General features: G+C 56.0%; 50 protein-coding genes and 1 pseudogene (2 of these 51 cut by a window edge). 45 read left to right on the top strand and 6 right to left on the bottom strand.

The features are described 5' to 3' along the window. From NFS31_RS05365 to NFS31_RS05325, 9 genes are all read left to right on the top strand, one after another. Positions 1 to 1173, top strand: partial view of a lipopolysaccharide biosynthesis protein gene (locus NFS31_RS05365; protein WP_251492384.1) — the 3' portion only. It extends 285 nt beyond the left edge of the window; the window shows 1173 of its 1458 coding nt (coding positions 286–1458); its start codon lies off the left edge, out of view; it ends in the stop codon at positions 1171 to 1173. 44 nt (positions 1174 to 1217) lie between these two features. Further along, positions 1218 to 1919 carry a WbqC family protein gene (locus NFS31_RS05360; RefSeq protein WP_251492382.1) on the top strand — a complete coding sequence of 234 codons (702 nt, stop codon included), beginning with the start codon at positions 1218 to 1220 and terminating at the stop codon, positions 1917 to 1919. Between the two features lie 148 nt (positions 1920 to 2067). Then, positions 2068 to 3042 carry a hypothetical protein gene (locus NFS31_RS05355; protein ID WP_251492380.1) on the top strand — a complete coding sequence of 325 codons (975 nt, stop codon included), beginning with the start codon at positions 2068 to 2070 and terminating at the stop codon, positions 3040 to 3042. Then, positions 3030 to 3560 (top strand): GNAT family N-acetyltransferase, encoded by a 531-nt coding sequence (locus tag NFS31_RS05350; RefSeq protein WP_251492378.1) that lies wholly within the window; start codon positions 3030 to 3032, stop codon positions 3558 to 3560. The genes NFS31_RS05355 and NFS31_RS05350 overlap by 13 nt, the downstream gene beginning before the upstream one ends. Before the next feature lie 38 nt (positions 3561 to 3598). Next, the gene (locus NFS31_RS05345; protein WP_251492376.1) at positions 3599 to 4027 is read left to right on the top strand and encodes a GNAT family N-acetyltransferase; all 429 of its coding nucleotides are present in this window, start codon (positions 3599 to 3601) and stop codon (positions 4025 to 4027) included. A gap of 75 nt (positions 4028 to 4102) precedes the next feature. Further along, entirely contained in the window at positions 4103 to 5212 is a 1110-nt protein-coding gene (locus NFS31_RS05340; protein ID WP_251492373.1) for a DegT/DnrJ/EryC1/StrS family aminotransferase, read from the top strand. A 306-nt stretch (positions 5213 to 5518) separates the two neighbouring features. Beyond that, positions 5519 to 5743, top strand: a complete 225-nt coding sequence (locus NFS31_RS05335) for a glycosyltransferase family protein (RefSeq protein ID WP_251492371.1) — start codon at positions 5519 to 5521, stop codon at positions 5741 to 5743. 64 nt (positions 5744 to 5807) lie between these two features. Then, entirely contained in the window at positions 5808 to 6908 is a 1101-nt protein-coding gene (locus tag NFS31_RS05330; protein ID WP_251492369.1) for an NAD-dependent epimerase/dehydratase family protein, read from the top strand. Continuing rightward, positions 6905 to 9208 (top strand): acyltransferase family protein, encoded by a 2304-nt coding sequence (locus NFS31_RS05325; RefSeq protein ID WP_251492366.1) that lies wholly within the window; start codon positions 6905 to 6907, stop codon positions 9206 to 9208. The genes NFS31_RS05330 and NFS31_RS05325 overlap by 4 nt, the downstream gene beginning before the upstream one ends. A 303-nt stretch (positions 9209 to 9511) precedes the next feature. Here NFS31_RS05325 and NFS31_RS05320 read toward each other — a convergent pair whose 3' ends face one another. Further along, positions 9512 to 11551: an ankyrin repeat domain-containing protein gene (locus NFS31_RS05320; protein ID WP_251492364.1), complete on the bottom strand. Its 2040-nt coding sequence runs from the start codon at positions 11549 to 11551 to the stop codon at positions 9512 to 9514. A 632-nt stretch (positions 11552 to 12183) separates the two neighbouring features. Between NFS31_RS05320 and NFS31_RS05315 the strand changes: the two genes are divergently transcribed. The 13 genes and pseudogenes from NFS31_RS05315 to NFS31_RS05255 all read left to right on the top strand — a co-directional run bounded on the left by NFS31_RS05315 (position 12184) and on the right by NFS31_RS05255 (position 26085). After that, positions 12184 to 13167, top strand: coding sequence for an ankyrin repeat domain-containing protein (locus NFS31_RS05315; RefSeq protein ID WP_251492362.1), 984 nt, complete (start codon positions 12184 to 12186; stop codon positions 13165 to 13167). A gap of 218 nt (positions 13168 to 13385) precedes the next feature. After that, on the top strand, positions 13386 to 14789 hold the full coding sequence (locus NFS31_RS05310) for a biotin/lipoyl attachment domain-containing protein (protein ID WP_251492360.1): 1404 nt from the start codon (positions 13386 to 13388) through the stop codon (positions 14787 to 14789). 24 nt (positions 14790 to 14813) lie between these two features. Next, positions 14814 to 15518 (top strand): YggS family pyridoxal phosphate-dependent enzyme, encoded by a 705-nt coding sequence (locus NFS31_RS05305; RefSeq protein ID WP_251492466.1) that lies wholly within the window; start codon positions 14814 to 14816, stop codon positions 15516 to 15518. Beyond that, positions 15515 to 16003 (top strand): annotated as a pseudogene (locus tag NFS31_RS05300) (cell division protein SepF); the annotation flags it as partial. The gene NFS31_RS05305 and the pseudogene NFS31_RS05300, both read left to right, overlap by 4 nt. A 210-nt stretch (positions 16004 to 16213) precedes the next feature. Next, on the top strand, positions 16214 to 16969 hold the full coding sequence (locus NFS31_RS05295) for a YlmH/Sll1252 family protein (RefSeq protein ID WP_251492355.1): 756 nt from the start codon (positions 16214 to 16216) through the stop codon (positions 16967 to 16969). Positions 16970 to 17061: 92 nt separating this feature from the next. Then, entirely contained in the window at positions 17062 to 18189 is a 1128-nt protein-coding gene (aroB, locus tag NFS31_RS05290) for a 3-dehydroquinate synthase (protein WP_251492353.1), read from the top strand. Further along, positions 18186 to 18698: a signal peptidase II gene (gene lspA, locus NFS31_RS05285; RefSeq protein WP_251492351.1), complete on the top strand. Its 513-nt coding sequence runs from the start codon at positions 18186 to 18188 to the stop codon at positions 18696 to 18698. The genes aroB and lspA overlap by 4 nt, the downstream gene beginning before the upstream one ends. A gap of 218 nt (positions 18699 to 18916) precedes the next feature. Beyond that, positions 18917 to 19828 (top strand): RluA family pseudouridine synthase, encoded by a 912-nt coding sequence (locus NFS31_RS05280; RefSeq protein WP_331482525.1) that lies wholly within the window; start codon positions 18917 to 18919, stop codon positions 19826 to 19828. Positions 19829 to 19859: 31 nt separating this feature from the next. Beyond that, positions 19860 to 20516, top strand: coding sequence for an L-serine ammonia-lyase, iron-sulfur-dependent subunit beta (gene sdaAB / locus NFS31_RS05275; RefSeq protein ID WP_251492349.1), 657 nt, complete (start codon positions 19860 to 19862; stop codon positions 20514 to 20516). A gap of 75 nt (positions 20517 to 20591) precedes the next feature. Next, entirely contained in the window at positions 20592 to 21455 is an 864-nt protein-coding gene (sdaAA, locus tag NFS31_RS05270) for an L-serine ammonia-lyase, iron-sulfur-dependent, subunit alpha (protein WP_251492347.1), read from the top strand. A gap of 455 nt (positions 21456 to 21910) precedes the next feature. After that, on the top strand, positions 21911 to 22549 hold the full coding sequence (locus NFS31_RS05265; protein ID WP_251492345.1) for a cytidylate kinase-like family protein: 639 nt from the start codon (positions 21911 to 21913) through the stop codon (positions 22547 to 22549). 253 nt (positions 22550 to 22802) lie between these two features. Next, on the top strand, positions 22803 to 24155 hold the full coding sequence (locus tag NFS31_RS05260) for an MATE family efflux transporter (protein WP_251492461.1): 1353 nt from the start codon (positions 22803 to 22805) through the stop codon (positions 24153 to 24155). A 4-nt stretch (positions 24156 to 24159) separates the two neighbouring features. Next, positions 24160 to 26085, top strand: a complete 1926-nt coding sequence (locus tag NFS31_RS05255; RefSeq protein ID WP_251492343.1) for a PrpR N-terminal domain-containing protein — start codon at positions 24160 to 24162, stop codon at positions 26083 to 26085. Between the two features lie 87 nt (positions 26086 to 26172). On the opposite strand, the gene NFS31_RS05250 is transcribed toward NFS31_RS05255, so the two are convergent. Beyond that, on the bottom strand, positions 26173 to 26400 hold the full coding sequence (locus tag NFS31_RS05250) for a pyridoxamine 5'-phosphate oxidase family protein (RefSeq protein ID WP_331482530.1): 228 nt from the start codon (positions 26398 to 26400) through the stop codon (positions 26173 to 26175). A gap of 43 nt (positions 26401 to 26443) precedes the next feature. Then, positions 26444 to 26887, bottom strand: coding sequence for a MarR family winged helix-turn-helix transcriptional regulator (locus NFS31_RS05245; protein ID WP_251492341.1), 444 nt, complete (start codon positions 26885 to 26887; stop codon positions 26444 to 26446). 216 nt (positions 26888 to 27103) lie between these two features. On the opposite strand from NFS31_RS05245, the gene NFS31_RS05240 reads away from it, so the two are divergent. The 18 genes from NFS31_RS05240 to NFS31_RS05155 all read left to right on the top strand — a co-directional run bounded on the left by NFS31_RS05240 (position 27104) and on the right by NFS31_RS05155 (position 51187). Further along, a complete protein-coding gene (locus tag NFS31_RS05240; protein WP_251492340.1) occupies positions 27104 to 30625 on the top strand; it encodes a DNA translocase FtsK in 3522 nt (1173 codons plus the stop codon). A gap of 782 nt (positions 30626 to 31407) precedes the next feature. Then, on the top strand, positions 31408 to 32871 hold the full coding sequence (locus tag NFS31_RS05235) for a UDP-N-acetylmuramoyl-L-alanyl-D-glutamate--2,6-diaminopimelate ligase (protein WP_251492338.1): 1464 nt from the start codon (positions 31408 to 31410) through the stop codon (positions 32869 to 32871). Positions 32872 to 32881: 10 nt separating this feature from the next. Continuing rightward, positions 32882 to 34342: a UDP-N-acetylmuramoyl-tripeptide--D-alanyl-D-alanine ligase gene (locus NFS31_RS05230; RefSeq protein WP_251492459.1), complete on the top strand. Its 1461-nt coding sequence runs from the start codon at positions 32882 to 32884 to the stop codon at positions 34340 to 34342. A gap of 1 nt (position 34343) precedes the next feature. Continuing rightward, positions 34344 to 36593, top strand: coding sequence for a replication restart helicase PriA (priA, locus tag NFS31_RS05225; protein WP_251492336.1), 2250 nt, complete (start codon positions 34344 to 34346; stop codon positions 36591 to 36593). A gap of 36 nt (positions 36594 to 36629) precedes the next feature. Continuing rightward, positions 36630 to 37103, top strand: coding sequence for a peptide deformylase (def, locus tag NFS31_RS05220; protein ID WP_251492334.1), 474 nt, complete (start codon positions 36630 to 36632; stop codon positions 37101 to 37103). Between the two features lie 5 nt (positions 37104 to 37108). Beyond that, positions 37109 to 38047, top strand: coding sequence for a methionyl-tRNA formyltransferase (gene fmt / locus NFS31_RS05215; protein WP_251492332.1), 939 nt, complete (start codon positions 37109 to 37111; stop codon positions 38045 to 38047). A gap of 23 nt (positions 38048 to 38070) precedes the next feature. Beyond that, positions 38071 to 38778, top strand: a complete 708-nt coding sequence (locus NFS31_RS05210) for a zinc metallopeptidase (protein ID WP_251492330.1) — start codon at positions 38071 to 38073, stop codon at positions 38776 to 38778. Then, positions 38771 to 40108, top strand: coding sequence for a 16S rRNA (cytosine(967)-C(5))-methyltransferase RsmB (gene rsmB, locus NFS31_RS05205; protein ID WP_251492328.1), 1338 nt, complete (start codon positions 38771 to 38773; stop codon positions 40106 to 40108). Before NFS31_RS05210 ends, rsmB begins: the two co-directional genes overlap by 8 nt. A gap of 37 nt (positions 40109 to 40145) precedes the next feature. Next, positions 40146 to 41225 carry a dual-specificity RNA methyltransferase RlmN gene (gene rlmN / locus NFS31_RS05200; protein WP_251492326.1) on the top strand — a complete coding sequence of 360 codons (1080 nt, stop codon included), beginning with the start codon at positions 40146 to 40148 and terminating at the stop codon, positions 41223 to 41225. Further along, the gene (locus tag NFS31_RS05195; protein ID WP_251492324.1) at positions 41222 to 41974 is read left to right on the top strand and encodes a Stp1/IreP family PP2C-type Ser/Thr phosphatase; all 753 of its coding nucleotides are present in this window, start codon (positions 41222 to 41224) and stop codon (positions 41972 to 41974) included. Before rlmN ends, NFS31_RS05195 begins: the two co-directional genes overlap by 4 nt. Further along, positions 41971 to 44112, top strand: a complete 2142-nt coding sequence (gene pknB, locus NFS31_RS05190; RefSeq protein ID WP_251492322.1) for a Stk1 family PASTA domain-containing Ser/Thr kinase — start codon at positions 41971 to 41973, stop codon at positions 44110 to 44112. Before NFS31_RS05195 ends, pknB begins: the two co-directional genes overlap by 4 nt. Before the next feature lie 6 nt (positions 44113 to 44118). Continuing rightward, positions 44119 to 44994 carry a ribosome small subunit-dependent GTPase A gene (gene rsgA, locus NFS31_RS05185; RefSeq protein ID WP_251492320.1) on the top strand — a complete coding sequence of 292 codons (876 nt, stop codon included), beginning with the start codon at positions 44119 to 44121 and terminating at the stop codon, positions 44992 to 44994. Positions 44995 to 44996: 2 nt separating this feature from the next. Beyond that, entirely contained in the window at positions 44997 to 45665 is a 669-nt protein-coding gene (gene rpe, locus NFS31_RS05180) for a ribulose-phosphate 3-epimerase (RefSeq protein WP_251492318.1), read from the top strand. Between the two features lie 164 nt (positions 45666 to 45829). Continuing rightward, positions 45830 to 46480 (top strand): thiamine diphosphokinase, encoded by a 651-nt coding sequence (locus NFS31_RS05175; protein WP_251492316.1) that lies wholly within the window; start codon positions 45830 to 45832, stop codon positions 46478 to 46480. A gap of 528 nt (positions 46481 to 47008) precedes the next feature. Then, positions 47009 to 47599 (top strand): ECF transporter S component, encoded by a 591-nt coding sequence (locus tag NFS31_RS05170; RefSeq protein ID WP_251492314.1) that lies wholly within the window; start codon positions 47009 to 47011, stop codon positions 47597 to 47599. 39 nt (positions 47600 to 47638) lie between these two features. Beyond that, the gene (locus NFS31_RS05165) at positions 47639 to 48463 is read left to right on the top strand and encodes a pyridoxamine kinase (protein ID WP_251492312.1); all 825 of its coding nucleotides are present in this window, start codon (positions 47639 to 47641) and stop codon (positions 48461 to 48463) included. A 156-nt stretch (positions 48464 to 48619) separates the two neighbouring features. Further along, a complete protein-coding gene (serS, locus tag NFS31_RS05160) occupies positions 48620 to 49909 on the top strand; it encodes a serine--tRNA ligase (protein ID WP_251492309.1) in 1290 nt (429 codons plus the stop codon). Between the two features lie 75 nt (positions 49910 to 49984). Continuing rightward, positions 49985 to 51187, top strand: coding sequence for a cofactor-independent phosphoglycerate mutase (locus NFS31_RS05155; RefSeq protein ID WP_251492307.1), 1203 nt, complete (start codon positions 49985 to 49987; stop codon positions 51185 to 51187). Positions 51188 to 51282: 95 nt separating this feature from the next. Here NFS31_RS05155 and NFS31_RS05150 read toward each other — a convergent pair whose 3' ends face one another. Then, the gene (locus NFS31_RS05150; RefSeq protein WP_251492305.1) at positions 51283 to 51756 is read right to left on the bottom strand and encodes a DUF3592 domain-containing protein; all 474 of its coding nucleotides are present in this window, start codon (positions 51754 to 51756) and stop codon (positions 51283 to 51285) included. Between the two features lie 198 nt (positions 51757 to 51954). After that, on the bottom strand, positions 51955 to 53313 hold the full coding sequence (locus NFS31_RS05145) for an MATE family efflux transporter (protein ID WP_251492303.1): 1359 nt from the start codon (positions 53311 to 53313) through the stop codon (positions 51955 to 51957). 347 nt (positions 53314 to 53660) lie between these two features. On the opposite strand from NFS31_RS05145, the gene NFS31_RS28210 reads away from it, so the two are divergent. Then, entirely contained in the window at positions 53661 to 53912 is a 252-nt protein-coding gene (locus tag NFS31_RS28210) for an NAD-dependent epimerase/dehydratase family protein (RefSeq protein WP_416389427.1), read from the top strand. 261 nt (positions 53913 to 54173) lie between these two features. On the opposite strand, the gene aroD is transcribed toward NFS31_RS28210, so the two are convergent. After that, complete coding sequence (aroD, locus tag NFS31_RS05140; protein ID WP_251492301.1) at positions 54174 to 54941, bottom strand: type I 3-dehydroquinate dehydratase; 768 nt, start codon at positions 54939 to 54941, stop codon at positions 54174 to 54176. A 332-nt stretch (positions 54942 to 55273) separates the two neighbouring features. On the opposite strand from aroD, the gene ahpC reads away from it, so the two are divergent. The 4 genes from ahpC to NFS31_RS05120 form a co-directional block, all read left to right on the top strand. Beyond that, on the top strand, positions 55274 to 55840 hold the full coding sequence (gene ahpC / locus NFS31_RS05135; RefSeq protein WP_251492297.1) for an alkyl hydroperoxide reductase subunit C: 567 nt from the start codon (positions 55274 to 55276) through the stop codon (positions 55838 to 55840). 9 nt (positions 55841 to 55849) lie between these two features. After that, positions 55850 to 56521 carry a thioredoxin family protein gene (locus tag NFS31_RS05130; RefSeq protein WP_251492295.1) on the top strand — a complete coding sequence of 224 codons (672 nt, stop codon included), beginning with the start codon at positions 55850 to 55852 and terminating at the stop codon, positions 56519 to 56521. Between the two features lie 271 nt (positions 56522 to 56792). After that, on the top strand, positions 56793 to 56999 hold the full coding sequence (locus NFS31_RS05125) for a hypothetical protein (protein ID WP_251492293.1): 207 nt from the start codon (positions 56793 to 56795) through the stop codon (positions 56997 to 56999). Then, positions 56989 to 57671, top strand: partial view of a LytR/AlgR family response regulator transcription factor gene (locus tag NFS31_RS05120; protein ID WP_251492458.1) — the 5' portion only. 262 nt of this gene lie beyond the right edge of the window; only the first 683 of its 945 coding nucleotides appear in the window; its start codon is at positions 56989 to 56991; the stop codon falls past the right edge of the window. Before NFS31_RS05125 ends, NFS31_RS05120 begins: the two co-directional genes overlap by 11 nt.

Below are 57671 nucleotides of genomic sequence, written 5' to 3'. Positions count from 1 at the left end.
GCCATGTTTTTCGCAGCGCCTTTTATTGCATCGTTTTACCGGGATCCGGGTCTCATTCCGCTGATCCGGGTGCTGGGCCTTACCCTGATTATCTCAGGAATTAAAAATGTGCAGCAGGCGTATGTGAGCAGGACTATGCAGTTTAAGCGTTTTTTTGCCGCTACGCTTGCGGGGACGGCGGGCGCGGCTGTACTGGGCGTTTCAATGGCTCTTATGGATTTTGGCGTGTGGGCTTTGGCAGCGCAGCAGATTTTGAATATCACAGTGGATACAATTGTTTTGTGGCTGACTGTGAAATGGCGTCCGAAACGGATGTTTTCCTTAAAACGGCTGAAAAGCATGCTGGGATATGGATGGAAGCTTCTGGTTTCCGGGCTGCTTGATCGGATTTATAACGAGCTCAGGCAGCTTATTATCGGAAAAATATATTCACCGTCGGATTTGGCGTACTATAACCAGGGTCAGCAGTTCCCCTGTTTTCTGGTAACAAATATTAATACATCTATTGATTCCGTGCTGTTTCCGGCTATGTCAGACCGGCAGGGGAGTCCGTCAGAGGTTCGCTCCATGATGCGACGTTCCGTAAAAACCAGCGCTTACATTATGGCCCCTTTAATGACAGGGGCAGTAGCTTCTGCTGTGCCGCTGATCCGCCTGCTTCTGACTGAACGCTGGCTTTCCTGCGCGCCCTTTTTGCGGGTGTTTTGCGTTACATATATGTTCTATCCAATCCACACAGCAAATTTGAACGCGATGAAGGCTATGGGGCGCAGCGATTTATTTCTTAAGCTGGAGCTTTGGAAAAAAGCGGTTGGAATGGCCGCGCTGTTTGTCTCAATGCGGCATGGGGTTCTGGCAATGGCATACAGCCTTCTGGCGGAAAGTGTGGCAAGCCAGTTCATCAATAGCTGGCCTAATCGGACTCTTTTAAATTATAGCTGCCTGGAGCAGATAAAAGACATTATGCCAGCGGTATTACTGGCTGTCAGTATGGGAATATGTATTAGTCCCATACCGCGGCTTGCACTTCCGGACGCGGCAACGCTTGTGATTATGGTGGCGTTGGGCAGCATCCTTTATATCGGAGGCTCATGGCTGTTTAAATTGGAAGCATTTGAATATATTCTGGATATTTTGAAATCTGCCATGGGAAAACGGGGAAAGGAGATGTGACAGAATGCACAATAATGCAGACAGAAAGAAGGTGTTCCTCAGAAATGAAAATCGGGATTATGCAGCCATATTTTTTCCCTTACATAGGCTACTGGCAATTGCTCAATGCTGTAGATACGTATGTGATTTATGATGATGTGAATTATATCAAAGGCGGATGGATTAACCGGAACCGGATTCTTGCGGGCGGCGCTCCCCATTATCTGAATCTGCCGCTGACAGGCGCGAGCCCAAACAAAAAGATTAATGAGATAGATGTAAATAAAAATGACCGGCTTCTGGGAAAAGGATTACAGACGCTCCGGTATAATTACAGGAAAGCGCCGCGTTTTAAAGAGGTTTATCCTGTGATTGAAGCAGCATTTTCATGCAGGGAGACGAATCTGGCCGGATTTATCACAGAGTCCATGAGACTTGTGTGCGGTTATCTTGGGATTGGGACAGAGATGGTCGTTTCCTCTGCGATTCATAAAAATAATGAATTAAAAGGACAGGAAAAGGTTCTGGAAATTTGCCGGATTCTTGGGGCGGATACATACCTGAATGCGATCGGCGGAAAAGAACTGTACAGTAGGGATGGATTCATAAAAAACGGGATTACATTGTATTTTTTAAAGACAGGCGATATCCGGTATGAGCAGTTTGGCCATCCGTTTCAGGGAAACCTTTCCATCATTGATGTGATGATGTTTAATTCGGTTGAGAGAATCCGGGAAATGCTGACGCAGTACATCCTCGTTGAGTGAATATTAAATGGAAGATGTAACAGTTCAGATAACTCTGAACTGTTATTTGGAAGATTGCTGCCTGCCGCGATAAATGTACTCTCGGAATCTCGCAACGCCTGATTTTGTGAGGTTCCGAGAGTACATGATAACAGAAAAGGAGGTGTCTATGCGGGAAATAGGAGGCTATATTGAATGGGAAAGGTTCCATGGCAGCGCATACCATACAGACTGCCTTTCACTGAACTGCGGGCGCAGTGCGCTGGCCTTACTGATACAGCTTAAGGATATCAGACAGATTGCGCTTCCATATTTTTTGTGCGGATCGGTTTATGAGGTATGCAGAAAATACGGAGTTTCGGTCCGATTTTATCATATAAATCAAAATTTCGGGCCAGATACGGTTGTTCCGGAAAAGGGAGAGTATGCTTACCTCGTCAATTATTACGGGCAGACAGACCGGAAATATATCGAACATTTGAGGGGTATTTATTCCGGAAAGGTGATTGTGGATAATGCCCAGGCTTTTTTTGAAAAGCCATTGGACGGCGTGGATACGCTGTATACATGCCGGAAGTTCTTTGGCGTGGCGGATGGCGCGTATCTATATACGGACGCCCCGGCGTCAGGGCTGGATATGCCGGCAGACGAGTCCTTTGACAGGATGCGGTTTCTGTTTGGGAGATATGAGAGGGCGGCAGAGGAATTTTATCCGGAGTATGTAAAAAATAACGAATTCTTTTCGGATGAGCCTGTGAAGCGGATGTCCAGGCTTACCGGGAATCTTTTAAGGGGCATTGATTATGAGTTTGTAAAGCGGCGCAGGACCGAAAACTTTTCTTTTCTGCATGAGCGCTTAAAGGGGCTGAACCGCCTGTCCCTGAAGATTCCGCAGGGGGCGTTTATGTATCCGCTTTGGATTGCAGACGGGGACAGGGTGCGAAAACGGCTGCTGGAGCAGAAAATCTATATCCCTACGCTGTGGCCGGATGTATTAGAACAGTGCAGGGAGTCCGATCCGGAGTATGGGATGGCGGAGAATATCCTCCCTCTGCCGGTGGATCAGAGATACAGCAGGGAAGATATGGAATATATGGCAGAGCGGCTGTTTCAGGTATTGGAGGGGATAAAATGTACCGGCTGAGGGAATTGGAACAAACAGATTTGGCTGAGATTAACCGGTGGAGAAATGATCCAGAATTGATCCGGTGTCTGGGAGCGCCGTTCCGCTATATCAGCCCGGATGTGGATGTGAAATGGTATGACGATTATATGGCCCACCGGGGGAATGCCATACGGTGCGCCGTTACGCGGGATGGAAATCAGGACATTTTATGCCTGGTCAGCCTGACGGATATTGATTTTATCAGTCAGTCGGCGCAGTTTCATATCATGGTCGGCAGCGAAACGAACCGCGGAAAGGGAATCGGGACATTTGCAGTACATACTATGCTTCGCCATGCGTTTGCCAATATGAACCTGCGGCGGGTTGAGCTTGCTGTCCTGGAGGATAACCAGCGCGCGCGGGCTTTATATGAGAAGGCAGGTTTTGTATATGAAGGGACGAAGCGGAAGGCTGTTTATAAAAACGGGGATTTTCAGAATCTGTGTATCTATTCCATGTTAAAGGATGAGTTTGAAAAAAAGAATGGGGGGGGGTAACGGGAGGACGGCCCGGCAGCCGGATTCCGGATTACTGCATGGGCCGGGTATCGGACATAAACAGCAAAGAGTGGATTTTAAGGGAGTGTGACGCTGTATTTCATCCCTCTGTGCTGCAGAGAAACGATTTTAATTCTCTGTTCCGCAAAATCGATGCGTTTGGAGAATTTATAGCCGCATATGATTCGCAGGTATTAGGATTTATTGTTTTTTACGCAAATGATCAGAGGGATGGGATCGCATATATCACGCTTTTGGCTGTAAAAACGGCTTATCAGGGCCGCCATATCGGACAGAGGTTGTTAAATGAGTGCAGAGCCTTTTCAAGGCGGAGGGGAATGAGGCTTCTTAAGCTGGAAGTGAACCAAAATAATGCACAGGCGATCCGTTTTTATGAGAAGAACGGGTTTCATTTTGCAAAACGATATACGGATAGCGGCGTCTATATGGAAATGGAGCTTTGGTAATCGTACAGAGATTATCTGAACAGTTACCACGTTGTGACATAATACGGAAATAGATTTTTTAAGAGGTGAGAGTCCATGAATAAATTAATTTTAGTCACCCGCTCTTCCATGCCTTCGCTGGAGGAATATATAGAGGAAATCCGCGACATATGGGAATCGCGCCAGCTTACCAATATGGGGGAAAAGCATCAAAAGCTGCAAAAGGAATTATGCTCCTATCTGGATGTGGATCAGATTGAGCTTTTCACAAACGGGCATATGGCGCTGGAGCTTTCCATGCAGGCGATGCATTTACAGGGCGAGGTAATTACCACGCCCTTTACATTTGCCTCCACTACACATGCCATTGTGCGGAACGGGCTGGAGCCGGTTTTCTGCGATATTAATCCAAAGGATTTTACGATTGATGTGTCAATGATCGAGGACTTAATTACGGATCGCACTTGCGCCATCATGCCGGTTCATGTATACGGGAATATCTGCGATGTAGAAGAGATAAAAAGGATTGCCGGGAAATACGGCTTAAAGGTCATATACGATGCCGCCCATACTTTCGGCGTGACGTATAAAGGGAGCGGGATCGGCTCCTTTGGGGATGCATCCTGCTTCAGCTTTCATGCAACCAAGGTATTCAATACCATTGAAGGCGGCGCCGTAAGCTATACAGATGAGGATTTCGGCCTGGAGCTGTACCGTCTGAAAAATTTCGGGATCCGCGGGCCGGAGGTAGTGGACGGGGTCGGGGCAAATGCGAAAATGAATGAATTCTGTGCGGCGATGGGGCTTTGCAACCTAAAACATGTGGATGAGGAGATCAAAAAGCGCGCGGCCGTCGCCGGAATTTACAGAAAGCTCCTGGAGGGAGTGGACGGGCTTACCCTGAACCCGGAGCAGGATGGCGTGAAGCCCAATTATGCCTATTTCCCGGTGGTATTTGATGAAAAACGGTTCGGGGCGAGCCGGAACGAAGTGTTTGAACGGCTGGCGGCGGAGGGAATTTTTGCCAGGAAATATTTTTATCCGCTGACGAATACATTTAGCTGCTTTCACGGGAAATATGATGTAAATGAGACGCCAAACGCGCTGTATGTGAGCAAGCGGGTGCTGACTCTGCCGCTCTATGCGGAACTAACGCCGGAAGAGGCGGAGCGGATCGGGAGGATCGTTTTGGCATGCGGGAAGTAAGGCCATGTCTGCAATGGGAGGATTAAATGAGAGCGAGGAAAACTTTAAGGGCGAAATATTCGTTTTATCTTTCTGCTTTCATAGACAGCGGAATACCGGGCAAAATGTGGCGTATCATTTATGAATCAGTGTTAGTTCATTAGACATATTCTAAGTCCAAGGAGAACTACACAACGTACCAGACGGTAATAACCATCCCTGCGTATAATCCGCCGGGCGCTGAAAAATGCGTTTAATTATGTTCTGGCAAACTGGAAAAACGAGGTTCAGGGCGTAATTACAGTTGATTCGGACGGTCAGCATACCGTGGAGGACGTAATAAGGCTTCGGGATATGCTGACGCGGCCGTCGCAGGGCCCGTCCCTCATTCTGGGAACCAGGGATTCTAACGGGAAAGAGGTTCCCTTTAAGAGCCGCTATGGAAATAAGCTGACGGGCCTTGTGTTTCATTTCCTGTACGGGGTGCGGATATGCGACACCCAGACCGGCCTCCGGATGATTCTCTGCGGGGCGCCGGAACGATGTGTTTGAACGGCTGGCGGCAGAGGGGGATCTTTGCATAGAATAAAAAATTTGGAAGGGAAGAAGAATATATATGATAAATTATAGGGATGATATCCAATACATCTGCAGCCTCCCCCTGCCATGGGGAAAGACAGAAAATAAGACCTTCTTAATCTCCGGGGCCAGCGGTATGATCGGGAGCTTCCTGATCCACGCCCTCTTTCAAAAAAGCCCGGATATCCGGGTGATTGCTCTGGGAAGGGACCGCGAACGGGCGCGGGAACGGTTTGGGGCGTACTGGGACAGCGGCCGCTTTTCATTTTACGCCCAGGATATCAATGAACGCCTTCACATAGACGAGCAGGCGGACTATGTGATCCACGCCGCGAGCAATACGCACCCGGCCGCTTATGCGGGCGATCCGATCGGGACCATCTTAACCAGCATAACCGGGACAAAGCACATGCTGGATTTGGCGGCAAAAATGAAGGCGGAGCGCTTTTTATTCCTGTCCAGCGTGGAGATCTATGGGGAAAACCGCGGGGATACGGAGTATTTTTCGGAGGATTACTGCGGGTATATTGACTGCAATACGCTGCGGGCCGGATATCCGGAGGGGAAGAGGGCCGGGGAGGCGCTCTGCCAGGCGTACCGCAGGCAGAAACATGTGGACGCCGTGATCGGAAGGCTGCCCCGCGTTTACGGGCCGTCGATGCTGTGGTCCGATACCAAGGCGATCTCCCAGTTTATAAAAAAAGGGGCGAAGCGCGAGGATATCGTGCTGAAAAGCAGGGGAGAGCAGTTATACTCCTACTGCTACGCGGCGGACGCGGCGGCGGCCCTGCTTACCATCCTTTTAAAGGGAGCGGACGGGGAAGCCTATAATATTTCAGACAGGGATTCGGATATAACGTTAAGGGAGCTGGCCCAGCTCATCGCGGGGCTCGCCGGGGTGTCGGTGCGGTTTGAGCTCCCGGACGAGGCGGAGCAGGCGGGGTATTCCAAAGCCACGAAAGCGCTGCTGAGTTCGGATAAAATAAGGGCGCTGGGATGGAGCGCGCATTGGGATATACGGCGCGGGGTGGCAGAAACCATAGATTATCTGGCCAGAGCATTGGAAAGCGATGGCGGCCTGGCGGGAGAGTCCGTGAAGGGTGGCAGTTTAGTCCGGGCGGCGGGGAAGGGGCAATGAAAAATATGAAATTACTCCGCTCCATACGTTTAGCCCCGGCGCTCACAGCCCCGGTCAGCTTAGGGGTTCTCAGCAGGGAACGAAGCGTGCTTATGGGAATTGCAATGGCATGGATCGTTTTTTTCCATATGACGATACGGATTCCTGAGGAATGGCAGGTTCTTGCCTTTGTAAAGGGAATGGGAAATATCGGCGTGGATATGTTTTTGTTCCTGTCAGGGGCAGGGCTGTACCGCTCATACAGGATCTTATCCGCAGAGGGGAAGGGATGCAGGGAATTTTACAAAAAACGGTTCTGGAGGATCGCCCCGGCTGTTGTGATCTGCCTTTTGCCATGGTTTACATACCGGCAGTTTTCTGAACCCTCGTCTTTTGCAAGGTATCTGATGGATATTGCTGCCTTAAGTTTCTGGTGGGACGGGCGCAATCCGGGATGGTACGCAGCTTTTTGCATCGTTCTCTATTTGCTGTATCCTCTTGTCTTTTCCACGATCCGCCCGGAACATGCGCGGAGAAATATTTGCGCTTTTTTGGCGTGGGGGGGGGTATTCGTCCTTTTTAGCTATGCCATAAAATGGTATGATGCAGCGTATTACTGGCAGGTTGAACTGGCTCTCAGCCGGTTCCCTGTCTTTTTCTTTGGCTGTTTTATGGCGCCTGAGATAGAGCGGGGCAGAGAGATATCCGCGCGCTGGCGGCTGGCGCTTTATGGGCTGACGGGTGTCCTGATCGCTCTGATAGTCCGGTTTCCCGGGGGAATCGGGGGCGTGTATGAGCTTGTGCGGTACGCGTATTGCCCGGTGTCGTTTGGGCTGCTCTTACTGTTGGCGGAGGCGGTTGGGATAAGGCCCGGGGAATCCGGCGCGCCGCATGGGGGATCTGAGAAGCGGTCCGAATGGAAGGGGAAACGGCCGGGGAGGCTTCGCGCATGGTTCAGAAGAGGGACAGCGCTGCTGCGGGAGGGTTACGGGCATGCGGTTCTCCCTGTCCGCGCAGGGCTTGGCTGGATCGGGCGGCATACGCTGGAAATTTATCTGCTTCACACCCAGATCCTTTCGGCCTGCAGCCGGTTCCTCCTGCCGTCTGCACAGCGGCGGGGGATGCGCTGCGGCGCGCTGTGGGTCAATCTGGCGGCAGTCGTTCTGGCGCTTGCGGCGGCCCGCGCTGTGAAAGCGCTGGAGGAGAAGATTTTAAGGCAAAAGGAGCGGATGGGGCCGGTTATGCCGAGAGAGAATCCAGACGAGAGGATTCTGTTTGCGCGGGCCGCGGCGGCCGGCATGATTGTTGCGTGCCACATGCTTCAGTTTTATGGGAGTGCGCTGGCGTACTGGCTGAATGTGGGCGTGGAGGTATTTTTGATTATCTCCGGCGTTCTGTATGGGCAGAGGGAGATTACGGCCCCGTTTGGCTGGATCCGGCGGCAGTGGAAGAAGGTATTGGTTCCGTACTGGGTGTTTTGCCTGGCGGCGGTATTTGCGTATGCGGTATTTGCAGAAGAGTATGTGACGCTTTACGGCTGTGTGGGGCTGATATTGACGTGCGCGCGTTTTCCGGGCCTGGGACATCTGTGGTTTATTCCGTATATTTTGCTCCTCTATCTGATGACGCCGCTGATGCAGTGGACGTATGACGAGTATCTGGCCGGGCGGACAGATCGGGAGATCGCGGTATGGCTGCTGCTTCTGACTGGGATTTTGTGGCTTCTGCGGTATTATGGACTGGAAGGCTTTGCGGAAAACCGCCTGGTATGCTATTATGGAGGCTATGTCCTGGGACGGCGTTATTTCCGCGGGCAGCAGGGCGGGGGCGTATGCCAGCGGATCGATTTGGCTTCAGGAGGAACAGAGGGGAGGCGCCGGAATCCGGATTTGGAGAGATGGATGAATGCAGCGGCGGGCCTGGCGCTTGTGGCAGCGGCGCTGCGCGTCTTTGTGCAGTATCATGCGCTGGAGGCGGCGATACCGTACTGGTCCTATATCCTGCCATTTATCCATTCCCTCATGGGCTTTGGGGTGTTTTGGGCGCTGTACCTGGCGGCGGGATGGGGCAGACTGGGGAAAAAACGGTGTGTACGGCTGGCGGATCGGTATTCCTTTGAGATTTATCTGACGCATCATATATTTATACTGGGAGCGGGGCGGTTAAATTGTATGGACATTTTTCCGCGGCGGGACGCCAATATGCTGTTTGTGCTGGCGCTTACGGCGGCTTCTGCCGGGGCGCTGCATTTCGCGGCGCGGGCTGTGAAGCTTGCGGCGGTTTCTTCTGTCCATACGGCCGGTTCGGTTAAGGGATCGTGACAATTATCTTGCAAAGAATGTCTGTAAGGAGAAGATTGGGCGGCTGAGAGAATACGGAATCCGTGTAGATGACGGCATTGAGAAGGGAGTGGGAGGCGGAGGCGTCCCGGGCTTGACGCCCTGTTATTTGCGCCAATTTACGCCGTGCAGTGCAAGCCGGACAAAAGCGCATAAGGAGCTGTTAAAAAAGTATAATAAATCGTATCATTCAGCCGGCGCGGCTTATGCCGCGCCGGCTGGGCCATATGGCCTGATAATACAGGTAAATTCTTATTTTCAGCAGAGCAGGCATGCGCTGCGGCGCTACCGGATATCTGTCATCAGCTCCAAAACCATTTCAAAGTCTTTTTCAATGGCCATCTGCACAGGCGTCACGCCGTCATTGTTGGGGCGATTATAATCAGCGCCCTTTTTGATGAGGAAGCGCGCCGAATCCTGGCTGTAGTTGTCCAGGGCGTGGTGCAGGGCGGTATTGCCCTCGTTATCGGCCAGATGGATGTCGGCCCCGGCCCGGATCAGTTCTTTGATCATATCTTTATCCGTGTTTCGCATCATGACCGTCATCCCGCTATGATCCGTATGGTTGAGATCCACGCCCCGCTCTAAAAAGACGGGCAGCAGTTCACTGGTGTCATGCCGCAGCATGAGGAGAGGCGTCTGCCCGTCGTTTCTCGGAATATCGAGGTGCATAAGCTCTCGTAAAACCCGGGCTTTCTGCTCATTATCGAGTTCCCGGCCGCGTCTGTTTTTCATGAGCGCGGCGTGGGCGGGCGTTTCGCCGTCCATGTTTTTCAGAGTGTCATCCGCGCCGGCGGCGATAAGCAGCTTTACCGCCTCCGCCTGGCCGTGCATACACGCTTCATGCAGAGGCGTTGTCCCCGCGGGCGCGGGCGCGTCCTCGGCCAGATTTACATCCACGCCCTTTTCAATCATGATCTTTAACATCCCTGCATGTCCCTGCCTGGCGGCCAGGTGGACGGCGGCCTCCCCGTATTTGTCGAGCTGTTCCATGGATTCCTTTGATAAAAACCTGGCCGCTTCCTCAAAGTAGGGCTCGTAGCTGCCGTCGCGCTCCTTGTTTTGTGACGCGATGAGATTGGCCGGCGTTTTCCCGGATATCACGGCTTCGTCCATATCCACGCCCAGGGCGGCCAGTTTTTTGAGGACGCCTGTGCCGTAGGCCGGTTTCAGGCATTCATCCCGCAGGCAGAGCGTGCTGCCGCAGTAGCAAAGCGGCATGGTAAACGGAAAACCGGCGTCTTTGCAGCTATCCAGCACACGCGCCTCTTTATCGCAGATCAGGGCATTGTGAAGGATATCCGTGATCTCGCCCAGCTCGTCATCGTCGTCCGGATCTATTTGGCGGATCAGCCGATCCGCCAGATAAAGGGCAATGGCCAGACCGTCCCTGTCGTCGTCACGGACGCCGGAAAAGGCGTTGCTTGTAATCTGGCTTAAGGGGAACATCTGCATGGCGTCAGGGCCGGCCGGCTGCGCGCCGTGATCCGTGAGGGCGAGATACATCGCCTGATTCTGAAACGAAACCGCATGCTGAACGGGCGTCACGCCCTTTTGGTTTGCCGTATGCACCATGCCAGGGCAGCGCTTCATCAGCGCCAGGGCAGCCGTTTTGTGGTTGTTTGTCAGGGCCGTCATCAGGAGCGTGTTGCCGTTTTCATCCACATAGCCGGTTTCCGCGCCTTTTTCCAGGAAAATTTCAGCCAGCGGCCAGGTGTAAGACGCGCTGTACTCAGAGGCCAAAAGGCGCGCGAGAGGGGTGAATCCGTCCGCATCCGTCTGGTTGATGTCACAGGTCAGAAGGCGCGCGATGTCGCCCCTCTGTTCCACGCTTTTCTCCAGGCAGGAAACATCGTGCGTCAGCCCTTCAAACCGGGGATATGCGAGGAAATGGTATGCGTTCATGCCCCTTTTGTCACAGGCAGAGCCGTCGGCCCCGTGCGCCAGCAAAAGCTGCGCCATGGCCAGATTGCCGCGCAGGCAGGCCAGAAGGAAGGGCGTGAGGCCATAGCCCCTGTGATCCGGGAGGCTTACATCCGCATCCCCGATGCGTTTGCTGCGAAGCAGCGCTTCGACGGAATCGTAGAAGTTATGCCATACCAAAAGGTGGAAGAGGGTGAGGCCATAGCGGCCCGCGGGCGCAAGCAGCTCTTCCCTTTCACACCCCGCGATACAGGCCCGGGCGTCCTGTACGGTCTCCTCTGACAGGATGTTATAATCGTAAATCCGGCTGTCGGGATTCGGCGTCCACCAGGGGATATATCTGGACTGATTGGGGCACTGGGTGGATGTGACCAGAAGATTAGTAAGTTCAGAGAGATTCATAAGCTCCTCCTTTGTCTCTGTGATCAGGCCGGCTATGATTAAGCCGTCTCAGCCGCTGGCTTTATCGCGGCTGGTCCTGATGCTTCTTTTTTTAATAGTTTAGCACGGTTTGGGCCGGCGTACAATCCATATATTTTTATGGAACCGCCGCCCCTGCCAAAGAAAAAGACAAGCAAAATAAAAATCTATTTCTTAACAGTTCCTTAGTACAGCATTGCGTAAATAACGGTGAATATCAGCGCCTGATATTTGTGTCAGGGCAAGGCGGAGGAGGGAGGCGATGCGGTGGCATCGTTGACTGACGACAACGCGGCGCTGGCGCAAAGAGCAGGCGCTGAATTCATCGTTATTTACGCAATGCTGTACTTAGTGTCCGCTGCGCTTTTCTCCGGGCGGAAGCGGTTTTTTTGCTGGATACAGAAGGCGCCCCTGGCGGCCTTTTCGCGATTCCCTTAGTTCACGCCAATTGACTGTAAACAGAGATAAAAGCAACATTGACTTTCCACCTGCGTAGTGGTAGGATCCTCCTAAATACAATTCAGACTGCCGGGAGAGCGTGACGATGAGTAACTATAGATGGGCGTCATCCGTTTTTGGGGCAATGTGTATACGGAATGAAGGAGAACTGAGAAATGCAATTGGATAATATGTTTCTGCAGGCATGTAAGAATAACCAGAAGAGCGTGGCGCAGACGTTTTTAAAGCGCGGCGGCGTGGATGTGAATAAGCGGGACGAATCCGGCAATACGCCCCTGATCTATGCCTGCTTAAAGGGCGCGAGGGATCTGGTGAAGATTCTGCTGGACAACGGGGCGGACGCCGGGCTGGGCAATCAGAAGAACCGGACGCCGCTGCACTTTGCGGCGCAGTCGGGCAATTTTCAGGTCATGGCCATGCTGCTCGACGCGGGGGCGGATGTGAACAGCACGGACAATGACGGGGTGACGGCCCTGATGACGCTGGCCCTGAACGGGAAGACAGACGCTGCCCTAAAGCTGATGGAGCATGTGGAGATCGATACCGGCATCCAGGATAACAAAGGCCGTAAAGCCATTGACTATGCCGCCTCCGCGGGGCTTCGGGAGCTGGTGAAGGCGCTTTCACAGCCAGAAGGGGCGCATACCGATGCCTATGGGAACACCACGCTGCACCGCGCATGCTGGGATGAGCAGAGCGAGGTGGTAAAGGTCCTGCTGGAAAAGGATCCGGCCGGGGTGAATAAGCTGAACGACGACGGGGAATCGCCCCTGATACTGGCGGCGCGCCGATCCAATCTGATGATTGCCGAGCTCCTTCTGGCCGCGGGCGCGAAGCCGGACTGCGCGGATGCGGACGGCGTCCTGCCGTTACATATCGCGGCGGGCAGAGGGGATCTGTTTGTGGGCAAGGCGCTGCTGAAGGCCGGGGCCGGCATCGATGCGAAGGCGTCCGACGGGCAGACGCCCCTCATCGCGGCGGCCAGAAACGGAAAGAATGATTTTACGGCCATGCTGCTTGAAATGGGGGCGGACGTGAACGGAGTGGACAACGAACAGCACAGCGCGCTCTATTACGCCTCGGAAGCCGGGTACACGGAGATTGTGGAGCAGCTTTTGATCGCCGGGGCGGAGAATTAGGAATTGCAAATAAAACAAAATGCCGCTTTTGAAAAAATGAAAAAATATTGAAATGGGCCTTTCCTGAGCGGAAGGCTTATTTTTTGCGGTTTTAGCGCTCAAAAAGGCAGATATTGTTGTACTTATTACAAAAATGTTACAATTATCTTACCGTGAATGCTTGAATTTTTCCCTGTTTCCTTTTATAATACAAGATGAAAGGAGACGGAGAATCAAGCATGGCCAAGAATAAAAAGATTATTCGCTACAGAAAACCACTGAACATAAACGTTGGCATGATTATTTTTGCTATGATCTTTGTTTATCTTTCTTTCAGTGTATATACATATATCAGCCGTGACAAGATACAATTTTACGAGGTTGTGGAAGGCAGCATCGTAAACGATAAAAATTATACAGGTTTTATTCTGCGGGAGGAGGCGGTGAAGACAGCGGCTCAGACAGGGCATGTGAATTTTTATATCCGCGAGGGAAAGCGGGTCGCCGCGGGCGCGCGCGTGTATTCCGTGGACGAGACGGGCCAGCTTGCGAAGTTTTTACAGGAGAACCGGGACGCGGGCGGGGCGCTGCCGGACGACGGCCTGGCGGCCTTAAAGCGCCAGCTCAGCTCGTTCTGCTTATCTTACAGCGACGAGCGCTTCGGGAAGGTCTATGATGAGAAGTATTCCCTGCAGGCATCGGTGGCGGAGTACGCCAACTTCCAGGCCCTGGACGGCATGGAGGAGCTTTTGGAGGAGCGCGGCATCCGTTTTGAGCAGGTGTATTCGGACGAGTCGGGCATTGTCTCGTATGCGCTGGATTCGTACGAGGGGACGACGCCCTCCGATGTGACGGAGGCGCTGTTTGACCGTTCCGCATACAGGCGCTCTGTGAACCGCGGCGGGGAGATGGTGGAGTCCGGGACGCCCCTTTACAAGCTGATTACCTCAGAGGACTGGTCCGTGGTCTTTCCCTTAAAGGAGGAGGATCTGGCGGATTTTTCCGGGGCGGACGCGCTTTCGATCGCGCCGTCCGGCAGCACGCTGACCCTTCGGGGAAGGTTCAGCCAGATCTCGGGCTCGGACGGGAAGATCTACGGCCGGTTGGACTTTGACAAATATATGGTCCAGTTTGTCTCGGATCGTTTTCTCGACTTCGAGGTGATCACAGAGGAGGCGGCGGGCTTAAAGATCCCGGTGTCATCTGTGACGACAAAAGATTTTTATACCATACCAGCCGGTTATCTGACCCAGGGCGGCGATGGGACCTATACGGAGTCCGGTTTCAATAAAGAGGTTTATTCTGAGTCCGGAGAGCCTTCAGTTGTCTTTACCACAGCAGAAATTTATAATTTAACAGACGGATATTATTATGTAGATAAAAGTGATACGGGACCGTTTAAGAGCGGCGATTATATCATTAAGCCTGATTCGGACGAGCGGTTCCAGGTAGGCCCTACGGCTACGCTCAAGGGCGTCTACAATATCAATAAGGGCTACGCTGTTTTTAAACAGATCACGGAGCTGGCGGGTAACGGGGAATACTATATTATCGAAAAGGGGACGGGCTACGGCCTTTCCGTGTATGATCATATTGTCCTTGACGCCGGCTCCGTACAGGACGGACAAATTATATACCAGTAGGCAGGTGCGCGTAAGAGGTGGATGATGATTGAAAACAATTTAAAAGAAGTATCTGACAGGATTGGGGCGGCCTGTAAGCGGGCCGGGCGCTCCAGAGAGGATGTGACGCTTGTGGCGGTCAGCAAGACCAAGCCGGTCTCCATGCTGATGGAGGCTTACGCGGCCGGCGTCCGCGATTTCGGCGAAAACCGGGTGCAGGAGATTCTCGAGAAAGCACCGCTTATGCCGGATGACATCCGATGGCATATGATCGGCCACCTTCAGACGAATAAGGTACGCCAGGTGATTGACAGGGTTGTTCTGATCCATTCGGTTGACTCAGTTGCCCTTGCCCGGCAGATCGAGAAGGAGGCGGCGAAGCGGGACCTTGTGGTCCATATCCTCCTGGAGGTCAATGTAGCCGGGGAGGAGAGTAAGTTTGGATTTTCAGTGGACGAGGCAGAGGAGGCGGCTGTTGAGATCGCCAAATTTGCGCATGTCAGGATAGACGGACTGATGACAATTGCGCCATTTGTTGAAAATTCAGAAGAGAATCGAGATGTTTTTCAAAAATTATTTCAATTATCGGTTGACATAAAACGGAAAAACATTGATAATGTTAAGATGGATGTGCTTTCCATGGGAATGACCGGAGATTTTGAGAAAGCGGTGGAAGAGGGTGCGTCTGTGATTAGAGTGGGCGCCGGGATTTTTGGCGCCAGAACCAGGATTGGAGAGATTAACCTATGAGCTTGCTGAACAGGATTATGGATACCATGCGTCTGACCGATGATGATGATGATTACTTCATGGACGACGATTACGAGGACGAGAAGCCTGCCAGAAGGCGGATGTTTAATAGAAAAGAAGAGGACGACTACGACTACGAGGAGGAAGAGCCCCCGAAGCCGCGTTTTCTGTCGCGCTCTTCGGGTAACAATAAGGTTGTGCCGATGCGCAGGGGGATGGAAGTGTCATTAATTAAACCTACCTCCATGGAGGATTCCAGGGAAATCTGTGATTATCTGCTTGCGGGGAAGGCGGTTTTGCTGAATATGGAAGGGATCCACATGGAGGTGGCACAGCGGATTATTGACTTTACGTCAGGCGCTACGTATTCGATGAACGGCAACCTGCAGAAGATTTCCAACTATATTTTTATCGCCACGCCGGATACGGTGGAGCTGTCCGGAGATTTCCCGGAGCTTCTGGCCCAGAGCTCAGCGGGCAACATGGGCGGAATTGGCGGTATGGGAGGCATAGGCGGTATGAGCGCCGCGTCAGGCATGGGAAATATGGGCGGTATCGGCGGCATCGGGAAGATGAGCAGCTACCGCTGACCGCGCGGAAAAGACACGCGGCATCCTGGCCGTAACCGCTACGTTTGTAATACGCACAGTTTTGCTGGCTGAACGCGTTTGTTCAGCCCATGGCAGGAATACGGGATGTTAGAGAAAGAAGAGCAGTTGCTGAGGAAGCGGATATCGGAGCTGGCGGCGGTCTGTTACCAGCGTGATATCCGGACGAATACCGGTTTTTTGAATCTGAATGAGCAGGCAATTTTCCACTCCATGGAGCGGTCGCTTCCGCCCGTACCGACTGTCCTCTACGGGGGCTTCGATACGGCGGAGCGGAAGATTGTTTGCTTTCTGCCGTCTTATGGGCAGGATACGGAGCGCTTCCCGGTTGACCGGCTGGAGATTGCGCCTGTAAACGCCCGCTTTTCGGAGGAACTTACCCACCGCGATTTCCTGGGGGCCGTGATGGGCCTGGGAGTGGACAGAAGCTGTATCGGGGATATCGCGATGACAGAGGCGGGCTGCGTCCTGTTCTGTCTGGAACAGATGACCGGGTTTCTGATAAGCGAGCTGAAAAGCGTGCGCCGCACAGCGGTCTGCTGCCGGAAGGCCCCGGGCCTGGCCAGCTTTTCACAGTCGTATGAGGAGGTGGGCGGCAGCGTCTCCTCGCCCCGTCTTGACAGCCTTGTAAGCCTGGTGTTCCGGCTGTCCCGCGCGAAGGCGCTGGCTTTTATTTCCGGGGAAAAGACGTTTATTAACGGGCGGCTGGCCGTTTCGGCCGGGCAGCGGCTTGCGGGCGGCGAGATTGTGTCCGTCAGGGGCCTGGGAAAGTTTTGCTATGTGGGCGCGGGGAATGAGACGAGAAAAGGGCGGGTCTTTGTGACTGCCAGACGGTATACGTAGCCGTTTGCGGTAAAGGCTGTATGAGATGTACTCCCAAAATTTCTCTGCGCCTGATTTTGTGAGTACATTGAGTGGAAAAGGAGAACGCGAAGATGAAGGACCTCAGAGAGAGGAAAGGGACGGAGCGCCTGACGGTACACAGGGACGGGGCGCCGATCTATGAGATTGTGCTGTCAGAGGATTTTGACGCGCTGATTCAGGAGGCGCGGGCGCTTCAAGCGTCCCGGCAACGCTTGTGCATTGTGACGGATTCCACGGTGGCAGGGCTTTACCTTAAGGAGCTTAAGGAGCGTCTGGCGCCGTGCTTTGCAGCCGTCGTGCCGTTCGTATTTCCGGCCGGGGAGGCTAATAAAAACTTGGATACGGTAAAGCGCCTCTATGAGACGCTGATTGAAAACCGCTTTGACCGCGGCGATTTGCTGATGGCCCTGGGCGGCGGAGTTGTGGGGGATCTGTGCGGCTTTGCGGCCGCCACGTATTTGAGGGGCGTTTCCTTTATCCAGGTTCCGACAACCCTGCTCTCCCAGGTGGACAGCAGCATCGGCGGCAAGACCGGCGTGGATTTTGACGCCTACAAAAATATGGTCGGGGCTTTCCACATGCCGAAGCTGGTGTACATCAATACCGGCGCGCTGGGGACGCTGCCGGACCGGGAGTTTGCGGCCGGCATGGGCGAGGTGTTAAAGCACGGCCTGATTAAGGATAAAGCGTACTATGAGTGGCTTTTGGAGCATGCGCCGGCTATCCGGGCAAAGGAGCCGTCCATCCTGCGGCAGATGGCAGCCGAAAGCTGCCTTATCAAACGCGCGGTGGTGGAGGCCGACCCCATGGAGCAGGGGGAGAGAAAGCTCCTCAACTTCGGCCATACGCTGGGGCATGCGATTGAGAAGCTAAAAGATTTTGAGCTGCTGCACGGGGAGTGCGTCGCGCTCGGCTCGCTGGCGGCCATGCATATTTCGGCGCTGCGCGGGTATGTTATGCCAGAGGAAACAGAGCGTTTCCGCGGGGTCCTCGCCCTGTTCGGGCTTCCGGATCGGGTGTCCGGCCTCTCAAAGGAGGATGTGATCCGCGCGACAAAGAATGACAAGAAGATGAAATCCGGCGTCATCCAGTTCATCCTGCTGAAGGAGACGGGGCAGGCTTTTGTGGATCAGACGGTGACGGATGAGGAGATGGCAGAGGGGATTGACGCGGTATTCGCGCAGGGGGGAACGCTATGAGCCATCGATTGCGCCGGATCCTGTTTTTCCTGGCGGGTCTTTTTGTGAGCGTGGGCTTTGACCAGTACACGAAGGGGCTGGCCGCGCGCCGTCTGATGGGGCGTCCGGCGTTTGTTCTGTGGAACGGAGTGTTTGAGCTTGTCTATTCCGAGAACCGGGGGGCCGCGTTCGGCATGCTCCAGGGAAAGCAGGCGCTGTTTTTTGTCATTGCCCTGGCGGTTGTGGCCGTGGCGGGCTGGATTCTTTGGCGGATGCCGCCCGGGAGGCGCTATGCGCCGTTTACGGGCTGCCTGTTTCTGCTCGTATCCGGCGCGGCCGGAAATATGATTGACCGGCTGTCTCAGGGGTATGTGGTGGATTTTTTCTATTTTTCGCTGATTGATTTTCCGGTTTTCAATGTGGCGGACTGTTATGTGGTGATTTCAACGGCGCTGCTGTTTTTGCTCTTTTTTGCATACTACAAAGAAGAGGAGCTGGAGTTCCTCTCGTTTGGGAAGAAGGGACAATAAGCCAGCGGTTATGTGAACCAATGACATGATTCCAGGGTCAAAAGGCCTAAAATCCGATGCAAGCTTGCTTGGAGGAGGGTTTTTGACCCCGACATCATGCCATTAGTTCAGATTGTTACACAATAAAATGTACGCCTGGAATATCACAAAATCAGGTGAGGAGAGATTCCAGGAGTACATGAAAGCGGAAAGGAGTGGTCTGACTGAGGCAGGAGCTTGTGATTACGGGCGGGCAGTCGGGCCGGCGTCTGGATCAGCTTCTTTCTGAGGAGACGCCGGATTTTTCGCGCTCGTATCTGCAGAAGCTGTTTAAATCCGGGCTGGTGGCCGTGAACGGGGCCCCGGTTAAGAGCAGCTACCGGGCGGCGGCTGGGGATGTCGTGTCGTTTGAAGCGCCGGAGGCGGTAGAAGCGGAGATTGCGGCGGAGCCCATGGAGCTGGATATCCTCTACGAGGACGAGGATGTGGTTCTTGTCAATAAACCCAAGGGGATGGTGGTCCATCCCGCGGCGGGCCACTACAGCGGGACGCTGGTAAACGGGCTGATGTACCACTGTAAGGATCAGCTCTCGGGCATCAACGGCGTAATGCGGCCCGGGATTGTACACCGCATCGATATGGACACGACGGGGGTCCTGGCGGTCTGTAAGAATGACGCCTCGCACAACTGCCTTGCGGCGCAGCTAAAGGAGCACTCGATCACAAGGGTGTATTTTGCCGTGGCGCACGGAGTGATAAAGGAGAATTCGGGGACGGTTCGCGCGCCGATCGGCCGCCATCCCACGGATCGCAAGCGGATGAGCATCCACAGTAAGAGCGGCCGCGATGCGGTGACGCATTTTGAGGTGCTGGAGCGGTTCCGACATTTCACGTACGTGAAATGCCGCCTGGAGACAGGGCGCACCCATCAGATCCGGGTACACATGGCAAGCATCGGGCATCCGCTGCTTGGCGACGCGGTCTATGGCCCGGCAAAGCAGCCGTTTTCCCTGCAGGGGCAGACGCTGCACGCGGGCGTCCTGGGATTTATCCATCCGCGGACAGGGGAATATATGGAGTTTTCAGCGCCTCTGCCCGCTTATTTTGAGGAGCTGTTGTCTAAGCTTCGGAACGGCGGCGGGGGCGTGTAAAGAAGCGGAATGGGCAATGAGGGAGATACAGATGAATTTATTTGATATTTTGGGCCCGGTGATGGTCGGGCCGAGCAGTTCCCACACGGCGGGCGCGGTGCGGATCGGCCTGGCGGCGAGAAAGCTTTTGATGGAGGAGCCGAAGCAGGCGCATATCACGCTGTACGGCTCATTCTCATCCACCGGCGTCGGACACGGTACGGACCGCGCCCTGGTCGCCGGACTTCTCGGCATGGAGCCGGATGACATGCGTATCCCAAAGAGTTTTGAGGCGGCAGAGGAGGCGGGGCTTTCGATCCGGTTTTCCCATGACGTGTGCAAGGATTACCATCCGAATACGGCGGTTCTCGACGTTTCGTCCGCCTCGGGCCGCCGTATCGTAGCGCGCGCCTCGTCGCTGGGCGGAGGGCGCATCATGATCGACGCTCTGGACGACGTGGAGATCCATGTGACAGGGGAGAGGCCGGTCGTGGTGATCCACAACGTTGATCAGCCGGGGTGCGTGTCGGAAGTGACGTCTGTCATGGCCTCCCATGTTGTGAACATTGCGACCATGACGCTGCACCGCAGCAAGCGGGGCGGAACGGCCGTGATGGTGATTGAGATGGATCAGAATATCGGGGAAGAGGCGCTGGCGCGGCTTGAGCGGATCAGGGGGATCCTCAAGGTTACATGCCTGAACCTGTAAAAAGGGACGTTACGGTCCCGGAAAACCTTTCAGACAGGGCCTGCGCGCAGAACGCGCCGGGAGTGGAGGAATGTTATGGCTTATCATTCATTGGAATCAATTGCAGCATACTGCAGAGAGCATGGGGCGTCCTTTTATGAGGCGGTTCTTGCGGATGACCGGGAGGAGCGCGATACGACGGCAGAGGAATCGCTGTCGCGCATGGCGGTCCTGTGGAATACCATGAAGGAAACCGACGCCTCGTATGATGCGGCGCTGCGCTCGCCGAGCGGCCTTTCAGGCGGCCAGGGCGCGCGGATGGAGGTATATGGAAAACAGGGCGGCGGCTATTGCGGTTCCTTTATGAACAAGGTCATGCAGGCCGCGCTTAAGACAGCGGAATCGAACGCCTGCATGCGCCGTATTGTGGCGGCGCCCACGGCCGGCTCGTGCGGGGTGATGCCCGCAGTCCTGATCCCGGCTGCAAAGGAGTGGGGATTTTCCGATCAGAAGATGATCGAATCCCTCTATGTCGCTGCCGGCATCGGCCAGGTCGCGGCTGAGCGCGCCTATATCGCCGGCGCCTCCGGCGGCTGCCAGGCCGAGATCGGCGTTGCCTCCGCCATGGCCGCCGGCGCCCTGGTCTATTTAAAAGACGGGACGCCGGAGCAGATCTGCGATGCGGCTGCGATCGCCATCAAAAGCCTTCTGGGCCTCGTCTGCGATCCGGTGGCCGGACTGGTGGAGGTTCCCTGCGTCAAGCGCAATGTCTTAGGCGCGGTGAATGCCCTCACAAGCGCCGATATGGCGCTGGCCGGGATCCGGAGCTTTGTGCCGGCGGATCAGGTTTTGGACGCGATGAAAGAGGTGGGGGATAAGATGGACAGCTCGCTGAAGGAGACGGGCGCGGGCGGACTGGCGGCTTCGCGGGCGGCGAAGGAGCTGAGGGTTGTTCATTAGGTTGTCGTGAGGGGGACGCCGCCGGTATACCGTCTGCTGGCGGCGGCCCCTCTCACGCCCCCTGCTGCCGGGAGTAAGTTCGTGACATGCGCCGGATAACAAGCGGAACCGTATTGCAGAATAAAATTAAGATAAAAATTTAGCTGTTCCGGATGACTTTTCTGAATTTTTGCGATATAATAGAGTATATCAAAGAAATGTTATGATACCAGGGTCAAAAGGTCTAAAATCCGATGCAGGCTCGCTTGGAGGAGGATTTTTGAATCTGGGACCCGCCAAAAACATGAAAAAGGAGCCCGATCAGGGCGGATTTTGAATGTTTTTGAGGATTGCGGGAGCACAAAGTGCGGAGCAATCCGGTATCAAAGGGGCCAAAACACCTTTTGACCCCGACATCATGTCATCGAATTCGGTTGACGGGTTGACGCAGCGTTGGCTGGAAAGGAGCGCAGGCTATGAAGGGAAATTTAGTGATTACAATCGGCCGTGAATGCGGCAGTTCCGGAAGGTTAATCGGCCAGAGGCTGGCAGAGGATCTCGGCGTAAAGTGCTATGACAAGGAGCTTTTGTCGCTGGCTGCCAAGAACAGCGGGCTTTGTGAGGAATTATTCAAGACGCATGACGAGAAGCCGACAAACAGCTTTTTGTATTCTCTGGTGATGGACACGTATTCCATGGGCTATAATACCTCGGCCTATATGGATATGCCGATCAACCATAAGATTTTTCTGGCGCAGTTTGATACGATCAAGAAGCTGGCGAATGAGGAGTCCTGCGTGATTGTCGGGCGGTGCGCGGATTATGCGCTGGCGGATTATCCGAATACGGTTACGGTGTTTATCAGCGGCAATGAAGAGGATAAGATTAAGAGCCTGATGGAGCGCCACGGCCTGACGGAGCAGAAGGCAAAGGATCTGATGATCAAGACGGATAAACGGCGCGCCAGTTACTATAATTATTATTCGAGCAAAAAGTGGGGCGGCTCGAGGAGCTATGATCTGTGTCTCAATAGCAGCGCGGTAGGGCTTGAGGGGGCCGTTGAGGTGATCAAGGCGTTTGCCAGATGCAAGCAGGATTTTGTCGGTAAACGATAAAACGGAGCGGGCCGGCGTTTGACGAAGCGTTTTTCCGCCAAAGCGCCGCATCCTTTACGCGCCGGAGACAGGGGAATCCTGCGGGGCAGGGTTCTTTTGTCCCCGGCGCGTCTGGCGTCTGTCGGCGGGATAAGGGCTCTCCTTCCCCGCAGGGGGCCAAAACAGGATGGGCCGCGCGGCGTTCTGGGCCGTTTAAGAGGGCCGGGGAAGGGTACGCAGATAAGATGGATGAGGGAACATGGGAAAGTCGAGTTTGAACCGGGATCTTACGGTGGGCAGGCCGGAGAAAGTCCTTTGGAATTTTTGCCTGCCGCTGTTTGCGAGTATTCTGTTCCAGCAGCTTTACAATATAGCGGACAGCCTGGTGGCCGGGAAATGGATTGGGGAGCACGCGCTGGCGGCGGTGGGAAACAGCTATGAGATCACGCTGATTTTCATTGCCTTTGCCATCGGCGCCAATATGGGCTGCTCGGTGGTGACAGCCCGGTTGTTCGGCGGCAGGCAGTATGGGCGGATGAAGACCGCTGTCTATACAGCCTTCCTCTCGATCGCCGCCCTGTGCGCGGTTCTGATGGCGCTGGGGCTTTTCTTTGGGGGAGGGCTTTTGCGCCTGATCCATACGCCGGAGGATATTTTTGCGGATTCTAAGCTATATCTGGATATCTACATACTGGGCCTGCCGTTCCTGTTTTTTTACAATGTCTCAACCGGCATTTTTTCGGCGCTGGGGGATTCGAGGACGCCGTTTTTCTTTCTGGCTGCTTCTTCCACGTCGAATATTCTGGTGGACATCCTGTTTGTGGACCGTTTCAGGATGGGCGTGGCCGGCGTGGGCTGGGCGACCTTCCTGTGCCAGGGCGTGAGCTGTCTTTTGGCGCTCTGCGTCATTTTCTCCAGGCTGCGGGCGCTGCCGGCGGGGAAGGTCCCTGTGTTTTCCTGGGAAGCGTTTTGCAGGCTTTCGGCGGCGGCTGTGCCGGGGATTTTGCAGCAGAGCTCGATCTCGCTGGGAAATATTGTCCTGCAGGGCGTGATTAACGGCTTTGGGCCGGGAGTGATCGCCGGGTATTCGGCGGCGGTGAAGCTGAATAATCTCGTGATTTCCTCCCTGACGACGCTGGGAAACGGGATTTCGAGCTATACGGCGCAGAATATCGGCGCGGGGCAGATGGACCGTGTGCGGGCGGGCTTTCGCGCCGGGCTTCGGATCGTGTGGCTGCTCTGCGTGCCGATTGCGCTTTTGTACTGGCTGGGCGCGGCGGGGCTGATCCATATTTTCCTGGATGAGCCCTCGGATACGGCGCTTTTATCCGGCGTCAGCTTCCTGCGGATCGTGTCGCCGTTTTATTTTGTCATCTCCGCAAAGCTTGTGCTGGACGGGATCCTGCGCGGATCGGGGATGATGATGCGTTTTATGGCGGCGACATGTACGGATTTGATCGTCCGTGTGGCGCTGTCGTTTGCCTTTGCAGCGCCGTTTGGCATTACAGGCGTGTGGTGCTCATGGCCCTTTGGCTGGGCGGCCGGACTGCTTCTCGTGGCCGCCTCTTACCGGGCGGGGCCGTGGAGTGGGAAGGAGAAGCGGGACGAAAGCGGGGGAGTGAGATAGCGAGATGATAAAGACAGTGGTATTTCTTCCGGATGAACGGCTGCTTGAGGCAGCGCAGTCCATGATCCGGGAGAGAAAGCTTACAGATGTTTCGGTGAAGGCGATCCGGACGATGGACGCGGTAAATGAGGCGCGGGCGGCGGCCGAGAGGGGGGCCGGGCTTCTGGCTGCCTGCGGCTATCAGGCAAAGCTGATCCGGGAGTATACAAAGCTCCCGCTGGTGGAGATCCGGATCCACACCCAGGAGCTGGGGCTGCTTTTGAAGCGCGCCAGGGCCATGGCCAGGAAAGAGAGGCCGCACATCGGCCTGGCGGTTCCGGAAAATCTCCTCTGCGATTTGGAATCCATGGAGGAATTGTTTGATTTGCGCCTTTCCGTGGTATTTTTAAAGCAGACGGATCACATCTCAAGGGCGCTTCGGGAGCTGGCGCGCTTAAAGCCGGATGTGATCATGGGAGGGGAGGCCGTATGCGCCGAGGCGCGCCAGATGGGCTTTCCCTCGCTGGCCCTTGATATCACGGAGCGCTCGGTCGCCGCTGCGCTTTTAGAGACGGAGCGCATGGCGGCTGTCGCGCGGCTGCAGACGGCGGCGGGCGCGGCAGAAGAAGGCGCGGCGCGGGACGCCCTGGCGGACGGCGGCGGGGCTTTGGAGGGACGCGTGCGGGTGAGCCCGAACGGGACGGTGCTCTCCATAAGCAGGCGGATCGAGGAGCTGATCAGCCGGAAAAATGAGGAGGTCGTGGGGCTTCCGCTTTCCGGGGTGTTCCCGGAGCTGGATGCCAAGGCCGCGGCCCGGATCCTGCGCGGGGAGCAGAAGGAGTACAGCGCCTGCGCAGAGCTTTTGGGCCGCTCGTGGCTGATCCGCATGACGCCGGTGCGCTATGGGGCGCAGATCACGGGCGCAAACGTGGATTTTAAAAGCGTGGAGGCGGCGTTTTCCCGGCAGGATGGGCGGCATTTCCGGAAAAGCAGGCTGATCGGCTATGAGGCGGGCGCGCTGTTTGAGGACATCGCCACAGAGGATGAGGCGATGCAGAGAGCTCTGGCGCTGGCGAGACGGTACGCCGGATCCGATGCGCCTGTGCTGATTTACGGGGAAGAGGGCACGGAGTATCAGATGGCCGCGGAGGCGATCCACAATATCAGCCTGAGGAGAGGCGGCCCCTTTGTCCGCGTGGATGCAAAGGTGATCTCCGAGGCCGGGAAAGACATACGAACCGGGCTTTTAGAAGCCCTCAAAAAGGCCGCCGGGGGGACGCTGTTTATCAAGGATGTGGATCGGCTTGCGCCCTCTTTGCAGAGCGGGCTTACCAGGCTTCTGACCGCGGACGGCGCGGCCCGCACAGACGCGCAGCCGCTCTACAGCCCCGGCGTGCGCGTGATGGCCTCTTCTGGGATCTGTCTCCGGAACCTGGTCCGAAACGGGTTCTTCCATGAAGAGCTGTTTTACCTGCTGCACGGCCTGACACTCACGATACCGCCGCTCAGGCGCAGGCCGGCGGATCTGGAGCTGTATTTTGAGCGGTACCTTAAGGAATGCGCGGCCCGGTACCACAGGGAGCTTACGCCGGCGGACGGGGCCCTTAAGGCGCTTTGCGGGCTGGATTTTAACGGAAACCATATCCAGCTTAAGGCATTTTGCGAGCGGCTGGCCCTGACCGCGGACGGGGAGCGCGTGGACGCGGCGCAGATCCGGGAGCTCTATGAGGAGCTCTACCCGGAGCTTTCCGGGCCGGAGCCGGAGCGGGAAGCGCCCGAGCGGATCGTGGTGTACCAGCCGCCGGAGGCGACAGAGCTGAATGAGGTGCTGGAGAAGTATAAGGGCAACCGGGGGCTGGCCGCAAAAGAGCTGGGGATCAGCACCACGACGCTGTGGAGGAAGATGCGGAAATACGGGATTGAGGCCAGATATGTGAATGCGGAGGTATAGGCCGCGGCGCCGGAATGGGTGTAAAACATGTTCCGGCCCCGCAGCCCGCGCGGCGGGCAGGCCATCTGTTTGATATTGACGGGATGTTTAATGTGCATATGTCAGCATAATACCTTCATACTTAAAGCGCCCTCTGTTATAAAAATAAATACTTGCCTTTGGGTTCTTCATAAACTGCTGCGAACGCATGGAAGAAGTATTGGCCGTAAAATAAAAGCAATTTCCGTCTATTTTACGCGGCGTAAACATCGCTTTTATATTTGGGAAACCACCTTCGTCTGCTGAACCGATAAAAACAGTTTTCTGCTTTTGGATAAATTCGGTTATATATTCTATTTTTGTTATTGAAATCCTCCCTTCATGAATTGCCTGTATGCAGATTTTCTGTCAGGGTTTCCAGTATCCGGGCAAGATACTGCTCAAACTGCCGCTGTTCTTTTTCTGAAAAACCGTGATAAAACAGGGTATTCATCTGCTGAGATACAGCTTCAAATCTTGTCTGCAGTGATTTTGCATATTCAGTAAGCGACACTATGGCCTGGCGGCGGTTTCTGGGGTTTATCTTCCTCTCCACAATCCCCTTATTTACCATGCCGTTTATTACCACAGAAACCGTATTTTTGGCAAGGGATGTTTCCTTACTTATTTCGCTGATTGTAAGGTGATCCGTTTTCCACAAAATAAACAGAATCCGTCCCTGCCCGCCGCTTATTTCGATGCCGTTTTCAAGTAATAACCTTTCAAAAATCCTGTCCTGAAGCTGCTTTATCTGTGTGATATAAAATCCGCCTTTCGTCTCCAATAAATCACCTCAGATCCGGTTAGAATATTTCTATATAGAACAATTATTAGTTTACCACGTAGTATTGATAAATGCAATATAAAGCCCCCAATCCCGTTGCTTTTTTTTCCATTTTTATGTATACTACTCTGTAGCCTGTCCGGTAACACGCGCGCAGGCAGTATAAAAACCTTGTGAATTACAAATTGTATGTCAGATATTGGAGGCTGAAAAACAGTGGCAGGCGCAAGCAGAAAAAAACAGGATACAGACAGCAGAAAAGGGACGGCCGCCAGGCAGAAAAACACTTCGGCCCAGGCCGCGGGCAGCCGCGCAAAGGGCGGGGCAGGGCGTCCCGGGGCGGGGCGGAGCAGGGCGGCGGCGCAGCCTTTGGAGGAAGAGAACAGCTTTATGGGGACCGAGGTGGCGATCATTGTGACGTTTGCGGTGTCGGTGCTTTTGTTCTTGAGTAATTTCGGCCTTTGCGGCGCAGTGGGCGATTTCTGCCGGAAAACGCTTCTGGGCGTGTTTGGCAGCATCGGGTATGTGGCGCCCATCCTTTTGTTTACGGGCGCCTGCTTTTATCTGTCCAACCGGGGCGATGTCCGGGCGGTGATTAAGATGACAGCCATGGCGGCCGTGCTGCTTGCCCTGTGCGGGCTGTCGCAGATGATGTTTGGGGGCGGGCTGAAAGAGGGCTGGAAGCTGACCGCTTATTTTATGGAATCCGGCGCCAGCGGCTCGGGCGGCGGATTGATTGGCGGGATTTTAGTGGTGCTTTTGGCCGGTTCTCTGGGAAATGTGGGCGCGTATCTGGTGCTCTTTGTCCTGCTGGCGATTGGGGCGGTCTGCGTGACGGAGCGCTCGCTTGTGAACCTGGTGAAGCAGGGCGGGGAGAAGGCGTATGAGTACGCCAGGGAGGATATGAGCCGCCGCCGGGAGCTTCATGAGGAGCGGAAGGAGGAACGGGCCCGGCTGCGCGAGGAACAGCGCGTGCGGGGCGTGAATCTGGGCGCGACGAGGCTGGCCGATGATGTCCTGATGCGTGATTTTACGTCCGACATCCCGGAGGGGACGGTTTTGGGCCCGGATACGGGCGGATATGATTATGATGAGGATATGGCGCCGGAAGGAGCGGGCGCGCGGCCGCAGAGCCCGGCGGATGTCTTCCGCGGCGTGATCCACCGGCCCGGGCAGGAGGATTTTGACGCCGCGCCGGAGGAAGAGCCGGCGGGAGAATGGGGGGAAGAGCCCTGCATGGAAGAAGGCCGCCCGGCGCATGAGACATTTTTTGCAGATGAGGAAATCCCCATGCAGGATTTCCCCGCACAGGAAATTCCCGTGCAGGAGGCTGCTGATTACGGGCTGGAGAGCGAAACAAAAGAGCCGGCCGGGAAAGTTCCGGAACCAAAGGCCAGCCGGAAGCTGGACTATGGTCCAGAGGACGGATCCGACAGCGATCAGCTTCTCAAACATCTTTATATCCGCCGGGATGTAAGAACCTTTGAGGAGCTTGCCGGCGATGCGGCCGGGGGCGCGGGGGCGGACGTTGCCAGAACAGGCGCGGCGCGCGGTAATTCGGCGGCGGCAGGCCCGGGAAGAGACGCAGCCCGGGCGCAGGAAGGATCATCGGCGGACCCGGCCCCGAGTGACGGCGCAGCCGCGGGCCAGGGGGGAAGCGCAGGTAATCCTGCGGGCGGCCGGACGCCGGACATCCGGGACGGGAGCGCGCCTGGCCGTGCAGCGGCCGATGCAGTCCTGGCCGGGGGTGCGTCCGCCGGAGCGCCGGACGCCGTTCGGGGCGCGAATGTGCCCGGAGCAGCAGACGCCGTCCCGGGCGGGGGCATGCGGCCGGAGCCCCAGATATCCGCGGGCCGGGACGGCGCTGCGGCGCGATCGGAAGAGAGGCCGCAGCCCTGGCGTTCTGAACATGCGTACGTTGCAGCGGCGGAGGCTCTCGGGGATGCCGGGGACGTCTATGGAGGCGACGCTTTTATTGAAGAGGATGCGGAGGGCTTTCTTGATATCCGGCCGGAGGATGGGCTCAGTCTCGAACACGTATCATCCACCGTGCCTGTGAGGAAGGAGGCGCCCGGCGCGCCCTCCTCCTCCGCGTCGGCTTTTGTTGTCCCGGAGGAGGCGAAGCGGGTGGTAACGACATCCGGGAAGGTGATTGAAACCGATACGGAAGCGGTCAGGAAGGTCATGGAGCAGAAGCGGGAGGAGAGAAAGAACCTGCCGGATAGGGACACGGTTCCGGAGCTGATAAGTAAAAAGGCTGAAACCGTGAAAGCAGTCAAGAAGGAGTATATTTTCCCGCCGCTTGATCTGTTAAAGCGCGGAGAGCGGAATACGACCTTTTCCGACAAGGAATACCGGGAGACAGCGATCAAGCTCCAGCAGACGCTGCAGAACTTCGGGGTCGGCGTTACGGTGACGAACATAAGCTGCGGCCCGTCGGTTACGCGCTATGAGCTGCACCCGGAGCAGGGCGTTAAGGTGAGCAAGATCGTCGGCCTGGCGGATGACATCAAACTGAGCCTGGCCGCGGCGGACATCCGCATAGAAGCGCCGATCCCGGGCAAGTCAGCGGTGGGGATCGAGGTGCCGAACAAGGAAAACCAGGTTGTGCTTCTGCGGGAGCTGCTGGAGACAGAGGATTTCAGGCGTCATCCCTCGCGCATGGCTTTTGCCGTAGGTAAGGATATCGGCGGCCAGGCAGTGGTAACGGATATCGCCAAAATGCCGCACCTGCTGATCGCGGGCGCAACGGGCTCCGGAAAATCGGTCTGCATCAATACGCTGATCATGAGCGTCATTTATAAGGCAAAGCCCGAGGATGTCAAGCTCATCATGGTGGATCCAAAGGTGGTAGAGCTGAGCGTATACAACGGGATCCCGCATCTTTTGATCCCGGTGGTAACGGATCCGAAAAAAGCCTCCGGGGCGCTCAACTGGGCCGTGGGGGAGATGATGGACCGCTACGCGAAATTTGCCAAATACAATGTCCGCGACTTAAAGGGCTACAACGAAAAAATCCAGCGGACGGCAGAGATTGACGATGACAATAAGCCTGAAAAGCTGCCCCAGATCGTGATTATTGTAGACGAGCTGGCGGATCTGATGATGGTAGCCCCCGGGGAGGTGGAGGACGCGATCTGCCGCTTGGCCCAGCTCGCAAGAGCCGCGGGCATCCATCTCGTAATTGCGACACAGCGCCCGTCCGTCAACGTCATCACGGGCCTCATCAAGGCAAACGTGCCCTCCAGGATCGCATTTTCCGTTTCGTCCGGCGTGGACTCGCGCACGATCATTGATATGAACGGGGCGGAAAAGCTGTTAGGAAAGGGCGACATGCTCTTTTACCCGTCCGGCTACCAGAAGCCGCAGCGCGTACAGGGCGCATTCGTGTCGGATCAGGAGGTTTCCGCCGTGGTGGAATTCCTGACAGAGCAGGGCCTGACCGCGGAGTACAGCGCGGACGTACAGTCCCGGATCGGGAACGGCTCCATGTCCGGCGGAGACGCAGGCCGGAGCGAGCAGGACGCGTATTTCGCACAGGCCGGGCGTTTTATCATTGAAAAGGATAAGGCGTCGATCGGGATGCTGCAGAGGATGTTCAAGATCGGATTTAACCGGGCGGCGAGGATTATGGACCAGCTTGCGGACGCGGGAGTGGTCGGCGAGGAAGAAGGGACGAAGCCGAGGAAGATTTTGATGAGCATGGAGGAGTTTGAGAACATGCTTGAGGAAGAGTGATGGGGTAGCGTTGTTTATTTGCGAACGGCGGGCGGTGGAGATGCGTATGATAGTAGTATAGATGTCGTGAAGGGGCCGCCCGGAACAGGCTGTGTATCCGACGGAACCGCGCTCTCGCTCAGTGAAAAGCGCAGCGGTGCTAAGCTCGAAAAGGCCTCGCTAAGTACCGGCGGTTTTCAATGGGTTCCTTACGGATACATAGCCTGTCCCGGGCTACGTTTTTGCGGGCTATAGAGCAGAGCGGCATAGCTCTCATTTGGTAAAGAACTGCTGGCCGATCTGGATTAGCATAAATTATTGCATAATATTTTGTATTCGTTAGGCGCTTAACAACGAAATCTTGCGCAAAATGGCAAAATTTTTGGTTCCGGCTTGTCCGGGTTGTGATTTGTAGATAAGTAGATAAATTACCGCTCAAAAAATGTAAGAACCTTGTTTTATGAGCTTTTCAGAGTAATGCTTTGAGTTGTTAATCTTCTACAATTGCTTAATTTACAGCGCAATGAATAAATCACATTGCCAATACAGAACTCAAAACGGGATACATTCCCAACCCCGGCCGGCCAACAGCGTAGCCTGGAACCGGCAGGAAATCCGTAAGGAACCCACCCCAAACCGCCGGCACTTAGCGAGGTCTTTAAAGGGCTTAGTGTCCGCTGCGCTTTTCACTGAGCGAGAGCGGGGTTCCGTCGGATTCGCTGCCGGTTCCAGGTGGCCCCTTCACGATCCCCCCGGCCAGCCCCCAAGACCCCCATCCCACCCCATAAACAGGAGGAAATGCTATGAAACTCAAGGATTGGACCAAGGAATTAAATTACGCCTTATTACAGGGCTCCCTCTCTGAAGAAGTAAACGAAGTCGTCTACGATTCCAGAAAAGCCGCCCCCGGCGCCGTATTCGTCTGCATGCGCGGAGCAAATGTGGATTCCCATCGCTTTATCCCGGACGTGATTGAAGCCGGCTGCCGCGTCCTTGTCACAGAGAAAGAAGTAGAGGCCCCCAAGACCGTCACCGTTCTCCGGGTTGAAAACGGGCGGAATGCCCTGGCGCTTTTGTCGGCCGCGCGCTTTGGCTGTCCGGTGAAGCGGATGACGATGATCGGCGTGACAGGGACAAAGGGAAAGACGACGACGACTTACATGATCAAGTCCATCCTGGAAGCCTGCGGCGGGAAGACGGGGCTGATCGGGACGAATGGCGCGATGATCGGGGAGGAACGTTTTAAGACGGACAACACGACGCCGGAGTCGTACATCCTGCAGGAGTATTTTGCGAAGATGGCGGACGCCGGATGTAAGTATGTGGTGATGGAGGTGTCCTCCCAGAGCTATCTGATGCATCGGGTGGACGGGATTTTCTTTGATTACGCTGTCTTTTTGAATATTTCCAATGACCATATCGGGCCCAATGAGCACGCCAGCTTTGAGGAGTATCTGCACTATAAAAAACAGCTTTTACAGCACAGCGCGGTCTGCCTCGTGAACCGGGACGACGGACATTTTGCGGATATTGCGCAGGGGGCGGCGGCGCGGATCGAGACGTTTTCCCTGGAACAGGAGGCGGATGCCTGGGCGGAGGGGATCCGCTACATAAGAGAGCATGATTTTGTGGGAGTGGAGTTTCGGATGAAGGGCATGTGGGATCTCGCCCTGCGGGTCAATGTGCCGGGGCGTTTTAATGTGTATAACGCGCTGGCAGCGGCCGGGGTCTGCAGCCATCTGGGGCTTGATAAGGAGCGTGTCCGCCACGCGCTGGAGCACATACAGGTGGACGGCCGCATGGAGATTGTGCACCGTTCGCCCAAATGTACGGTGATCGTGGATTATGCGCACAATGCGGTCAGCATGGAGAGCCTTCTTATGACGCTGCGCGATTACCGTCCGAAGCGCCTGGTCTGTGTCTTTGGCTGCGGCGGCAACCGGGCAAAGGATCGGCGGTATTCTATGGGGGAGATCGGCGGGAGACTGGCGGATCTGTGTATCATCACAGCTGATAATTCCCGGTTTGAGAATGTGGAGGATATTTTAGCGGACATTAAGACCGGCCTTTCGCGGACGGACGGCGCGTATCTGGAGATTCCGGACCGCCGGGAGGCGATTGAGTACAGCCTCGCCCACGCGCAGGAGGGGGATATGATTGCCATTATCGGAAAAGGGCATGAAGATTATCAGGAGATCCGGGGCGTGCGCTATCCGTTTTTGGATCGGAGCGTCGTCAGGGAGGCGGCGGCCCGGCTGGGGCTTTAAAGGAGGAACGATGGAGATCAGGGTAAAGGAAATCGCGCAGGCAGCGAGAGGGAGTCTTTTGTGTGGGGACAGCCTTACGCCGCTTCGCCATATCAGTATTGATTCCAGGGCTATGAGGGGGGACGATTTGTTTGTCCCCCTGATCGGGGAGAAAAACGACGCGCACCGTTTTATCGGCCAGGCCATGGAGAACGGCGCGGCTGCGGCGCTTACCTCAAGGCATGAGACGGCGCCAAAGGGCTTTACGGGGGCGCTTATACGGGTTGAGGATACAAAGGCGGCGCTGCAGGCGATCGGCGCGTACATCCGGCGGCGGCTTTGTATCCCTCTGGTTGGGATCACGGGCAGCGTGGGCAAGACGACGACGCGTGAAATGACGGCGGCCGCGCTTTCGGCGGCCTTCCGCACCTTTAAGACCCCGGCCAACCATAACAGCCAGGTAGGCGTTCCCATCACCATCTCCGAGATCGGGAGGGACGATGAGATCGGCGTGCTGGAGCTCGGCATGAGCGAGCCGGGCGAGATGGAGGTGATCGCGCGGCTCGCGGCCGTGGATGCGGCAGTGTTTACGAATATCGGCGTGACGCACATCGAAAATCTGGGCTCCCGCGAGCGTATTCTCGAGGAAAAGCTTCACATTCAGGACGGGATGAAGCCCGGAGGGGCCGTGTTCCTGAATGCGGATAATGATCTGCTGAAAACGGCGCGGATCAGGGAGGATCTGCGCGTGATCACATATGGGACCGGGCCGGATGCGGATTACCGGGCGGAGGAGATCCGCTCGGAGGGCGGCTTTGCTTCGTTTATCCTGGCCCATGGAAGCGCCAGGACGCCGGTGCGCCTGGGCGTGATGGGGGAGCACAATATTTCCAACGCCCTGGCGGCCCTGGCCGTTGCCGATTCGTTCGGCGTCTCCCCGGAACAGGCGGCGGCGGGCCTTTCGCGTTTTACCGGCTTTGAGGGGCGTCAGCAGGTGGAAACCGCGGGCGGCGTTACGGTGATCGACGATACGTATAACGCGAGCCCGGATTCGATGAAAGCCGGGCTCCGGGTGCTGTCATCCTTTGAGGGCGGAAGACGGATCGCCGTGCTGGCGGATATGAAGGAGCTGGGCCCGGACGCGCCGCGTTTCCACAGGGAGATCGGCATTTTTTTGCAGAATCAGCCCGTGGAGGAGCTGATCACGTACGGGGAGCTGGCGGCGGAGATCGCGGCTGCTGCTGCGGAGGCGCCTCCGGCCGGAATCGGATCCGGCGCGGATCCGGCGCGGGACGCTGATGCGGGGAATTGCGTAAGCCGGATGGCGCGCGCGGGGCAGGGCGTCCACACGAAATGCTTTAAAGAGGGGGAAATGGACGCGCTGCTTTGCTATCTGGAGGGCCTTTTGCAGGAAGGCGACACGGTTTTATTTAAGGGCTCGCACAGCATGGGCCTGGGGGCCGCGGCCGCGCGTTTTAAGGAAAAGAGGTAGGATGGATACCGGAACGTACGAATTTGCGGACATCATCATTGACATTTCCCATGAAAAGGTGGATAAGCCGTTCCAGTACCGGATCCCCGGGGCGCTTAAAGGGCAGATAGAGATCGGCGTCCGTGTGCGGATCCCCTTTGGAAAAGGAAACGGCATGCGGACAGGGTATGTGGTGGGGATTGGCAGCACGCCGGAATACGATGTGGGGCGGATCAAGGAGATAAGCGGGCTTGCGCCCGGCAGCACGCCGGTCCGATCCCAGTTGATAAAGCTTGCATGGTGGATGAAACGGACGTACGGCTGCACCATGAACCAGGCGTTAAAGACCGTGCTGCCTGTGAAGCAGGCCATAAAGGCAAAGGAAAAGCGGACGCTTGTCTGCCTTCTCGACGGCCCCGCCCTGCGCGCGGCGATCGGGGAGGCGGGGAAAAAAGGCTATAAGGCCCGGAAGCGCCTTTTATCAGCCTTTTTGGGGACGCCGGAGCTGTCGATGGAGGCCGCGGCCAAAAGGCTTAAGATTACGGCTTCCACGATCCGCCCCCTTGTGGAACAGGGGGCGCTCGCGGTGCGGTCCGAGGAGGAGGACAGGAGCCCGGTCCGGGGCGCGGGGGCTTGGGGGCAAAAGGCGGTATTAAATGAGGAGCAGGCGCGCGCGGCGGGCCGTTTTACAGCGGACTATGACGCGGGGGCGCGCGGCGTCTACCTGCTGCACGGGATCACGGGCAGCGGGAAGACCGAGGTGTATATGGAGTGCATGGAGCACGTGCTGGCGCAGGGAAAGCAGGTGATTGTGCTCATTCCGGAGATCTCCCTCACGTACCAGACCGTGATGCGCTTTTACCGCCGTTTTGGCGACCGGATCGCGATCTTAAATTCAAGGCTTTCGGACGGGGAGCGCTTTGACCAGTGGAAGCGGGCTGAGGAGGGCCGGGTTTCGGTCATGATCGGGCCGCGCTCGGCTCTGTTTGCGCCCTTTGAGCGACTGGGCCTTATCATCATGGACGAGGAGCACGAGGGGGCCTATAAAAGCGAGACGACGCCCCGCTACCACGCCCGCGAGGCGGCCAAAAGGCGGGCCATGGACAGCGGGGCCTCCCTGATCCTCGGATCGGCCACGCCGTCCATGGAGGCGTACCAGGAAGCCCTTTTGGGGGAGAGCCGGCTGCTCGTCCTAACGCGGCGGGCGGTGTCAGGCAGGCGTCTTCCAGCGGTGGAGATCGTGGATCTGCGCGCGGAGCTGCGGGAGGGGAACAAGAGCATGTTCAGCCGCCGCCTGCGGGAGCTTATCGAGGACCGCCTGGCAAAGCAGGAGCAGATCATGCTCTTTATCAACCGCCGCGGGTATTCCAATTTCGTTTCCTGCCGATCCTGCGGGGAGCCGGTGCGCTGCCCGCACTGCGACGTTTCGCTGACTCTGCACGGAAAAAGCCGCCTGGAGTGCCATTACTGCGGGTACAGCGTCCCCCTGATGGAAAAATGCCCGTCCTGCGGCTCGCCGTACCTGGCCGGCTTCGGGGCGGGGACGCAGAAGCTGGAGGAGCTTGCGAAAAAGGAATTCCCGGGCAGCCGGATCCTGCGCATGGACGCGGACACCACGGCCAGAAAGGGAGGACATGAGGCGATCCTCGCGGCGTTTTCGGCCCATGAGGCGGATATCCTAATCGGGACGCAGATGATCGTGAAAGGGCATGATTTCGGCCGCGTGACACTGGTGGGCGTCATGGCCGCGGATCTGTCGCTGAATACGCCGGATTACCGCTGCAGCGAGCGCACCTTCCAGCTCCTGACGCAGGCCGCCGGCCGGGCCGGCCGGGGCGAGACGGCCGGGGCGGTGGTGTTCCAGACCTATCAGCCGGATCACTACGCGATCCGCTGCGCGGCCTCTCAGGATTACGAGGCGTTTTTTAGCCAGGAGCTCGCTTACCGCCGGGCCATGAATTACCCGCCGCTGTGCCGGATGCAGGCCGTCCTTTTTTCCAGCGCCTCTCCGGGAACTCTGGGGGCGGCCGCGGATCTGGCTAGGGATGTGCTTTTGCGGGAGTTTGAAAAAGACGGGGCGCAGCGGGAGAACGCGCAGTTTATCGGCCCGGTTCATGCCCCGGTTTATAAAGTTAATGATATATATAGAAAAATTTTATATATAAAGAGTGGAAAATGTGATATACTTGATAGAATCAGGGGAATTTTGGAAACCCTGGCCTCCGGAAACGAGGTCTTCCGGACGGTGGCGGTCCAATACGATATTTCGTGACCGTTATACTATTTCTTAAAAGAGAGGGAAGATGAGATGGCAATCCGATCAATCAGAACTATTGGAGATGAAATTCTGACAAAAGAGTGCAAGCCGGTGAAGGAGATGACTCCGCGCACGGCGGAATTGATAGAGGATATGTTTGAAACCATGTACGAGGCGAACGGCGTGGGGCTGGCGGCTCCCCAGGTGGGGATTCTGCGCCAGATTATTGTGATCGATGTGGAGGACGGGAAGCAGTATGTGCTGATCAATCCCGAGATCCTGGAGGTCAGCGGCAGCCAGAGCGGCTCCGAGGCGTGCCTTAGCGTGCCGGGAAAGAGCGGAACCGTGACGCGCCCTGCGAATGTAAAGGTAAGGGCCTTTGACGAGAACATGAAGGAGTTTACGCTGGACGCCACGGAATACTTAGCCCGCGCGATCTGCCATGAATGCGACCATTTAAAAGGACATCTGTATGTGGAATTCGCGGAGGGACCGCTGGAGGACGTGCAGACAGAGGAGGATTAGAGGAAATGAAGCTTGTTTTTATGGGAACCCCGGATTTCGCCGTGCCGGCGCTTAAGGCGCTTCTTGGGGGAGGGCATGAGGTGGCGGCGGTTGTGACCCAGCCGGACCGTCCCAGGGGCCGGGGAAAGTCGCTCGTCATGTCCCCGGTCAAGGAAACGGCGCTTAAGCATGGCATACCTGTCCTGCAGCCGGAGCGGATCAAAAAGGACGAGGCATTTTTAAAGAGCCTTGAGGCGATTTCACCGGACGCCATTGTGGTAGCGGCTTTTGGCCAGATCCTGCCGGAGACGGTCCTCACGCTCCCCCGCTATGGCTGCATCAACATCCACGCCTCGCTGCTCCCGAAGTACCGCGGCGCCGCGCCGATCCAGTGGGCGGTGATAAACGGCGAGGAGGTCAGCGGCGTTACGACCATGCAGATGGACGCCGGGCTGGATACCGGGGATATCATGGAAACCATGGAAGTGGAGCTGCGCGTAAAGGAGACAGGCGGCAGCCTTTTTGAGAAGCTGAGCGCGGCCGGGGGAGAGCTTATCCTGTCCACGCTTCAGAAGGTGGAGGACGGGAGCATTACCCATACAAAGCAGGCGCAGGAGAAGAGCTCCTATGCCAAGATGCTTGATAAGGCGATGGGCAGGGTGGACTGGAGCCGGGGGGCGGAGGAGATCGAGCGCCTGATCCGCGGCCTGAACCCATGGCCCAGCGCCTACGCGTCTTATAAGGGGAAAACGTTAAAATTCTGGGACGCTGACGTAGTGATCCAGAAGGAGGAGAGGAAAGGGCGGCCCGGGGAGATCGTGTCCGTGGAAGAGGATCGTTTTCTGGTCCAGACCGGGAACGGGCTTCTCGCGGTCTATGAGCTGCAGCTTGAGGGCAAAAAACGCATGCCCACCGATGCATTTCTCAGAGGGTATCCCGTGAAGGCGGGGGAAACGTTAGAGTAACGTTTTTGGCGAAAGGAGATTTTATGTACGGTTACGGATACAGAATGTTTGATCCCACGATTTTTCTTGTTTTGATCGGCGTGGTTCTTTCTATGGCGGCTTCCGCGAAGGTGAACAGCACCTACGCGAAGTTTTCGCAGGTGCGCAGCATGACGGGCCTTACAGGGGCCGAGGCGGCGAAGCGCCTTTTAAATTCCCAGGGAATTTACGATGTGCAGGTCCGCCATGTGGCCGGAAAGCTGACGGATCACTATGATCCGAGGACAAAGACCGTGAACTTGTCGGACGCGGTGTACGGCTCCACATCGGTGGCGGCGATCGGCGTGGCTGCCCATGAGTGCGGCCATGCGATTCAGGACAACATGGAATATGTCCCGCTGCGGCTCAGGGCTGCGATTGTGCCGGCTGTCAATATCGGGGCGACGATTTCCTGGCCGGTGATTATTTTCGGCGTCCTCATCGGGGGCCTCGGCTCGCCGCTGGTGATGATTGGAATTCTCTTATTTTCCCTGTCCGTGCTCTTTCAGCTCGTGACGCTTCCCGTGGAGTTTAACGCTTCCGCGCGCGCGGTGCGCCTGCTGGATTCCATGGGGATCTTAAAGGGCCAGGAGGTGGGTTATACGAAGCAGGTGCTGGGCGCGGCGGCCCTCACGTATGTGGCGGCGGCGGCCGGGTCGATCTTACAGCTTTTGCGCCTGGTGATCCTGTTCGGAGGAAGAAGAGATGACTAAGGGGCCGCTTGTGCGGGAGATCGTTTTTGAGGCCCTGACGGAGATTCTGGAGGAAAACCGGCACTGCCATGTGATCCTCGCAAAGGCCCTGGACAAATACCAATATCTCGAAAAACCGGATCGCTCGCTGATCAAGCGCATGGTTCACGGAACCGTGGAATACCGGCTGACCATTGACCATATATTAAATCTGTACTCGAAAGTAAAGACCGAAAAGATGAAGCCAGCGATCCGCACGATCCTGCGGATGTCGGCGTACCAGATCCTTTATCTGGACCGGGTCCCGGATTTTGCCGTGTGCAACGAGGCGGTAAAGCTCGCGGGCCGCAGGGGCTTTCGCGGGCTTTCCGGCTTTGTGAACGGCGTTCTGCGCGCGGTTTCCAGGGATAAGGAGAAGCTTTCCTTTGAAGAGCCGTGCTATAAGTATTCCATGCCTGCCTGGATCTTTGCGATGTGGGAGGAGGAGCTCGGAGGCTGTGAGGCTGTGAGGCTGTGTGAGAGCTTCCTTGAGGGACGTCCGCTGATGGTCCGCTGCAACCGCAGCCGGGCTTCTGCGCAGGCGGTTCTTACTTCCCTTGCGGGCCAGGGCGTGACGGCGCGCGATATGGGCGCAGGCGTCTTTTCCCTGTCCGGAGTGGACTATCCGGAGGCGCTGGAGGCGTTTCAGAAGGGATGGATCCAGATTCAGGATTTGAGCTCCGCCCTGGCCGGGGAGGCGGCAGGCTTTAAGGAGGGCGACACGGTGCTTGATGTCTGCGGCGCGCCGGGCGGAAAGAGCGTCTGCGCGGCGGATCATCTTAAGGGAAGCGGGCTGGTGGTGTGCCGGGATCTAACGGAGGGCAAGGTGAGCCTGATTGAGGACACGATCCGGCGCAGCGGTTTTGCCAATATACAGGCCGGGGAGTGGGACGCCCTGTGTTTTGACCCGGAGTGGGAGGGCCGCGCCGATGTGGTGATCGCGGATCTGCCCTGCTCCGGGCTTGGGATCATCGGCCGCAAGCCGGATATCAAGTATCACGCCTCGCCGGAGCGGATCCGGGAGCTGGCGGCGCTGCAGCGGGAGATTCTGGACGTGGCCTGGCGCTATGTAAAGCCGGGCGGGACGCTTGTCTACAGCACCTGCACCATCAGCAGGAGGGAAAATCAGGAGAACCGGAGCTGGTTTCTGGAGAATCATCCCTTTGAGCCGGCGGACATCCGCGAAAGGCTCGGGGAGGACTTTACGCAGGAAAGCCTGCGGGAGGGCTATGTGCAGCTTCTCCCCGGGACGCATCCGTGCGACGGTTTTTTTATTGCGGTGATGAGACGCAGGGCCGCTCTGGCTGTCTGAACGGGCAGTACGAACATACACAGGAGTAAAAAGGGGTATGGAACGAAGGGATATTAAATCATTTACGCTGACGGAGCTGGAGACGGCTATGCGGGAGCTGGGGGAAAAGCCGTTCCGCGCCAGGCAGCTATACCAGTGGATGCATGAAAAGCTGGCCGGCTCGTTTGACGAGATGACGAGCCTTTCAAAAGAGCTCAGAAGGAAGCTTTTTGAGCAGTTCCTTTATGTATCCTTAAAGCCTGTCTGCGAGAAGGTTTCAAAGTTTGACGGGACGAGGAAATACCTCTTCGCCCTGGAGGACGGCCATGTGATTGAGAGCGTGCTGATGCGGTATTCGTACGGCAATTCCGTGTGCATTTCCTCCCAGGTCGGGTGCCGGATGGGGTGTACGTTCTGCGCCTCGACGCTGGACGGACTGGAGCGGAACCTGCGCGCCTCCGAGATGCTTGACCAGGTTTACCGGATCCAGGCCATGACCGGGGAGCGCGTTTCCCATGTAGTGGTGATGGGCTCCGGGGAACCGCTTGACAACTATGACAGCCTTCTCCGTTTTATACGGATCATAAGCGGAGAGGGCGGTCTCCGCCTTGGCCAGAGGAATATCACGGTTTCCACATGCGGCGTCGCGCCTGCGATCCGGCGTCTGGCCGAAGAAAAGCTTTCGGTCACGCTGGCGCTGTCCCTGCACGCGCCGGATGACGCGACGCGGAAAACGCTTATGCCCATCGCGAAGACCTACGCCCTTTCGGATGTCCTTGAGGCATGCCGCTTCTATTTTGAAAAGACGGGACGCCGCGTGACGTTTGAATACAGCCTGGTAAAGGGTGTAAACGACCGCCTTTCCGACGCCAGGGCCCTGGCCGCTCTCTTAAAGGGACAGCGCGGCCACGTCAACTTGATCCCGGTCAATCCGGTAAGGGAACGGGACTATGTTCAGTCAGACCGCCGGTCTGTGGAGGCGTTTCAGGGCTGCCTTGAAAAAAGCGGCGTGAACGCGACGATCCGCCGGGAGCTGGGGCGCGATATCGACGGCGCGTGCGGCCAGCTAAGGAGACGCTATATCGACTCCGTGAAAACGCCGGACGAGGGCGGTGGGGAAGGAGGGCGCAGCGAATGAAGGCATGCGCAGTAACGGACACGGGACGCGTGCGCCCGGTCAATCAGGATTTCCTGTATGCGAGTACGGAGCCGGTGGGACCCCTTGCGAACCTGTTTATCGTGGCGGACGGCATGGGCGGCCATCAGGCCGGCGATTTTGCATCGCGCTACCTGGTCGGCCATCTTGTGAAGCACATCGAGAGCAGCAGCCTGGCGGCGGAGCAGCCGGTGCCTGTCCTCCGCCAGGCGATTGAGGACGTCAACACAGAGCTGTTTGAGCTGGCCTGTGCGAAGCCGGATCTGGCCGGGATGGGAAGCACGCTGGTGGCCGCCACGGTGGCGGGCGGCGTGCTCTATGTGGCGAATGTGGGGGACAGCCGCCTCTATACGATCCGGGGAACCGGCATACGCCAGATCACAAGGGATCACTCCTTTGTGGAGGAGATGGTGTCCAGAGGACAGATGGAGCGGGGCAGCAGGGCCTATAAAGAGCAGAAGAATATCATAACGCGGGCAATGGGGATCGGGCGGAAGATCCGCATCGATTTTTTCGAGGAGCCGTTATCCGGGGGGGAGTACCTTCTCCTGTGTTCGGACGGTCTGACGAATATGGTGGATAATTCCGCGATTTTCCGCCTCGTTTTAATGCCTGAAACACTGCAGATGAAAGCCAAGGCATTGATCGCGCTGGCGAACCAGAACGGGGGAAGGGATAATATTGCCGTTATTCTTGTGGATCCCCAGATAAGCGAGGTGAGGGAAAGATGATGCTGAAGCCTGGAACTTATTTGCAGGAGCGCTATGAAATCCTCTCCCTGATCGGGACGGGGGGCATGTCTGAGGTGTATCAGGCAAAATGCCATAAGCTGAACCGCCTGGTGGCCATTAAGGTGTTAAAGGAGGAATTCTGCCAGGATTCCAATTTTGTCAGTAAATTCAAGATGGAGGCCCAGGCCGCGGCGGGGCTTTCGCATCCGAATATTGTCAGCGTGTTCGACGTGGTGGACGAGGAAGATCTGCACTTTATCGTCATGGAGCTGATCGAGGGGATCACGCTGAAGAGCTACATTCTGAAAAAAGGCCGCCTGGGCGTCAAGGAGACCATCGGGATCGCCATTCAGGTCGCGCAGGGCATTGCCGCGGCCCATGACCAGCACATCGTTCACCGGGATATCAAGCCCCAAAATATGCTGATCTCCCGGGACGGGAAGGTAAAAGTGGCTGATTTCGGGATCGCCCGGGCCGTGTCCTCCCAGACTGTCGGAGCCACGGCCGTGGGATCCGTGCATTACATTTCCCCGGAGCAGGCCAAAGGCGGCTACAGCGACGCCCGGAGCGATCTGTACTCCCTGGGGATTACGATGTATGAGATGGCCACCGGCCAGCCGCCCTTTGACGGGGAGAACACGGTGACGATCGCCCTGGCCCATCTGGAGGATCCCGTCTTTCCGCCCAGCCGCTTTAACCGCGAGGTGACGCCGAGCCTGGACCGAATTATCTTAAAATGTACGGCCAAACGGCCGGAGCGGCGTTATCAGGACGCGTATGAGCTGATCGCGGATCTGCGCCATGCGCTGGTGGATCCCAACGACGATTTTCTGAAAAAGGAGCCGGAGATCGACGAATCCTCGCCCACCGTGGTCCGCGGCGCGGACGGCCGGGAGCTGGCCCGCAGCGTACAGCGGCGCGAGACGCCGGATACGGACTGGGATATCAAGGTGCTGAACCCGGCGGCGCGCCGGGAGGAGCCAAGGCTTAAGGAGGAGACGGTCTGGATCGGAGAGCCGGAGCCGGCCCCCAGGAGAAAGGAACGGCGCGATGAGGCAAGTCCCGGCATGGAGCGGCTGCTTGCGGCCATCGGGGTGGTAGCTGCGATTCTGATTGTGGCAGTGGTCGTGGTGATTTTTGTCAGGCTGGGCGGGATTTTTCACAAGCCGTCGGGGGAGAAACGCCCGTCCACGGAGACCGTGGAATCATCCACGGAGGAGGGCATTGCCTCCACCCAGTGCCGCGTGCCGGATGTGATGGGCCTTACGGAGGAGCAGGCGAAGACGAGGCTTGAGGAAGAATCGCTTAAGATCCGCTATGAATACGCGGAATCCGGGGATGAAGAAAAGGGCCGCGTGATCGGGCAGAGCATTGAGAGCGGAACCGTTGTCTCCAAGATGAGCGAGGTGGCGGTGACGATCGGCGAGGGCACAAATAAGGTGGATCTCACGGACCTTTCCCTTGAGGAGCAGACCGGGGAGGCCGCGAAGGCGATTCTGGAAGCGCAGAGGCTCAGGGCGACGCTCGTGGAGGAGCACAGCGATACGGTGGAGACAGGAAAGGTGCTGCGTTATGAGCCGCAGAAGGCGGTGCCCGGGGAAGAGGTGACGCTTTATGTAAGCGCGGGCCCGGAGATTGTGTCTGTCCCCATGCCGGAGATTACGGGCATGTCGGAGGAGAACGCGCGGATCGTCATGGAAACCATCGGCCTGCAGCTCGGAGAGCGCCGGGAGGAGAGGAGCGCCGAGGTGGCGAAGGGCCTGATCATCCGTCAGGATATCGCGCCTAAGACGGAAACCCCCCAGGGGACGGCCGTGGGCTACACGGTCAGCACGGGCCGGGAGACGAAGTTTATGGCGGCCGTGAATGACGATTTCCAGCTCCGCGAGCTGTTCGGGCCGAGCTCCGGGGATACGGAAATCAAGGTTTCCATCCTGATGAAGCAGGTGGTAAACGGGCAGGTCAAGAGCACGGTTATACTGGCCCCGCGTATGATGGCAGGGGATATCACGATCCCGATCCATTATAACATTGAGGGCGCGGCCGGAGTGCTGACAGGGGAGCTTGAGGTGTGGGATCTGACGAATGACAAGATTCTTAAGACATACCCGCTGGAATTTCTGGAGGTGGATCGCTGAGGGCGCATGAGAGGAAAGATTGTTAAAGGAATTGCAGGATTTTATTACGTCCACGACGGGATCAGCCGGACGTATGCGTGTAAGGCCAGGGGCGTCTTCCGCAACCGGGGGGTAAAGCCCCTGGTCGGGGACGACGTGGAGATCACGGTTCTCGACGAGGCGGCCGGGGAGGGGAATATCGATGCGATCCTTCCCCGCGCCAACAGCCTGATCCGGCCGGCCGTGGCGAATGTGGATCAGGCGGTCGTGGTGTTCGCCGTATCGGATCCCGCGCCGAATTTAAACCTTCTGGACCGGTTTCTGGTCATGATGGCGCGCCAGAACATCCCGGCGGCGATCTGCTTTAACAAAACGGATCTGGGCGGGGAGGAGACGAAGCGCCTTTCGGCTCTCTATGAGCCGGCGGGCTACCCTCTGCGCTTTGTCAGCATCCGGGCCGAATCAGGCCTTGAGGATCTGCGCGCGCTGTTTACGGGAAAGACCACAGTGCTGGCCGGCCCCTCCGGGGTGGGGAAATCCTCAATCACCAACTGGCTCTGGCCCGAAGCAGACATGCAGACCGGGGAGATCAGCAGCCGCATCCGCCGGGGAAAGCACACGACGCGCCATTCGGAGCTCTTTTTTGTGGAACAGGATACCTATATCGTTGACACGCCGGGATTCAGCTCCCTGTATATCGGAGATCTGATGCCGGAGGAGCTGAAGGCGTGCTTTCCGGAATTTGCCGGGTGGGAGGAGGACTGCCGCTTTTTGGGCTGCGTTCACATAGGGGAGCGCGAGTGCGGCGTAAAGACAGCCGTGGGCGAAGGAAAAATAGGACGGGAACGATATGAGAATTACAGGCTCCTGTACCAGGAGCTGAAGGACAGGAGGAGGTACTGAGGATGATTTTGTTAGCGCCGTCTGTTCTGGGAGCGGATTTTAAAAGGCTGGGGGAGCAGATTCAGTCAGTGGACCGCGCCGGGGCGGACTATATCCATCTTGATGTGATGGACGGAACCTTTGTGCCCAGCATTTCCTTTGGGATGCCTCTCATCGGGAGCGTGCGGGGCTGTACGGAGCGGATCTTTGACGTCCACATGATGGTGGAGGAGCCGTCGCGCTATGTGGATGACATGAAGCGCGCCGGGGCGGATCTGATCTGCGTCCACGCCGAAGCCTGCCGCCACCTGGATCGGACCATACGCCAGATTAAGGAGGCGGGCCTGATGGCCGGCGCCGCCCTCAATCCGGCCACTCCGCCGGAAGTACTGCGCTGGGTTTTGGGAGAGCTTGACCTGGTGCTTGTGATGACAGTTAATCCCGGCTTTGGAGGGCAGAAGCTGATACCCGGGATGATGGATAAGATCCGGGCGCTGAAGGACATGTGCGCTTCTCTGGGCCTATCGCCGCGCATTGAGGTGGACGGAGGCATAACGGCAGACAATGTGCGGCTGGCGCTGGAGGCCGGGGCGGATGTGATTGTGGCCGGCTCTGCGGTGTTTGGAGGGGACGCGGCGGGGAATGTGAGGCGGTTTAAGGAGATCTTCCGGGAGTTTGAGGGGGAGGCGTAGCGGGATGTTTGCAGGCTGCGGTTTGTTGTGGAAGGGCCGCCCGAGTCAGGTTCTATATCCGACGGCCCCCCGTTTCCGCCCGGAGAAAAGCAAATGTATTTTATCGGCAATAAAATGATATTGGTTTTGAAGCATATGATTAAGGAAAAAAGAGGGAGCGTGACATGAAACGGTGCCTGATTGTAACAGGAGGCAGCATAGATCTGGCGTTTGCTGAGCGGTTTTTAAGGGGACGCGCTTATGATCGGATTGTGGCGGCGGATGCAGGACTTCTGGCTGTCAGGGCCCTGGGCCTTACGCCGGACGAGGCGGTGGGGGATTTTGACTCGCTTCCCGGGGACGTGCTGGAGGAATACAGGAACGATCCGGGAATCTGCTTTGAGATCCATTCCCCGCAAAAGGATGAGACGGATACCGAGCTGGCGCTTCTGGCAGCGGAGAGGAGCGGATGTGCGGCGGCGGACATCCTGGGCGCGCTGGGCGGGCGGATGGATCATGCGATCGGCAATATTCAGTTAATGTACCAGTTCTACGGGCGCGGGATGGATGTCTCCATCTACGATCCGCGCAACCGCCTGTATCTGGTGGGTAAACGGGCGTATTTCAGGAAAAAGGAGCTCTATGGAAGGTATATTTCCTTCCTGCCCATGACGGAATCGGTGGAGGGGCTGACGCTGAAAGGATTTCAATATCCGCTGGACCATAAGACAATCTGTCTGGGGACAAGCCGCTGCATCAGTAATGAGCTGGCCGGCGAGGAAGGGTATCTGGAGCTTGAACGCGGCGTACTGCTGTGTGTGGAGTCACATGATTAGTACATATCGCTGATTGGATATGATGATATACGGCGCAGTTACCGTGCGCACTCGATATCATTTGCTTCTGGCGTAATTAAGGATGTTGGCATATATCTGGACGAATGCCATGAACGTAAGATTTCAGAGTATAGTTTTTTATCTCGATATATCCAATATAATGCGATCTGTCAAATACATATGGCCCGCCGATCATGTAGCCCGAGTCAGGTTCTATATCCATAAGGAACCCGTAGAAAACCGCCGGCGCTTAGCGAGGTCCCGTTGGATATAAAACCTGACTCGGGCGGCCCTCTCACGATTAAGCATGGCGCGCCATGAAACAATCTGCTTATCCAGTCATATAAACCGCTGCAAAACAACTGACCCGCTAAAATTTTATAAAACTGTATGTTTTTACATGCACACATTTGTGCTATGATGATGCTTATCAAAGAACAAAGAAGGAAAACGATATCAAACCAGCCGCCGTCCCATATAAACGGGCAGCGCCGGGATACCGCCAGTTTGCAAAAAGGAGAGATCATCATGACACAAGCATCCAATAAGGCGTATAAGGTTTCTATGATTGGGCTTCTGGCCGCCCTGTCCTATGTGGTATTTACGTATGGCCAGATTAAAATCACCCTGCCGGGCGGAGACGCTACCTCTATTCATCTGGGGAATGCGGTCTGCGTGATCGGCGCTCTGTTAATGGGAGGCGTTTACGGCGGGTTAGGCGGAGCGATTGGCATGACCATCGGGGATCTGCTTGATCCGGTCTATGTCGTTTACGCGCCAAAGACCTTTATCTGCAAGCTTTGTATCGGGTTGATTACCGGCTTTGTGGCGCATCGGATCGGGAAGATCGCAGAGAGCCGCGATTCGGGGCATATTTTTAAATTTACGGTTCTGGCGGCTGTGCTGGGGCTGCTCTTTAACGTCATTGCGGATCCGCTGATCGGATATTACTATAAGCTGTGGGTGATCGGAAAGCCCGCCGCGGAGCTCACGCTGGCCTGGAACTTGGCCTCCACCTCCATCAATGCAGCGGCGTCCGCCGTGGTATCTGTAGCGGCGTATGGAGCAGCGCGCCCGGCGCTCAAAAAGGCCGGACTTTTGCAGGCGAAGAGAGCCTGACCGCCGCGGGAGCCGGACGTGGAGGAGACGATTAGAGGAATGAGTAAAAAACTGGCTGTTATAAGCGATATAGCAGGATATGGCCGCTGTGCATTGACAGCGGCTATTCCTGTCATCAGTGCGTTAAAGGTACAGTGCTGTCCTGTAGTGACGGCAGTGCTGTCCAACCATGCAGGCTATCCGTCCTGCTATTTTGACGATTATACGGATCGCATGACGCCCTACATCGGGGAGTGGAAAACGCTGGGCTTTGAGATGGACGGCATTATGACCGGATTCCTGGGATCCGCGCGCCAGGCGGAGATTGTGACGGATTTTATCCAGCATTTCAAACGCAGGGACACCATGCTTCTGGTGGATCCCACCATGGGCGATCACGGAACGCGCTACCGCATCTGCGATGAGGAGATCTGCGACGCCATGCGGGAGCTGATTGTATATGCGGACATCATCACCCCCAACTTAACCGAGGCTTGCCTTTTGACCGAAACGCCCTGGCAGGAGAACGGCTGGAGCAGAAGGCGTCTCTCGGATCTGACCTTTAAGCTTTTGATGCTGGGAGCCGGCGCGGTAGTGCTGACCGGGGTGGTCAAGGGAAACTCGATCATGAATGTGATCCATGAAAAAGGGAAGGAGCCGATCTTCCAGACAGCGCATTATGTGGAGGGAAGCTATCACGGAACAGGGGATATCTTCGCCGCCGTGCTGGGCGCGAGCGTGGTGCGCGGCGTGGAGCTGGAGGAGGCTGTCAGAAGGGCGGCTGCATTTACGCGCAAATGTGTGGAGAAGTCAAAAGCGCTCGGGACGGAGGAACGGGAGGGGCTTTGTCTGGAGGAGTGCCTGGGGTATTTGATGAAGCTTTGAGCGGGAGCGCGGTTTCGCCGGATATACCGCCCGCTTCCGGCGGCCCTTTCGCATCCCCTCTTAGCGGGTCTGCCCATTTTTAGGGCTTTTCATCCAAAAAAAACTGTAGTATAATCGTCAAAGAAATAAAAGAAAACAATGCGGCAGGAGGAAGATATGTTAGATTTAAAGTTTGTCAGGGAAAATCCGGAGGCTGTGAAGCAGAATATCAGGAATAAATTTCAGGACAGCAAGCTTGGCCTGGTGGATGAGGTCATTGAGCTGGATGTAAAGAACCGGGCGGTGAAAAAGGAAGCGGATGATCTGCGCGCCGGGAAAAATAAGATAGCCAAGCAGATCGGCTCGCTGATGGGCCAGGGAAAGAAAGAGGAGGCAGAGGCGCTTAAAAAGCAGGTGGCGGAGAACGCCGCGCGCCTTGCATGGCTGGAGGAGCAGGAAAAGGAGCTGGGAGAAAAGATTGTATCGATCATGATGCGCATTCCCAACATAATTGATCCCAGCGTGCCCATCGGCCGGGATGACAGTGAGAACGTGGAGGTTCAGAAGTATGGGGAGCCGGCGGTTCCGGATTTTGAAATCCCCTACCACACGGATATTATGGAGCGCTTTAACGGTATTGACCTCGACAGCGCCCGGAAAGTGGCCGGGAATGGTTTCTACTATCTGATGGGGGATATTGCCAGGCTTCATTCGGCCGTGATCGCCTATGCGAGGGACTTTATGATTGGCCGCGGCTTCACGTACTGCGTGCCCCCGTTCATGATCCGCAGCAACGTGGTGACCGGGGTGATGAGCTTTGCCGAGATGGACGCCATGATGTATAAGATCGAGGGGGAAGATCTGTACCTGATCGGCACGAGCGAGCATTCCATGATCGGGAAATTCATTGATACCGTGCTCCCGGAGGCGGAGCTCCCGAAAACTTTGACGAGCTATTCCCCGTGCTTCCGCAAGGAAAAAGGCGCGCACGGCATTGAGGAGCGCGGCGTTTACCGCATCCATCAGTTTGAAAAGCAGGAGATGATCGTGGTCTGCAAGCCGCAGGACAGCCCCATGTGGTTTGATAAGCTGTGGCAGAACACGGTGGATCTGTTCCGCTCCCTGGACATCCCGGTCCGCACACTGGAGTGCTGCTCCGGCGATCTGGCGGATCTGAAGGTAAAATCCGTTGACGTGGAGGCGTGGTCCCCGAGACAGAAGAAATATTTCGAGGTGGGAAGCTGCTCGAATCTGGGCGACGCGCAGGCAAGGCGTTTAAAGATCCGTGTGAACGGGGAGGACGGGAAATATTTTGCCCACACGCTGAACAATACCGTGGTGGCCCCGCCCCGCATGCTGATCGCATTTCTGGAAAATAATCTTGAGGCTGACGGGTCTGTGCGGATTCCGGAGCCTTTACGCCCCTATATGGGCGGTATGGAACGCCTGACCGTTCAGAAGGCATGAGCGTGGGATAATCGGACGCCTTAAAAAGGCGTCCTGGATGTCTGTTGTAGTGTTGCGTAAAAAGAGGGGATGGATATGAAGTATATTGTGATTCTGGGGGACGGTATGGCAGACGAGCCCATTGAGGCCCTGGGCGGGAAAACGCCCCTTGAATATGCCGAAACTCCGGTGATGGACCGCCTGGCCCCCGTCTCGGAGCTGGGGCTGGCCGCCACGATTCCGGAGGGCATGAAGCCGGGCAGCGATACGGCGAATCTGGCTGTTCTGGGGTATGATCCGAAACGCTATTATACAGGCCGCTCGCCGCTGGAGGCGCTGAGTATCGGCGTAGATATGAAGGACGATGATATTGCCATGCGCTGCAACCTTGTCACCCTGTCAGAGGGGGAGTCTGTGTATGAGGATCGGATTATTCTGGATCACAGCTCAGACGAGATTTCCACAGAGGATGCGGCTGTCCTCCTGGATGCGGTAAAGGATGCGTTCCAGACAGAAGAATACCGGTTTTATACCGGTACGAGCTACCGCCATCTTCTGATCTGGGCAGGCGGGGAGGTGATGGAGCTGACGCCGCCCCACGACATCCTCACCCGCCGGATCGGAGCATATCTCCCGTCAGATCCGGTTCTGCAAAATATGATGCAGAAAAGCTTTGACATCTTAAACCATCATCCGCTCAATGAGGAACGGGCGGCGGAGGGAAAGAAGAAAGCCAATTCCATCTGGTTCTGGGGCGCGGGCACCCGCCCGTCCCTGTCCTCCTTCTATGAGAAGACAGGGAAAACGGGAGTCATGATCTCGGCGGTTGACTTATTAAAGGGGATCGCCGTGGGGGCCGGCATGAAAAATATAATGGTTCCGGGCGCGAACGGCGGCCTGCGCACGAATTATGAGGGCAAGGCGCGGGCGGCGGTAAAAGCTCTTTTGGAGGGCGGCGCGGACTTTGCCTACATCCATGTGGAAGCGCCGGACGAGATGGGCCATCAGGGAAGCGCCGAGCGGAAGGCGGAGGCCATCCGCTATCTGGATCAGAGGCTGATCCGCATCGTGGCTGATGAGATGGACGCATCAGGAGAGGCGTACCGCCTGCTGATCCTGCCGGATCACCCCACGCCCGTCCGCTGCCGTACCCACGTGTCGGATCCGGTTCCGTATCTTCTGTACGACAGCCGCAAACAGGAGAAGAGCGGGTATTTGTACAGTGAAAAAAATGCAAAAGCAGCCGGTATATTCATACGGGACGGATACCGTCTCATCGATCGCCTGCTGGAGCTTTAAGAGCGTAAGCGTATGTTTCCGCTGCAAGGGTCTGTGCATAAAAAGGGCGGTACTTTGAAGCCAAAGTACCGCCTTTATGTATGACATTATGTCCGTCATGCCAGACCAAGCATCGTGGTCAGAGCGCCGAACAGCATATTGAAGGTCAGGATCGCAAGAATAACCACGCCGACAAGGTTCATCGTGCGGCTGGACTGCATCTTGGAGCGGAATTCATCCACGATACAGCAGTCCGGCTCGTTGGGAATATAGTAAACGGTATAGTTCCCGCCCAGGCGGTATTTTCCCTTTCTGGCCTCGGCAAATGTCAGGGCTGTCGTATAGCTCTTCCCATTTACCTGATAAGAGACGATGGGGTACTGATTTGTCCAGCGGAAGGTGCGGTTGCGGCGGCGTACTGTGACGAGCTCTGAGATTGTCCCCTCTGCCTTTGCGGTCATTAAGTGAGCGCGGTTTAAGAGTTTCCCCAGTTTTTTAAACTTGGAAAATACGGCGAATGCAACGCCGGCAAAGATCAGGGCAATCACAAGAAATATGCCCCCCATGGCGAGATTGAATGAACTGTCCATTTGGTTCTCCTCCTTAAAGATATTAATTTTCATGTCTATTATAGAACAGAGGATGGTATCTGTCTATCAGAAATTTGCGGCTGCAGAAAAAAAGATAGGTTTAACAGCAGCCGGAGCGGTTACATGCATCATACGGATTTCTTTGGTTTCTTACATCTGTGATATGGCTTCCACCCTGCCGGGCTGTAAACTGCGTCATCATTGCGTTTTTGCAGCCGGAGGAGTCTCCTTTGTATGCCCGGCTTTCCGGAAAATAATCCATGAACAGCCCGCCGCCGCAAATTCCGTGATCCAGAAGCTGTGCCATACGCCCTTCGCACCGAGAAAGCGGCTTAACACGAAGGCGCCGGGCAGGATCACAAGGATATAGCGAAGCAACGATATCAGAAAGGAAGGCCCGCCCTTTCCCAGTCCCTCCAGGGCGCCGGAGGAGGTCACAGAAACGGAGGATACGATAAAGCCCAGGCAGATGATCCGAAGCGCTCCGGCTCCGATCCGCACCGTGTCAGGATTTTCCGTAAACATCGCAATCAGCCGGCCCGGGATGGCCAGGCACAGGATGGTTCCGGCCAGCATCATTGAGGCAATTACAGCGAGCGCACTTTTATAAATGCCGTCGACCCGCTCATACTCCTTAGCGCCGTAATTATAAGCCACGATCGGGCGCATGCCCTGGACCAGGCCGTTGGCTGTCTGATACAGGAGCGCCTGAAGCTTGTAGTAAGCCCCCAGAACCAGGACGTAGCTCTGTGAAAATGGGGCGAGAATGGCGTTTAAGGCAGAGATCAGCACAGAGGGAAGCGCCATGTTCAGCGTGGCGGCTGTGCCTACCGCGTACATATCAAGACAGATCGCCCGGTTAAGCCGCAGATACCGGGCTGAAATCCGGGCATCGGCCGGGCGCATGCAGTAAATGAGGATATAGACTATCAGCGTCACGGCCTGGCCGATGCCGGTAGCCCACGCAGCGCCCCGGATTCCCATGGCCGGAGCCGGACCCAGCCCGAAAATCAGGATCGGATCCAGGATGATATTCACAATACAGCCGATCAGCATACAGGCCATGGAGACCACCATCCTCCCTACTGCCTGAAAGAGCTTTTCAAACGAGATGCCCGCTGTGACAACAGGGGAAAAACAGAATACAATCATACTGTACTGCAGGCCAAAGCGGAGCGTCTGCGACTCATCTGTAAACATGTGGAGGAAATGGGACACAGCCAGCCATCCCAGGAGCCATATGAGGATTCCGTGAAGCAGGCTTAATAACAGCCCCTGCGTGGCGGCTTCCCCGGCCTCCTTCGTCCGGCCCGCGCCCAGCAGGCGCGCGATCACAGAATTCGTGCCAATCGAAAAGCCTACGCCAATAGCTGTGATCAGGTTCTGCAGCGGAAATACGAGGGAGAGGGCAGTCATGGCATTTTCACTGATGCGCGCGACAAAGATGCTGTCCACGATATTGTAGAGCGAACTGGCCATCATGGACAGGATCATGGGGATTCCCATAGAAAGCAGCAACGGAAATACCGGTTTTTCTTTCATAAATGTCTGATTCATGATAAAATCTCCTTTTGTTCGTCCGGGGCAGGCGTTCCGGCCGCATCTGCGGCTCAGCGAAAAAAGCAGACGTCCGGATTGCCTGAACGATACGGCGCTTCAGATTTCCATAAAAAAAACTATAGAATCCGCTGTTTATATCAGAAACAGCAAACCCTATAGTCTGAATTACGCTTCGACAAGCGATGAGAGATCCGCGAACGCGCCGTCCGGGCCCCTTTTTTTCTTTTCTCCATTAAAACATGAAAGCGTGGATTTGTCAATATGGAAATTCGGCGATATATACATTCGGCGCAGCCGTGTGTTAGAGCGCGTTTCTGTCTCTGCCGGGCTGTCCCGATATACCCGTGTTCCCCGTAGGGGTAAAGCAGTTTATTTTTATCAGCACAGCCGGTGTCTATGCAGAACGTGACAGGATAGGCAGACGGATTGTCATTGGCCCGGAGAGCCCGATAGGGCCGTATACAGAATATGGAAGATCAAAATGGATGGCTGAATGTGCGCTAAACGAGCGCTATGCGAAACAAAACGGAGAATTTTATAAGTATTTGCACAGGGGGTTATATGCTGTTTTTTTGTTTTGTCCTGTTAAAAAATGATACGCCCCGAATAGCCGTAAAAGCTCCAAAAATACGGAATAGCTGCCTGGATCGGCTCTACATGCTGTTGATTGGCGGAGGCGTTTTCACTTATATCGGTATCTTTTTCTTTTCCTTTCCGCTGGTACAGGCGGTTTTAAACCGGGTTCTGATTGAGCGGCCGGACGTAGGAGGATATCTGCCTCATTATTATGTCTGTTCAACTTGTCATGGACAACCTCAACAACCTATTACAGCGTTGCGTAAACTTATTCGTTGGCGTTATGAGTGGGACGGATGTAACAGTTCTAAAAAGCGGGCGAGATCAGCGGCGGGAAGCTGGCCTGGGGCGGACGCTTTTCCGGCTGTCCCAAAGGTTGCGCAGGAGCCAAAGATGCTTCCGCAGACGCGGCTTACCGCGCCCTGGGCGCCCATGGACATGGTGATCACCGGTGTCTCGGGATATATTTCCCGCATCGTGAGAGTTGCGTCAAGCAGCGTCAGTACGTCCCGGCTGCATTTTGGCATAACGGCGTATTTCGCCACATCAGCGCCCAGCTTTTGCATGAGGCGCATGGTTTCCACGATGGTTTCCCTGTCCGGGGTCGAGCAAAAGTTGTGGCAGGAGGCGATTACGCGCACGTCTGCCTCATGAGCATATTGAACGAGCGTGCAAAATGCCTGCTCCCCCTGTGAAAGCTCTATATCGATGATATCCGCCAGGCCGCTGTCAACCACGGAGCGGTTGATGGCCATATATTGGTCCGTGTGTATATTTGCCATGCCCATCTCCGCGCTGGTGCGCAGCGTAAAGAGCAGGGGATGCTCCCCCAGCCCGTCCCTGAGGCAGCGCAGGGCCTCCAGGCGTTTCCCGGGCTGTTCTATTCCGTCAAAAAAGTCTGCGCGCCATTCGGCAAAATCAAACGGGACGCCGTTTAAATCCCGGAGAGACTGTGCGAGGCCCTCTGTCGTTTTGTCTGTCAGGGGAATGCAGATTTTGGGGATGCCTTCCCCGAGCTTCATCGTTCTGATCTGTATCACTGCGCTCATGGTTTCCTCCTGTAATGTATGATGTGCTTTCGGAATCTCACAAAATCAGTCGCGGCGGGATTACCGGGAGCACATGATGGATATGGATGCCAGGAGGCGCGCTGCCCCCTGCTTTTTTAGGAAATTATACATGAATAGGGGAAAAAATTCAAGTGGCTGCCCGTTACTGTTCACGGTCCGTGAACAGTAACACGCTTCGCAGAATACTATCCGTGAATAATACGTGAATAATAACAGCGGCCCTCATTAACGAATCCAATTTTTCCCCGTGTTCCATTGTATTTTTCCCTCATCCCGTGTATAATAAACCTGCTGGAAGAAAGGAGGAGGACATGGGGAATTTGATTGGAAAAGAAGTAGAGGACTTCCAGGTCCAGGCATACTGCAAAGGCGGGTTCAGAGAAGTGACCAAAGCCGATCTTCTGGGCCACTGGTCGGTTTTGTTCTTTTACCCGGCTGACTTTACATTCGTATGTCCGACCGAGCTCGGCGATCTGCAGGATTATTATGAGGATTTTGAGGCGGCGGGCTGTCAGATTTATTCTGTTTCAGAGGACACGCACTTTGTCCACAAGGCGTGGGCAGACGCGTCGGACACGATCCGCGGGATCCGTTATACGATGATGGGGGATCCGGCCGGCGTTCTGGCCAGGCAGTTCGGCGTGCTGGAAGAAGCGGCCGGACAGGCCCTCAGGGGAACCTTTATCCTTAATCCGGAAGGAAAGGTGCGGGCGTATGAGATTCACGACATGGGGATTGGACGGAATGCAGAGGAGCTTTTGAGAAAGGTGCAGGCAGCTCAGTTTGTAGAGGAACACGGCGATCAGGTTTGTCCTGCAAAGTGGAAACCGGGAGAGGAGACGCTGACGCCGAGCCTTGATCTGGTTGGGCTTTTATAGGAGGGGACAATGATCGATCAGAACGGGATTCCGCAGGAAAGCCCCCTGCTGGATGAAAAGACAAGGGAAACGATCCGGGGCGTTTTCCAAAAGCTTAACCGCGATGTGACGCTGAAGGCGGCGCTCGATGTAAAAGAGCCTAAGTCCGCCGAGATGGCGTCCTTTCTGAAAGGGATCGCAGCTCTGGGCGCCCATGTTCATCTCGAACTGTATGAGGCGGACGAGGCCGCCGCGCAGCTTAAGGAGTTTATGGACATAAAGCGCCTGCCTGCCACGGGCCTGTTTACAGGGGGGACGTTTACCGGAGCGGCCTTTCACGGCGTTCCGGGCGGAAAGGAGATCAACTCCTTTGTGCTTGGCATCTATAACGCGGCCGGGCCGGGACAGGAGCTCTCAAAGGGCGCGGTCAAAAAGATCGGGAAGATCAGGCGGCCGGTTCATTTGAAAATCTGTGTCTCACTGGCCTGCCATCACTGCCCCGGCGTGGTGATTGCCTGCCAGAGGATTGCCATGCTCAACCCGGCGGTGACGGCAGAGATGTACGACGGCGGCCTGTACCCGGATCTGGTGGATGCATACCACATCGAACGGGTGCCGGCGCTCATCGTCAATGACAGCGACGTTTTCCTCGGCCCCAGAAGCATCGAAGATCTGGCGCAGCTCTGCCTTGACGCCAGGTGACAGAAGCCGCAGAATGATGCATGGAAAAAGGAATGGCAGCCCGCGCGCCGGGACGATTATGCCCGTCCGGCCCGGGCTGCTAAAAGAATGTACTCTCGGAATCTCTCTGCGCCTGCTTTTGCGGCTGATTTTCCGCCAGATGCACCCAAATTTAATCAACGTACGCTCCACGTACGCCTCATAAATTTGTGCACATCTGACAAAAAATCATCTCACAAAATCAGGCACAGCGAGATTCCGAGAGTACATAAGACAGGAAAGGAGATTCACAATGGGAGAAACGAAAAAAGCGACCGGTTGGAGCAACTTAAACGGGATGAGCGATGCGCAGGACAAGACCTGCGGTTTAAACGACATGAACTGCCTGGGGGAAGAGGATGCGAAGAGCTGCGGGCTGAATGACATGAACTGCTTAAGCGGAGAGGATGACAAGAGCTGCAGCCTGGATGATATGAACTGCGTTGGCGGTGAAAAGTGACAGCATGGTGTGTCAGCCTGAAATCCGCGCGCCGCGCCGGCAGGGGCAGCCCGATCCGCCGCGGCGCGCCAGTACGACAGAGGATGTGAAGGAATTGTACGTTATAGCATTATGCGACGATGAAGAGAGAGCGCTTGATCAGATTGAGGGGCTTCTGGCATGCTATCAGAAGAGGATGCAGCAGGATATAACATTTCAAACGGAACGTTTCACGAGTGCGGAAGAGCTGCTAAAGCGGGTCAGGGAGGAGAAGTACAGGCCGGATCTGATGCTGCTCGATATCTTTATGTCAGGGAAAAACGGGATCGAGGCAGCGGAAGAGCTGAGAAGGCTGGGCTTAAATATGCCGCTCGTTTTTCTCACGACCTCCACGGAGCATGCGCTCAAAGCATACGGGGTGGACGCGATTCAGTATCTTGTAAAGCCGTTTGATCAGGAGCATTTTTTTCACGCTATCGATTCGGCATTGGGGCAGATTCACAGAATAAAGGAGAGCCAGATCACCATCAAGGTTGCGGGGGGATTCCGGCAAATCAATTTACAGGAAATCATCTACTGCGAATCGCAGAAAAATTATCAGGTGTTTTACCTGGCAATGGAAGAGTGCAGGGCCCGTATGACAGCTTCGGGGCTGTGGGCAATCCTAGAGCGGTTTTATCAGTTTGGCCGCTG

Source organism: Otoolea muris, from assembly GCF_943193115.1.
Taxonomy (GTDB): domain Bacteria; phylum Bacillota; class Clostridia; order Lachnospirales; family Lachnospiraceae; genus Otoolea; species Otoolea muris.
Note: the sequence above shows the minus strand (reverse complement) of the source record. Positions and strands in the feature narration are given on the sequence as shown.

Excerpts from the sequence above, each read along its gene's own strand:
- NFS31_RS05340 (WP_251492373.1), top strand. The coding sequence starts at position 4,103 with ATGAATAAATTAATTTTAGTCACCCGCTCTTCCATGCCTTCGCTGGAG.
- NFS31_RS05255 (WP_251492343.1), top strand. The coding sequence starts at position 24,160 with ATGATAAAGACAGTGGTATTTCTTCCGGATGAACGGCTGCTTGAGGCA.
- ahpC (WP_251492297.1), top strand. The coding sequence starts at position 55,274 with ATGGGGAATTTGATTGGAAAAGAAGTAGAGGACTTCCAGGTCCAGGCA.
- NFS31_RS05345 (WP_251492376.1), top strand. The coding sequence starts at position 3,599 with ATGGGCCGGGTATCGGACATAAACAGCAAAGAGTGGATTTTAAGGGAG.
- rlmN (WP_251492326.1), top strand. The coding sequence starts at position 40,146 with ATGGAACGAAGGGATATTAAATCATTTACGCTGACGGAGCTGGAGACG.
- NFS31_RS05150 (WP_251492305.1), bottom strand. The coding sequence starts at position 51,756 with ATGGACAGTTCATTCAATCTCGCCATGGGGGGCATATTTCTTGTGATT.
- NFS31_RS05155 (WP_251492307.1), top strand. The coding sequence starts at position 49,985 with ATGAAGTATATTGTGATTCTGGGGGACGGTATGGCAGACGAGCCCATT.
- NFS31_RS05330 (WP_251492369.1), top strand. The coding sequence starts at position 5,808 with ATGATAAATTATAGGGATGATATCCAATACATCTGCAGCCTCCCCCTG.
- NFS31_RS05195 (WP_251492324.1), top strand. The coding sequence starts at position 41,222 with ATGAAGGCATGCGCAGTAACGGACACGGGACGCGTGCGCCCGGTCAAT.
- rsmB (WP_251492328.1), top strand. The coding sequence starts at position 38,771 with ATGACTAAGGGGCCGCTTGTGCGGGAGATCGTTTTTGAGGCCCTGACG.
- NFS31_RS05295 (WP_251492355.1), top strand. The coding sequence starts at position 16,214 with ATGTTAGAGAAAGAAGAGCAGTTGCTGAGGAAGCGGATATCGGAGCTG.
- NFS31_RS05265 (WP_251492345.1), top strand. The coding sequence starts at position 21,911 with ATGAAGGGAAATTTAGTGATTACAATCGGCCGTGAATGCGGCAGTTCC.
- NFS31_RS05350 (WP_251492378.1), top strand. The coding sequence starts at position 3,030 with ATGTACCGGCTGAGGGAATTGGAACAAACAGATTTGGCTGAGATTAAC.
- serS (WP_251492309.1), top strand. The coding sequence starts at position 48,620 with ATGTTAGATTTAAAGTTTGTCAGGGAAAATCCGGAGGCTGTGAAGCAG.
- NFS31_RS05170 (WP_251492314.1), top strand. The coding sequence starts at position 47,009 with ATGACACAAGCATCCAATAAGGCGTATAAGGTTTCTATGATTGGGCTT.
- NFS31_RS05325 (WP_251492366.1), top strand. The coding sequence starts at position 6,905 with ATGAAAAATATGAAATTACTCCGCTCCATACGTTTAGCCCCGGCGCTC.
- NFS31_RS05130 (WP_251492295.1), top strand. The coding sequence starts at position 55,850 with ATGATCGATCAGAACGGGATTCCGCAGGAAAGCCCCCTGCTGGATGAA.
- NFS31_RS05210 (WP_251492330.1), top strand. The coding sequence starts at position 38,071 with ATGTACGGTTACGGATACAGAATGTTTGATCCCACGATTTTTCTTGTT.
- aroB (WP_251492353.1), top strand. The coding sequence starts at position 17,062 with ATGAAGGACCTCAGAGAGAGGAAAGGGACGGAGCGCCTGACGGTACAC.
- def (WP_251492334.1), top strand. The coding sequence starts at position 36,630 with ATGGCAATCCGATCAATCAGAACTATTGGAGATGAAATTCTGACAAAA.
- NFS31_RS05235 (WP_251492338.1), top strand. The coding sequence starts at position 31,408 with ATGAAACTCAAGGATTGGACCAAGGAATTAAATTACGCCTTATTACAG.
- sdaAB (WP_251492349.1), top strand. The coding sequence starts at position 19,860 with ATGAATTTATTTGATATTTTGGGCCCGGTGATGGTCGGGCCGAGCAGT.
- fmt (WP_251492332.1), top strand. The coding sequence starts at position 37,109 with ATGAAGCTTGTTTTTATGGGAACCCCGGATTTCGCCGTGCCGGCGCTT.
- pknB (WP_251492322.1), top strand. The coding sequence starts at position 41,971 with ATGATGCTGAAGCCTGGAACTTATTTGCAGGAGCGCTATGAAATCCTC.
- NFS31_RS05315 (WP_251492362.1), top strand. The coding sequence starts at position 12,184 with ATGCAATTGGATAATATGTTTCTGCAGGCATGTAAGAATAACCAGAAG.
- NFS31_RS05165 (WP_251492312.1), top strand. The coding sequence starts at position 47,639 with ATGAGTAAAAAACTGGCTGTTATAAGCGATATAGCAGGATATGGCCGC.
- NFS31_RS05320 (WP_251492364.1), bottom strand. The coding sequence starts at position 11,551 with ATGAATCTCTCTGAACTTACTAATCTTCTGGTCACATCCACCCAGTGC.
- NFS31_RS05125 (WP_251492293.1), top strand. The coding sequence starts at position 56,793 with ATGGGAGAAACGAAAAAAGCGACCGGTTGGAGCAACTTAAACGGGATG.
- NFS31_RS05305 (WP_251492466.1), top strand. The coding sequence starts at position 14,814 with ATGATTGAAAACAATTTAAAAGAAGTATCTGACAGGATTGGGGCGGCC.
- lspA (WP_251492351.1), top strand. The coding sequence starts at position 18,186 with ATGAGCCATCGATTGCGCCGGATCCTGTTTTTCCTGGCGGGTCTTTTT.
- priA (WP_251492336.1), top strand. The coding sequence starts at position 34,344 with ATGGATACCGGAACGTACGAATTTGCGGACATCATCATTGACATTTCC.
- rsgA (WP_251492320.1), top strand. The coding sequence starts at position 44,119 with ATGAGAGGAAAGATTGTTAAAGGAATTGCAGGATTTTATTACGTCCAC.
- NFS31_RS05360 (WP_251492382.1), top strand. The coding sequence starts at position 1,218 with ATGAAAATCGGGATTATGCAGCCATATTTTTTCCCTTACATAGGCTAC.
- sdaAA (WP_251492347.1), top strand. The coding sequence starts at position 20,592 with ATGGCTTATCATTCATTGGAATCAATTGCAGCATACTGCAGAGAGCAT.
- NFS31_RS05145 (WP_251492303.1), bottom strand. The coding sequence starts at position 53,313 with ATGAATCAGACATTTATGAAAGAAAAACCGGTATTTCCGTTGCTGCTT.
- NFS31_RS05175 (WP_251492316.1), top strand. The coding sequence starts at position 45,830 with ATGAAACGGTGCCTGATTGTAACAGGAGGCAGCATAGATCTGGCGTTT.
- aroD (WP_251492301.1), bottom strand. The coding sequence starts at position 54,941 with ATGAGCGCAGTGATACAGATCAGAACGATGAAGCTCGGGGAAGGCATC.
- NFS31_RS05355 (WP_251492380.1), top strand. The coding sequence starts at position 2,068 with ATGCGGGAAATAGGAGGCTATATTGAATGGGAAAGGTTCCATGGCAGC.
- rpe (WP_251492318.1), top strand. The coding sequence starts at position 44,997 with ATGATTTTGTTAGCGCCGTCTGTTCTGGGAGCGGATTTTAAAAGGCTG.
- NFS31_RS05230 (WP_251492459.1), top strand. The coding sequence starts at position 32,882 with ATGGAGATCAGGGTAAAGGAAATCGCGCAGGCAGCGAGAGGGAGTCTT.
- NFS31_RS05310 (WP_251492360.1), top strand. The coding sequence starts at position 13,386 with ATGGCCAAGAATAAAAAGATTATTCGCTACAGAAAACCACTGAACATA.